This window comes from Afifella sp. YEN Y35 (assembly GCF_047553465.1).
Classification (GTDB): Bacteria; Pseudomonadota; Alphaproteobacteria; order Rhizobiales; family Afifellaceae; genus Afifella; species Afifella aestuarii.
Genome location: NZ_CP180203.1, coordinates 3,897,501 through 3,953,199, shown reverse-complemented (window position 1 = coordinate 3,953,199; position 55,699 = coordinate 3,897,501). Strand labels below are relative to the sequence as shown.

The following is a 55,699-nucleotide window of genomic DNA, read 5'->3' as shown; positions in this document are numbered from 1 at the left end:
CGGAATCCTTCAGGGCCGCCTCGACGGAGCGGACGATGTCGCCACGGCGAAAATGCATGGGCGAGACATTGACGGCGACACGGATCTCCTCCGGCCATTGCACGGCCTGGCGGCAGGCCTGCACCAGCGTCCAGTCCCCGATCTCCACGATCAGCCCCATCTCCTCGGCGAGCGGGATGAACTCGCCGGGCGACACGATCCCCCGCCCCGCCCGCGGCCAGCGCAGCAGCGCCTCGCAGGTGGAGATCGTCCGGCTGCGCACATTGAGGAGCGGCTGATAGTAGAGCTCCAGCTCTTCGTTGGCGAAGGCGCTGCGCAATTCCATCTCGAGCGAGCGGCGCTCCTGCGCGCGCACATCCATTTCCGGCTGGAAGACGCAGAACGTGCCGCGCCCGTTCGCCTTGGCCCGGTAGAGCGCCATGTCGGCGTTCTTGATGAGCGCATCGGCATTCGAACCGTCCTTGGGCGCAAAGGCCACCCCGACGCTCGCACCGGCAACGATGCTGTGGCCGTTGAGCGCATAAGGACGCGACAAGGCCGTAATGATCCGCGTCGCGAACTGCTCCGCCTGTTCGGCGTCGGTGACGCCTGAGGCGAGAAGCACGAATTCGTCGCCGCCGAACCGGGCGAGAAGATCGCTCTTGCGCGTCATGGAGGCGAGCCGCCGCGCCGTGGCGCGCAGCAGGCTGTCGCCGACCGGATGACCGAGCGTATCATTGACGCTCTTGAAGTGATCGAGATCGACGCAGAAAACCGCAAAGGACGAGTTTGCCTCGGCGCTCTTGCGCAGGAACTGCTCCAGCTCCTCTTTCAGGCGGACGCGATTGGGCAGGCCCGTGACGTCGTCGTGATGCGCCATATAGGAGATGCGCGCTTCGGTGCGTTTGCGCTCTGTCACGTCCTCCGCGACGATGACGAAGCCGCCGTCCTTCGCGGGCTCGCTGGTGAGAGAGATGGTGCGGCGATCGTTGGTAACGAGCTGCAAGGTCTGCCCGACCGTGAACTCCTCCTGCAGCCGTTTCAGCTCCGAGCGCGAGAAGACGCCCTCGCGCACGCAGGCTTGAACCAACTCGCCGATCGGCATGCCATGCCGGATGACTTCGGGGTGAAGGCCGAGGAGGCTGAGAGCGCGCTGATTGTAAACCCGCAGCTTCTGATCCGCATCGATCATCAGCACACCATGCGACATGCTCGAGAGCGCCGCTTCGAGCCGGCCTGCAAGCAGCGTCATCACCTTTTCGGCGCGCAGAGCCGCAAGCAGCGTCTCGCTGATGGAAATCGAAACGCCGCGCATGCTCCAGAAGAAGAAGGCGAGGAGCATGCCGAGCGCCAGATAAGGCGGCTCGCCCTGCACCACGAAACCGGTGACGAGCGGCAGACAGGCAAACAGGATTTGCAGAGAGACGAGCTGCGGACGGCCCGCATTGCGCCCGGCGATCCCGGCGGAATAGCCGATCGTCACCGACACGGCGACCAGCTGCGCGGTCACATCGTCATAGAACGCCAGACAGATGTAGCACCAGACGCCGAGGAGAAAGGAGAACGCGCACGCCCCGATGCCGTAGAGCACGTCCCACAAAACCGGCCGCTCCACCGGCAGCGTATCGCCGCCACGACGGCGGAAGGCATAGGCGACCGCCACGCGCACGAAACCGACAAAGGCAATGACTGCGGCGCACACATAGAGAGGCAACCCGCCGATCTGGATCGCCGTGACAAGGACGGCCGCCGTCCCCCCGATCGCCCCTGCGACGAGAGATCGCATCGAGCTGTAGAGGGAATTGACCAGCGAGACATAGATATCCGGCTCGGCGCGGCGGTCGATATATATGTGTGAACCGTGCTCCATCATCCTGGCTGTCGGACGCTCTCATGCTAACGATCGGACGGGAGGATGAAAAAACCGCTAAGCTCGCTCCATTTTGTCAGACCATATCCCGGTCGGCAACACTTCCAAGATTTTCCGCCATGCCGGCCGCCCGTGAGACAAGTGGGGCGACAGCGCCGACGCCTTCGGCCTATTCGACAGGCCAGAGACAACTCACCAAGAGCGACCCACGTTGAACGAACTTCTTATCATCTTCTTCTGTCTCGCTGCGGGCGGCACCATCAAAGGTGTTGCCGGCATGGGACTGCCGCTCGTGGCGATACCGGGCATCGCGGCTTTTCTCGACGTTCCTTACGCGATCGCCATCCTGACCATCCCGATCCTGACGGCTAACCTTTCGCAGGTCTGGAGGTTCCGCGCGCACAGCGCCGACCTGCCCTTTCTCCCGCGGCTTGTGGTGATGAGCCTGATCGGCATTGCCGCGGGCACGTTTCTCCTGACGAGCCTGCCTGCCCGCTTCCTCTCGCTCGGGCTCGCGCTCGTCATGCTCGCCTATATCGCGCTCCGCCTCCTGCACCCTCAGGTGAAGCTCGCAATGGCCCGCGCCACACAGGTCGCCCCGGCCATCGGCTTCCTCGCCGGAACCCTGCAAGGCGCGACCGGCATCTCCGCCCCGGTCAGCGTCACCTTCATGAACGCCCTGCGTCTGGAGCGTCCGAAATTCGTCTTCGCGGTCTCCGTTCTTTTCACGAGTTTTGCCGTCGCACAGCTGCCATCGCTCGCCCTCGCCGGCATCCTCACCTGGCAGCGTCTCCTGCTCAGCATCGCAGCCCTCGTGCCGGTGTTTCTCGGCATGCGCCTCGGCCAATGGCTCGGCCGCGACATGAAGCCCGGCAGCTTCGACCGCCTCATCCTGGCGATCCTCACCATCATCACCGTAAAACTCTTCGCCGACGCGCTGTTCTGAGATCGCCCGTCCGGGACGCCCTCTCAGACCATCAGCGCCATGCCGGCATCGAAGATGAGCTTGAGGGAGACCAGAAGCACGAGCGCATAACTCAGCGCATAGAAAAACTTCGGCGAAACCACCTTGACCAGCCAGACCCCGGTCAGGGTCGCGACCGGCACCAGCGGCATCAGAACAAGCGAGGTTTCGAGGTTCGCCGCCGACAACTGTCCGAGCATGAAATACGGCAACAGCTTGAGCGCGTTGACGACCGCAAAGAAGATCACCGACGTGCCCGCATAGATCGGCGGCGGCAGCCGGAGCGGCAGCATATACATCTGAAATGGCGGCCCGCCGGCATGCGCGACGAAGCTCGTGAACCCCGCCACAGAGCCCCAGATCATCCCCTTCGCGGGCTGATGCGGGCGCGGCGCCCGCTTCGCCTCGCCGCCGAAATAGTGCCCGAGATAATGATCGAGAGAGAAGACGAGCCCGATCCCGCCGACGATGAGGCGGATTTCCTCTTCGCCGATCGAGCCCGCGAGCACCCAGCCGATGCCGACACCAAGGGCGGCGCCCGGCAGCAGAATGGCGAGGCTCTTCGTCTGATAGACCCCGCGCCAAGCATAGAGGCTGACGAGATCCATGGCGACGAGGATCGGCAAGAGGATCGCCGCCGCGCGCACCGGATCGATGGCAAGCGTGACGAGCGGCACACCGAGCATCGCCCCGGCACCCCCGATCCCACCCTTGGAAAGCCCGATCATGATGACGGCCGGAACCGCCACCAGATAAAAGAACGGATCTTGGATCACGCCGGAACGCGCCGCGTCAGGCTCGCCTGCGCCACGTCACTCCTCTTCAGAGCCGGACGAGCCGTTGCTCGCAGAGCCGCCGCGCAGCGCCCGTGCGAGCCGCGCAATGCGCCGGCCGGCCCGCTCCATCGCGTCGCTTGCCTGGCTCTCCAGCGCCTCGAAGCGATCGAGGGCCTCGTTGCGGCTTTCGCGCAGCTCGGAGATTTCGCCTTCAAGCCCGGCGATGCGGCCTTCCGCCTCACTCAGACGGTCGGTCATCAGCATCGCCGCCATGACGGTCAGGCGCTGATCGCCGATCTCGCCGACATTGGCGCGCAACTCGGTGACGGTCTGATCCAACCGCTCGCCGAGCTCCATGACGTGCTCTTCCTCGCCGTCCTCGCATGCGAGCCGGAAACGCCGCCCGCCGATGCTGACCGTTACGGTCGCCATGATGTCAGAAATCCTCTCCGAGAGCCGATTTCAGCTGAGCGATGGCGCGGTCGAGACGCTGGCCCACGTCGTGATTGGCCCGTTCCAGCTTGGACGAGCGGTCTCCGGCCGCATCCAGGGCTTCGGCGAGCCGCGCCCTGTCCTGTTCGGAATCGTGAAGCTGCTGCACGAGCGTTTCGTGATGGCCGCCGCGCGATTCGCTGCGTTCCACCGCAAGCTCGAGCTCGCTCAGAGCTTTCTCGAGAAGCTCTGTCGCTTGCGCGAAACGGCTCGGCGCATGGCCGGGCGTCGAATTGGCTGGGGAAGCAGGATCCATGGCAGCACACTATGCACGTCTTTGAGCCAAAGGTTCACCCCCGAGCCGTCAAAAATCAACGGATTGGGGCGAAGAGGTTATGCAGCGCTTGAAAGAGCAGTCAACTGCCCAAGATGCTTGCTACGCAGCTGCTTCATGGCTGTGACGTTGACTCGCATTGAGAGCCGTGTATGTCTCGCGACGCCCGCCGGACGATAAGAAGCGCGGGTCAGCGCCTGAACGGCCTGATGTCCGGCACCATCTCGGAAGTTTTCCATGCCAGAGGCCGAAAAGCACGCATCCATGGCCAATGCGATCCGGGCGCTCGCCATGGACGCGGTGGAGGCTGCAAAATCGGGGCATCCCGGCCTGCCAATGGGTGCGGCCGACATTGCCACCGTCCTGTTTACCCGACATTTGAAGTTCGATCCCACCGATCCGAACTGGCCCGACCGCGACCGTTTCGTGTTGTCGGCCGGGCACGGATCGATGCTGCTTTATTCGCTCCTCTATCTTCTCGGCTACGACGAGATGACGATCGAGGAGCTGAAGAACTTCCGCCAGCTCGGCTCCAAGACGGCCGGGCATCCGGAAGTCGGCGAGGCGCCGGGCATCGAGACGACCACCGGCCCGCTCGGTCAGGGCATCGCCAATGCCGTCGGCATGGCCCTCGCCGAGCGCATGCTGAATGCCCGCTTCGGCGACGGCGTCGTCGATCATTACACCTACGTCCTGTGCTCCGATGGCGACCTCATGGAAGGCATCAGCCAGGAAGCCATCGCACTCGCCGGCCATCTGAAGCTCAGCCGCCTGATCGTCATCTTCGACGACAACCACATCACCATCGACGGCGATATCTCGCTGTCGGATTCCACCAATCAGGTGGCACGGGTGGAGGCTTCTGGCTGGAATGCGGTGCGCATCGACGGCCACGACCCCGAGCAGATCGACCGGGCGCTGACGGATGCGCGGCAATCGGATCGCCCGACCCTGATTGCGGCACGCACCACCATCGGCTTCGGCGCTCCCAACAAGGCCGGCAAATCGTCGGCCCATGGCAGCCCGCTCGGCGAGAAGGAAGTGCAGGAGGCGCGCGAGCGCCTCGACTGGCCCTATGAGCCCTTCCACATCCCCGCCGACATCCTCGATGCCTGGCGCATCGCCGGCCTCAGGGCGCGCCCGCGCCGCAAGGCCTGGCAGGAGCGCTTTGAAGGGCTCGACGCGGAATTGCGCGGCGAGTTCGCCCGCACCATGGCCGGCGACCTTCCGCCGCGCCTCGATCGTGCCATCGCCGAGCTGAAGCGGGAATATTCCGCCGAGCCGCCGACGCTCGCAAGCCGCAAGGCCTCGCAAGCCGTGCTGGAATGCATCGCCCCCGTCGTTCCCGAAATGATCGGCGGTTCGGGCGATCTGACCGGCTCCAACAACACCCGCACCAGCGAGATGAAGGCGGTGGCGCCCGGCGAGTACTCCGGCCGCTTCATTCATTGGGGTATCCGCGAGCACGGCATGGCCGCGGCCATGAACGGCATGGCGCTGCACAAGGGGCTGATCCCCTTCTCCGGGACCTTCCTGACCTTCTCCGATTACTGCCGGCCGGCCATCCGCCTCGCCGCCTTGATGCGTCAGCGCGTCATCTTCGTCATGACGCACGATTCCATCGGTCTCGGCGAAGATGGCCCCACCCATCAGCCGGTCGAACATCTGGCGGCGCTGCGGGCGATCCCGAACCTCACGGTTCTGCGCCCGGCCGATGCCGTGGAGACGGCCGAATGCTGGCAGCTTGCGCTCACCGCCTCGACCGGGCCGAGCGTCATCGTTTTGACGCGACAGGACCTTACGCCCTTGCGCGGTGAGTATGAGGAAGACAATCTCTGCCGCCGCGGCGCCTATGTCATCGCAGATTGCAGCGGTGACGCCGAGGTGAGCCTTTTCGCCACAGGTTCGGAAGTGGCGATCGCCGTCGCGGCCAAGGATCTGCTTGACGAGCGGGGCCATCCCGCCCGTGTCGTCTCGATCCCCTCCTTCGATCTCTTCGCGCAGCAAAGCGATGTCTATCGTCAGGAAATAATCGGGACCGCCCCCTTGCGCATCGGCGTCGAGGCCGCCATTCGCCAGGGATGGGACGCGATCATCGGGGAACACGGCCTTTTCGTCGGCATGACGGGCTTCGGCGCGAGCGGACCCTATCAGGAGCTATATCGGCATTTCGGGATTACGGCCGAGGCGATCTGCGAGAAGGCAATTGCCCGGCTTGAACCAAAAGAGACGGACTAGGAGACGCAAATGGTTAAGGTTGCCATCAACGGATTTGGCCGCATCGGGCGCAATGTTCTGCGCTCCATCATCGAATCTGGCCGCACCGACGTCGAGGTCGTGGCCATCAACGACCTTGGCCCGGTCGAAACCAACGCCCATCTGATGCGCTACGACAGCGTCCATGGCCGCTTCCCGGGCGAAGTAAAAGTCTCCGGCGACACGATCGACGTCGGCCGCGGCCCGATCAAAGTCACGGCCGAGCGCGATCCGACGAAGCTCCCGCATGGCGAGCTCGGCGTCGACATCGTCATGGAATGCACCGGCATCTTCACCGCCCGCGACAAGGCAGCCCTGCATCTTGAGGGCGGCGCCAAGCGTGTCCTCGTCTCCGCGCCCTCTTCCGGCGCCGATCTGACGGTCGTCTACGGCGTCAACGACGACAAGCTCACCTCCGACCACGTCGTCGTCTCCAACGCCTCGTGCACGACGAACTGCCTCGCCCCGGTCGCCTATGTGCTCAACAATGCCATCGGCATCGACAAGGGCTTCATGACGACGATCCACTCCTACACGGGTGATCAGCCGACGCTCGACACGCTGCACAAGGATCTCTACCGGGCCCGCGCCGCGGCGCTCTCGATGATCCCGACCTCGACGGGTGCGGCGAAGGCCGTCGGTCTCGTCCTGCCGGAGCTCAACGGCAAGCTCGACGGCGTCGCGATCCGCGTGCCGACCCCGAACGTCTCGGTCGTCGACTTCAAGTTCGTGCCGTCGCGCTCCACCTCGGTCGAAGAGATCCAGGAAGCGATCCGCACCGCCGCCGAAGGCGACCTCAAGGGCATCCTCGGCTACACGGACGAGAAGCTCGTCTCCTCCGACTTCAACCATGACAGCCATTCCTCCGTCTTCCACATGGATCAGACGAAGGTCATGGAAGGCTCGCTGTGCCGGGTCATGTCCTGGTACGACAACGAATGGGGCTTCTCCAACCGCATGAACGACACCGCGGTTGCCATGGCGAAGACCATCTGAGCCAAACTTTGCGATGGGCGGCTTCCGCTCTCTGCCGGCGCGCGCCGCGCGCTGGCGACCCGAACAAGGGATCGGCCTCGAGCATGTCAGCCTGGGGCCGGCCCCGACCGGATTTCTGATCCGCGGCACCATTATCGGCGAGCTCGGCGGAAGCCCCTACGGCGTCTTCTACCGCCTCAGCTGCGACGACGCCTGGCGCACGCGCTCCCTGATCCTTGCCGCAACCTCCGGCCGCAGCATCGACATCCGTTCCGATCGTCAGGGCCATTGGCACGAAGCCGGCGGACGTCCGCTCGACCATCTCGACGGTGCCATCGACGTCGATCTCGCCGGCTCCGCCTTCACCAACACCCTGCCGATCCGCCGTCTGAAGCTCGCCGAAGGTGCATGCTCCGGCGAGCTCACCATGGTCTACGTACCCTTCGACACGTTCAGGCCCGTCCCCGACCATCAGATCTACACCTGCCTTGAGCAGGGATCTCTCTATCGCTACGAAGCCGCAGATCGCTCCTTCACGGCCGAGCTTCCCGTCGATGAGGACGGTCTTGTGCGCGACTACCCGACCTTGTTCCGACGAATTCCTGTCGACATTTCGTAAAGAGTGAACACCACAAGGCCTTGCCTTTGCCACACCCTGCCGCAACAAGGGATGGGGTGCATCGGCCGTATCGGTTCACGGCGCGCAATGGCAGGGAGGGCAGCATCTACGAGCAGGGCATTTATCTCGTTGTTCTGATCGGCACGGCGCTCGTGCTGGTCGCGGCTTTTTCGAGCCTCATCGCTTTCCGCTTCGGCGCACCCCTCCTGCTCGTCTTTCTCCTGATCGGCCTCGCCGCCGGCACCGACGGGCTCGGCCTCGATTTCGACAATGCACCTGTCGCCTACTTCGTCGGGTCACTCGCGCTCGCCGTCGTCTTGTTCGATTCAGGTTTTCGAACGCCCCTTGCCGCCTTCAAGCAGGCAGCGCTGCCGGCCTTGTCGCTCGCCACTTTCGGCGTCGTTCTGACCGCAGGCCTCGTCGGGCTGTGCACGCATTACCTCACCGACTTTTCCTGGCTCGAATCCTTCCTTCTCGGCTCCATCGTCGCCTCCACCGATGCGGCGGCGGTCTTCTTTCTGCTGCGCGTCGGCAACATCTCGATCCGCGACCGCGTGCGCTCGACGCTCGAAGTCGAATCCGGCTCCAACGACCCGATCGCCATCTTCCTCACACTGACGCTCGTCTCGGTTCTCGCCACCGGCGAGGCGATCAAGCCGCAACAGCTCGCGGGCGACGTCCTCACCGGCTTTCTCGTGCAAATGGGGCTCGGCGTCGCCGGCGGCCTCGTCGGCGGGCGGCTCATCCTGTGGCTCGTCGAAAAGCTCGACCTCGACCGCGGCCTGATGCCGATCTTCGTTCTGGCGCTGTCGCTGATGGTCTTCGCGGCCGCCGGCGCGATCGGCGGCTCCGGCTTCCTCGCCGTCTATATCGCCGGGCTGATCGCCGGCAATGCACGGCTGCGCGCGGCCGCAAGCCTCCTGCGCTTTCAGGATGGCATGACCTGGCTTGCCCAGATCATCATGTTCCTGGTCCTCGGGCTTTTCGCCACGCCGTCGCAATTTCCGATCATCGTCGGCGACGCGATCGCCATCGGGCTCTTTCTGATCTTCATCGGCCGTCCCCTTGCCGTCGCACTGTGTCTCATCCCCTTTCGCTTTCCGCGTGCGGAGACGGCATTCGTCTCCTGGGTCGGCCTGCGCGGCGCCGTTTCCATTCTGCTCGCGATCACGCCCCTCATCTCGGAGATCCCGAACGGCCGCGCCCTCTTCAACTTCGCCTTCATCATCGTGCTCGTCTCGCTCATCGTGCAGGGCTGGACGGTCGGCACGGTCGCGCGCCGCCTCGGTCTCGTTCTGCCGCCGCGGCTCGGCCCGCTGGAGAAGGTCACGCTCGACCTTCCCGGCACACGCCATCACGAGCTCCTGACCTACCGCGTCATCGCCGACAGCCCGGTGGCGCGCGGCGAGCGCATTCCGCGCTGGGCTCGGCCCTCGCTCGTGCTGCGCAGCGGCCGCTCGCTCTCCTTCCAGGATGCAGGACGCCTCCAACCGGGCGATTACGTCTACATCGTCATTCCCGGCGCCTTTCCGCATCTTCTCGACCGGCTTTTCGCAAGCCGCGCCGAGCTCGACCCGCAGGACGTCGAATTCTTCGGGGATTTCACCGTCGATCCGCAGCGTCCGGCGCGCGAATTGGCCGAGGCCTATGAGCTGGAGCTTGCCGCCGAAGAGGCCGATTGGACGATCGCGGAACTCATCGCGGCGCGTGTCAGCGGCACCCCGGAATATGGCGACCGCGTCGTTCTCGGCGATATCGAACTCATCGTCCGCGACGCCGATCCGAAGGGCCGCATCACCTCTGTCGGCGTGTCCCTCGACCCGCCGAAACCCTCCGAAAGCATCGTGACCATATTGAGCGTGGGCGGCATCTGGCACTGGCTCACCACCCCCTTCCGCCGCGGCAAAGACGAAGAAAAGCCGCGCACAAAAGCCCATCTCGACAGCCTGCAGAAGGAGGCGCGTCCCACGCGCGCGGCCCCCGCCGAGGAAGCTTGAGCACCGCTTGCCTTCGCCCGTTCTGCCTGTATGTTCCCGGGCGAATATTCATGTGATGGGGGAGAATTCATGGCCAGTTTCCGCACACTTGACGATGCGGGTGACATCACCGGCAAGCGCGTTCTGCTGCGTGTCGATCTGAACGTGCCGGTGCACGACGGGCGCGTCACCGACCGCACCCGCATCGAGCGGGTGGCGGGCACCATTCGCGAGCTCTCCGACAAGGGCGCGCGCGTTGCCCTCCTCGCCCATTTCGGCCGCCCGAAAGGCAAGCCCGTGCCGGAGATGTCGCTCGGCCAGATCGCCGGCGATGTGGCCGAGGTGATCGGCAAGCCCGTGGAATTCTGCGAAGATTGCGTCGGCGACAAGGCGGCCCACGCCATCGACAGCCTCGGCAATGGCGGCATCGTGCTTCTGGAGAACACCCGCTTCTATGCGGGCGAGGAAAAGAACGACGCGGACTTCACCGCCGAGCTCGCCAAGAACGGCGACATCTACGTCAATGACGCCTTTTCGGCCGCGCACCGCGCCCACGCCTCCACCGAGGGCCTCGCCCACCACATGCCGGCCTATGCGGGCCGTGCCATGCAGGAGGAGCTGGAGGCTCTCGAGAAGGCGCTCGGCCGGCCGAAGCGTCCCGTCCTCGCCATCGTCGGCGGCGCCAAGGTGTCCACCAAGATCGACCTTCTCGCCAATCTCGTGAAGAAGGTGGACGCGCTCGTCATCGGCGGCGGCATGGCGAATACGTTTTTGCATGCCAAGGGCGTAGCCATCGGCAAGTCGCTGTGCGAGGCGGATCTCGCCGAAACTGCCCGCCGCATCATGACGGAGGCGGCCTCTTCGGCCTGCGCCATCGTGCTGCCGCAGGACGTCGTGGTCGCCAAGGAATTCAAGGAGAACGCGGCCTGCGAAACGCTTCCCCTCGACAAGGTGCCCGAGGACGGCATGATCCTCGACGTCGGCCCTGAGAGCATCGCCGCCGTCAACGAATGGATCGACAAGGCCGAAACCCTCGTCTGGAACGGCCCGCTCGGCGCTTTCGAGACGAAGCCGTTCGACAAGGCGACGGTCGCCTGCGCCCGCCATGCGGCGGAGGCCACCAAGGCCGGTTCGCTCATCTCGGTCGCCGGCGGCGGCGACACCGTCTCCGCCCTGCATCAGGCGGGTGTCGCGGACGATTTTTCCTACGTTTCGACCGCCGGCGGAGCCTTCCTGGAATGGATGGAAGGCAAGGAACTGCCGGGCGTCACGGCCTTGAAGAAGGCCTGATCGGCCCAACATTGGCCACACCGGCCTGCATCCTGCGGGCACTTGGAACGGAGGATTGAATGACGGAACGCCTCGAAGACATCGCCAACAAGATGGTGGCGGAAGGCAAGGGCATCCTTGCGGCCGACGAAAGCACCGGCACCATCAAGAAGCGCTTCGATACGATCAGCCTCACCTCGACGGAGGAATCGCGCCGCGACTACCGCGAAATGCTGTTCCGCGCCGACGCGATGAAGGACTACATTTCCGGCGTCATTCTCTTCGACGAAACTCTTCGCCAGGCGGCGCGCGACGGCACGCCGTTTTCCAAAATCATTCAGGATGCGGGCGCGGTGCCCGGCATCAAGGTCGATCAGGGCGCCAAGGACATGGCGCTCTCGCCGGGCGAGAAGGTCACGGAAGGCCTCACGGGTCTGCGCGGCCGCCTCAAGGAATATTACGAACTCGGCGCGCGTTTCGCCAAATGGCGCGCCGTCATCACCATCGACGGCCCGCTGCCGTCCTGGAACTGCGTCAAGGCGAACGCCCATGCGCTCGCCCGCTATGCGGCGCTCTGCCAGGAAAACGGCATCGTCCCGATCGTCGAGCCGGAGGTGCTGATGGATGGCGAGCGCGCCAAGCACGACATCGACCGCTGCTACGAGGTCACGGAGTGGACCTTGAAGACGGTCTTCACCGAGCTCTACGACGCCAATGTCATGCTGGAAGGCATGATCTTGAAGCCGAACATGATCGTCCCGGGCGACCATTCCGGCCAGAAGGCGAGCGTCGAAGAGGTCGCGGAGAAGACGCTGCGTTGCCTCAAATCCTGCGTGCCGCCGGCCGTTCCGGGCATCGCCTTCCTCTCCGGCGGTCAGTCGGACGAACAGGCGACGGCACATCTCTCCGCCATGAACGCCATGGGCCAGCTTCCCTGGAAGCTCACCTATTCCTATGGCCGCGCCCTGCAGACGGCAGCTCTCAACGCCTGGGGCGGCAAGATGGAGAACGAGGCCGCCGGTCAGCGCGCCTTCAACCACCGTGCGCGCATGAATTCGCTTGCGGCGACGGGCCGGTGGAGCGAAACGGAGGAGAAGAAGGCCGCCTGAGGCCTCTCTCAAACAATCGCCGAATTTGCGACGTTGAGGAGGCGGAGACGCCTCCTTTCGTTTATGTGCCAGGACGATGACCCAGAAAACCGATGCCGATCAGATGACGCCCCGGCCGGCGCAAGACGAAGCCCTCCCCCCGCAGATCTTTTTGATCGCGCCATCCTCCGGGGACGAGACGAAGGATGTCGAGGCGCTCGAAACCGCCCTTGCCGCCGCGCCCGTGGCGGCCGTCCTCATCACCGCCTCGCCGAGCGAGATCGAGACGGAGGCACGCGCCCGCCGCCTCGTCCCCGTGATCCAGGCAGCCGGCGCTGCAGCGCTCCTTGAGAATTTCACCCGTGCCGCGGGCCATGTCGGCGCCGACGGCGTGCATATCGCCAACGGTCACCAGAACCTCGTCATCGCCGCGGAGAGCTTTCGCCCGCAGCGCATCGTCGGCGCGGGCAAGCTTAAGACGCGCGACATCGCCATGCTCGCTGGCGAACTTGACATCGATTATCTCTTCTTCGGCGAACCCGACGGCGACAGCCACGACGCGCCGCATCCGAAGGCACTCGCTCTTGCCGAATGGTGGGCGAGCATGATGGAGGTTCCGGCCGTCATCATGGCCGGCGCGAGCCTTGAGACCCTGCCGGAGGCCGTGGCGACGGGGGCCGAATTCGTGGCCCTCCGCCGCGCCGTCTGGGAAGCGCCGGACGGCCCGGCGGAAGCCATGCGGCGCGTCTCCGAGATCATCCTGCAGCGGCCGGTGGCGGCATGAAGCCTCTCTCTGCCCCTGCCCTTGTCGTTGCCGCGACGCTCCTCTCGACGGGTTTTGCATCGTCTGCGTTCGCCCAAAGCGGCACGCCTCTGACACCGCCCGATGCGGCCGGCGGGCAGGCCCCTGGAAGCCCCAAAGCAACGCTGCCCTCGCCCATTCCCCCGAAAGCGCCCGGAACCCCGACGGTCGATGGCCTCGGCGCCTCGATTCCGTCGGAAGAGATCGACAGCCGGCAGCTCGAAAACCGCATCGACCAGTCTCTGAAGGATGCCGGCCTCGTCCCGGACAGCAACGTCGATCGTGCCTATGGCGCGTTCCAGCGCGGGCATTTTCTGACCGCCTTTGCGATCGCCCTGCAGCAGGCGGAAGCCGGCAGAACGGCGGCCCAGACCCTTCTCGGCGAACTCCTGTCCCGCGGTCTCGGCGTCAAGACGGACTACAAGGAAGCGGCAGGCTGGTACGAGCTCGCCGCCAAGGCCGGCGACCGCGAAGCGCTCTACGCGCTCGGCCGGCTTTATCTCGACGGCCGCGGTGTCGAGCAGGACGACGCCAAAGCGGCCACCTATTTTCAGCGCGCGGCCGATCTCGGGCAGCCGGTCGCCGAGCGCGAACTCGCCTATCTCCTCTTGCAGGGCAAGGGCGTCGAGAAGAACGCCATGCTCGCCGCTGCGCATTTGCGCAATGCCGCGCGCGCCGGCGACAGCGATGCGCAATACGCCTTGGCCGGCCTTTACCGCGAGGGCGTCGGCGTCGTTGCCAATCCCGCCGAAGCCGCCCGCTGGTATGCGACGGCGGCCCGCAACGGCCATATCGCCTCGCAGATCGAATACGCCATCATGCTGTTCAACGGCGAAGGTCTGAGAAAAGACGAAAAGACGGCCGCGCAATGGTTTCGCCAGGCCGCTCTTGCCGACAATCCGGTGGGCGAATTGCGCTACGCCAAGCTCCTGAAGGACGGGCTCGGCGTCGACAAGGACGAGGTCGAAGCCGCGCGCTGGTATCTCATCGCCCGCTCCCACGGCCTCAAGGAGCCGTTCATGGAAGGCTGGCTGATGGGTCTTCCCTCCGGTATCCGCAAGGAAGCCGACGCCAGGGTCGCCTCATGGCCGGGCGTGCCGACGCCGCAACCCGCCGCCGCCAGCTCAGGACCCGGCGCCACAGGCCGCCAGGGCGCCCAAGCCCCTCAAGACCCAGCCCCGCAAAGAAAAATGGAACCCGAGGCAGCCGCTGCCGGTTCTGCGAATGGGAGTGATGGGCCTCGGACCAAAGAGCCCGACCGGCTGCCGGCGGGGGCTTCGCCGAAAGTGACGCACTCTCCTGGGGAAACAGGAGCTGCTGTGGACAAGCCAGGCGAATAGGGCTATATCGCCTCCGCCCGGTCGTACGGCGGCAGCGGGCACTCCAACTGTTATTCTTTGGGCGTATGCGGCGGCGGACGCGGTCTGCCACCTGCCCGATACTTCCGCCGCGGGTTTCTGTGGCAAGTGAAAGAGACGAAAGGAACGGGATCAACGTGCAAGTCGTCGTCAGAGACAACAATGTCGATCAGGCGCTGAAAGCGCTGAAGAAGAAGATGCAGCGTGAAGGCATCTTCCGTGAAATGAAGCTGCGTAACTTCTACGAAAAGCCGTCTGAGAAGAAGGCGCGCGAGAAGGCCGAGGCGATCCGCCGGGCGCGCAAACTGGCCCGCAAGCGGGCGCAGCGCGAAGGCCTCATCCCTGGCAAGCGGCGCGGCCGGTAAGCTTCCCTCGACACATCCGCCCTTATTCGCATTGGGCTCGCGACTTGAGGAACACCGCTTCTATGGCGAAAGCATCCTCTTTGCGTTCTTGGCTGGCCGCCGGTGCTCTTGCACTGGCTGTGGCCGGCTGTCAGTCGCTCGGCAATAACGGGCTGTCGAACATCTCGGTCGATCCCGATACGGGGTCGGAAGCCAATATCGGATCGCTGACTTCGGTCATCGAGCGCAATCCGCGCGATCCGGCGGCTTACAATGTGCGCGGCGCAGCGTACGGCAAGGCGGGCGAATACAAGCGGGCGTTGGATGACTTCAACACCGCTTTGCAGCTCGACCCGAATTTTGCGCCGGCCTATGCCAATCGGGGCCTCATCCACCGCCTGCGCGGGGATACCCAGGAGGCGTTCAACGATTACAGCCGGGCGATCCAGGCCGACCCGAACTACGCCACGGCCTATGTCGGGCGCGGGACGATCTATCGCCAGCAGGGCCGCCTCAACGAAGCTCTGTCGGATTACAGCTCGGCCGTGCGCCTCGATCCCACGGATCCGCAGGCCTTCCACAATCAGGGCCTCGCCTACCAGGCGTCGGGCAACCATACGGCCGCGATCGAATCCTTCACCAAGGCGATCGGCCTCTCGCCGCTGGCCTCCGAGCCCTTCAATGGCCGCGGCCAGAGCTACATGGCCATCGGCGATTTCAAGACGGCACTCGACGATTTCGATGAAGCCGTGAAGCGCGATCGCAATTCCTACATCGCCTGGACGAATCAGGGTCTGGCTTTGGAAGCCCTCGGCGACCGCAAGAAGGCGTTCAACTCCTTCGCCCGCGCCTCGACCCTCAACCCGCGCTATCAGCCGGCCAAAGAAGGCATGCACCGCACCAGCTCCACCTGAGCCGCGGACCTTCCCTCGCCTGCGGCATCAGAGCTCAGGCGATTTCATCCACATCGGAATGATCGGCAGGCAGGTTTTCTCGGCCTGCATCGTCACCGTCTGGCGCGTCGTCGCATGCCCCAGCGGAGAGCCTCCGCGCCTTTCCGGCCGAGGCGGAGCGGCTGCCACTCTTCTCCGCAAGGCAGGAAAGGGCGATCTTCAGGAGGTTGGCGCAATGGCGGTGGCAGGCGGCCTCCGCGGCAATCGCATCGTGCCGGTCGATCGCGGACGCGATTTCCCGCATCCCCCTCAGACATTCTTCCATATAGCGTTCGCCGCCGACGCCGGCGGCGCGCAATTGCCGCTGCCGCAGATAGATTGAACTGAGCGCGCTGGCGGCGAGCCGATTGCCCGCCCCCTCCATGATGGTCGCACCGAAGCGGCCGGCGATTTCGAAGAAGCCGGGCCCGTCGAGCGGCGGCTCGATCTCGGCCAGCTCATCGGCGATGTGGCGGAGTTCGGCGCGGCTCTTTTTGCTCGCCTTGTCAGCGAATTGCGCGGCGACCAGCCCTTCGAGGACCGCCCGGGTGGCGTAGATGTCGTCAGCTTCTTTTTTGCCGCAGGGCGCCACGATCGCGCCCTTGTGCGGCACCGAGACGGCAAGCCCCTCGCTCTCGAGGGCGCGCAGCGCTTCGCGCAGCGACGTCCGGCTGATGCCGAGGGCCTGGCAGAGATGGCGCTCGCGCAAAGGCGTTCCCGGCGGGAGCTCGCCCGAGGCGATGGCCTCGCGCAACCGCTCCGTCAGCCGCGCGCGCAACGGGGTCGCAGACGCCACGTCGGAGACGATCTTCGTCAGCATGGCGCAGCCCCCGCGCCGCGACCGAGATGCCGCCACGGTCGTGCAACTGACTCGTTAGCTCGCCTTGAGACAATTCCGGCACGAAAAACTGTGCAGTATCCCAATATATGAAATGTCGCGGTGAAGCCGGCCCGCACCCGCCCTGCTCCATAGAATGCGGGAGCCGCTGACGCCTGCCGGCTCTTTGGAAGGAAGGTCATATCCCCCTGGAGCGTTTTGTATTTCTATGTCCCGCCGCAATAAGCCTTTTACTGCCGCTGAATGACTGGATCAATATTCCTGAGTGATTGCGGCCTGCGACCATTGGCGGATTGAATCTTAAGCTGACGAGCGAACGCAGAATAAATTGCCAAGGCCGTTCAGCTCGCCGCCCCTTTCGGCTAGACAGCGTCATCATAAAAGGAAACGCCTGAAAGGTTCTCTCATGCCCCCATCGACTGCAGCAGGATCGCTCGATCTTGAGCACCTTCGCGAATGGATCGGCCGCAGCGAGACGGTGCGCGACGTCGTCACACCGCATCTCGTCGCCGCCTTCCGCGCCACGATGGATGTGGAGCCCGGCACGCCGAAACCGGGCGAGGAGGCCCCCGCCGCAATTCACTGGTGCCTCGCGCCGGCCACCGTGCCGATGTCCGGACTTGGTCCGGACGGACATCCATGCCGCGGAGGCTTTCTGCCGCCCGTGCCGCTGCCGCGCCGCATGTGGGCCGGTGGTCGCCTCGAATTGGAAGGTCCGATCCTCGTCGGAGACGAGGTCGAGCGCCGCTCGCTGGTGCGCGACGTCGTGCGCAAGGAGGGCCGCACCGGCGAGCTCTGCTTCGTGACCGTCGACCACGAGATCTCCACGAGCCGCGGCCTTGCCATTCGCGAGCGCCAGGATCTCGTTTATCGCGAGGCCGCCCCGACAAGCCCGGCCGCGTCACCGCGCTCTCAGCAGGCCGCGGCAAAACCGTCGCCGGAGGCCCCGCAGGCGGAACAGCAAAGGCCGGTCACCGCCGATGCGGTGCGCCTCTTCCGCTATTCGGCGCTCACCTTCAACGGCCACCGCATCCATTACGATCGCCGCTATTGCATCGAAGAGGAAGGCTATCCGGGCCTCGTCGTGCACGGCCCCATGCAGGCGACCTGGCTTCTGCATTACGCCGCCGAGCTCAAAGGAAGGCTTCCGAAAACCTTCGATTTCCGCGGCGTCAAACCGTTCTTCGACGGCACCCCGGCCACGCTCAACGCCACGGAGAAGGACGACGGCCTTTCCCTCTGGGTCGCAGCCGACGGCGCCCCCACCATGCAGGCCACGGCCGCCTGGTAGGCAATATCGATTGCTGAACCGCGCCTCAGCACTTCGCTGAGGCGGAGGATCTGGGATTGGTGCGAAAGGGTCTTAGGCGACCTGGCGCTCGGCCTTTTTCACCATTTCCGCGCCGTAATCGCCGAAGAGGAAGCCGTTGGCGAATTCCGCTTCCGGCAACAGCGCGGCGAGCTTCGCCTGCGCCTCGTCTCCCGAAATCTTGCGGTCGAGGCGCTGGCGATAGAGCTCCGCCACCGCGACCATGTCGCAATCGTGCGGCGACAGGCGGAAGGAATTGACGCCGGCCTGCATCAGGATGTCGAGCTCGCCGAGGGCGCTGCCATAAGCGAACGACAGCGTCTGCACGCCGTTGATGGCGAGAAAATCCCCGCCGTCGAGCGTCTTCACCGGCAACCCGTCGGCATCGAGGCCACAGACGAACTGGCAGGAATCCTTCGACACTTTGTGGATGCGCGCGTGATAGCAGCGCCCGGAAATGGCGAGCGGCACGCGCCCGAAAGCCCACACTTCCGTGTCGAGATCGAGGGCAGAACCCGCCTTCGCCAGGCTCTCCACCGAGGCGATCGGCAGTTCCGGCGGCAGGCACACATGCTTGGCCCCGCGTCCGGCGAGCCAGGACAGCGTGCCCTCGTTGTAGACGTTCACGAGCGGCCCGACGGCAATCTTCCGCCCCGGCTCCAGATAGCGCAGCATGGTGAGGTCGTTGACCTCGATCACATGCTCCTCGTCCTTGGCGAGCCCGGCGCCCGCCTTGCGCTCGCGCGGCAGCGTGATGAGCGCCAGCGACGACACCACGACCTCCTTGCCGGCCGCCTCCAGCCGCTCGACGGCCTCGCTGATGACGTCGTTGTAGAACGGCAGCCGTTTGGAGCAGACGACCTCGCCGAGACAGACGCGATCGACCGGCGCTTCGTCGGCGATCCGGGCATAGAAGTCCGCCCATTTCTCCACCGGCCAGTTGAACAGGACGGGTCCGAGCGTGAGCAATGCTTGTCCGGCCACGGTTACACCTCTTATCGTTTTGTGAGACCGGCGCTCAGCGCCAGGTCTTGCTGTAAGCGCCGGAGGTCGTCGTCTGACCCTCCGTCAGCCGCTGGAGTTCGTTCGCCATGATCGGCAGGCCCTTCGCCTGCGCCTCCACCGCCTTGCGGAAGGTGTGCACCACGGTCTTCGTATAGGAGCGGCTGCGCTGCCGGCCCTCGATCTTGAGCGCCGTCACGCCGGCGGAGGCGAATTCGGTGATCAGCGTCGCCGCGTCGAGGCTTGCCGGATCCTCGAACACATGCCCCTGATAATCGCCGGCCTGGAAGCAGCCCTTGCACAGCGTCGGATAAGGCGCCGGCGCGTCCTTCTTCACCCGGTTGATGGTGAAATCGCCAAGCCCGCAGACGAGCTCGCTGCCCTCTTCCTTGTAATGCACGTGGCTTGCCGGCGAACAGGCGCCGTTCATGTTGGGCGAGCGCCCGGTCGCGTAAGCGGACAGCGCGCAGCGCCCCTCCGCCATCACGCACAGCCCGCCGAAGACGAACACCTCCGTCTCGCATTCGATCTCGCGGTTGATCGCGGCGATCTCCTGCACGGTCAAAACGCGCGGCAGCACCACGCGCCGCACGCCGAAAGTCTCGGCATAGAAATTGATCGCGTCGGGATTGGCGGCGGCCGCCTGCACCGAGAGATGCCGGCGCAGCCCCGGCTGATGGTTGGCCGCGTAATCGAGCAGCCCGACATCGGCAAGGATCACCGCGTCGGCGCCGAACCGGGCCGCATCGTCAACGGCCGCCCGCCAGAGTTCGGGCGCGCCGGCGCGGGGAAAGGTGTTGATGGCGACGAGAACCTTCGAGCCGCGCCGATGCGCGTAGTCGATCGATTCTTCCATCTCGGCCCGCGAGAAATTCAGGCCCGGGAAGTTGCGTGCATTGGTTTCGTCGCGGAAGCCGCAATAAACCGTGTCGGCGCCCGCCTCGACGGCGGCGCGAAGCGCGGCCGGAGTGCCGGCCGGGCAGACGAGCTCAAGGGGTTTCACGTAAAGGCCTCGTTCTCATCGCTGCGGGAAAGGGGAAGCCCGGTGATCCGGGCGGCAACGGGCGTCACGCCGCGCAGAAACGGCTCGATCGCCGGGCGGAACGGCCCGAAGGCGATCGCCGCCTCCTCCATCAGATCGATTTCGGCATCGTCGAGCGCATTGCGCAGCGCCAGCACCGCCTCCGTGTCGCCCTCGATGATGATATCGCGCGAGAAGAACAGCGCGTCGCCATCGAAGGTGCCGTGGATCATGCCCATCAGCGCGCCGAGCGGACCGGCGATGCGGCCGTCCCACGCGCCTGCCCGCTCACGCCGCAGCGGCTCCACGGTCGGATGCTCCGGATCGGGCTTCAGACGAAAGACGAAAGGCAGATCCGTCGGATCGATCAAAAACACCTTCTCGGCATGATGATCGAGCCGCAGAAACAGCCCCGGGCGACGGCGAATCAGCCCGGAAACCAGCCTCTCCAGCATGAGCCGCAACGGCAGAAGCGGCAAAGGACGCATGAGCAGGCGCACGGGCGCCGGCACTGCGACGATATTGGGGGAAGTTTGCATCACCGTCCAATCCAGCGACAAACAAACGGGAACGTCCTTGATCTAGCTCAAAGCAGCCGCCCTGCCCCTGCCGCATCGAGCCACAGAGGAGGCGCCGGTGACCTTTCGAGACCTGCCACATTTCCGCAATCTGCGTGACTTCCTGAGGCATCTCGAAGGTGCGGGGGACTTCCGGCACATTTCGGCGCCGGTTTCCATGGTGCACGAAGTCACGGAGATCCACCGCCGCGTCCTGCAGGCGGGCGGACCGGCGCTGCAGCTCGACAATGCGCGCGATGCGGCAGGCGAGCCGGCCTCGATGCCGGTCGTCGTCAATCTCTTCGGCACGGTCGAGCGCGTCGCCGCCGGCTTCGGCGTCAAGAAGGAGCGCCTCGGAGAGCTCGGCGAGATGATGGCCTCGCTGCGCGCGCCGCAGCCGCCGAGCGGCCTGCGCGATGCGATCGCGCATCTGCCCATGCTGAAGGCGGCGCTCAACACGCGCCCCGACAGCGTGCGCAACGCCCCCTGCCAGGCGGAGCTGCTGCGCGGGGCGGACGCAAAACTCTCCCGCCTGCCGATCCAGACCTGCTGGCCGGGCGAACCGGCGCCGCTCATTTCCTGGCCGCTCGTCATCACCCGTCCGCCCGACAACGGACCGCTCAATGTCGGCGTCTACCGGCTGCAGGTTCTCGACGACACGCATCTCATCACCCGCTGGCTCGCCCATCGCGGCGGCGCCGCCCATCACCGCGCCTGGGCGAAACAGGGCAAGGACATGCCGGTGGCGATCGTCATCGGCGCCGACCCTGCCACCCTCCTCTCGGCCGTGATGCCGATCCCCGAAACCCTGTCGGAGCTCGATTTCGCCGGTCTCATCCGAGGCGAACGACCGAAAGTGGTGCAGGGGCTGACCGTTCCCCTCCCCGTGCCGTCGGAAGCGGAGATCGTCATCGAAGGCTATGTCTCGGCGGAAGAGACGGCGCCCGAAGGGCCTTACGGCGACCACACCGGCTATTACAACGCCGTCGAGCCCTTCCCGGTGATGCGCGTGACGGCGATCACCCATCGCCGCGATCCCTTGTATCTTTCGACCTTCACCGGCCGTCCGCCGGACGAGCCCTCGGTCATGGGCGAGGCGCTCAACTATCTCGCCAAGCCGCTCATCATTCAGCAGATGCCGGAAATCTCCGACGTCTGGCTGCCGCCGGACGCCTGCTCCTACCGGCTCGCCATCGTCTCCATCAAGAAGCGCTATCCGGGTCAGGCGCGGCGCGTCATGATGGGCATGTGGGGGATGCTGCCGCAGTTCAGCTACACCAAGGGCATCGTCGTCGTCGACGACGACATCGACGTCCACAACGGCGCCGACGTCCTGTGGGCCCTGTCGACGCGCATGGACCCTTCGCGCGACCTCATGCAGCTGGAATCGACCCCCATCGACTATCTCGATTTCGCCTCGCCGGAATTCGGCCTCGGCGGCAAGCTCGGCATCGATGCGACCAACAAGATCGGGGCGGAGACGCACCGCGAATGGGGCACGGTCCTCGACATGTCGCCGGAGGTGAAGGCGCGCGTCGATCAGATGTGGCCGAAACTCGGCCTCTCCGGTCTCGATCAGATCCGCTCCCTGCGCAAGACCGGCTGAGGGCTTAACCCCTCTCTACTCCGGCAGCCGGAGCACGGCCTCGAACCCGTCTTCGCGCCCCGCGGCCGGCGAGGACAGCGTGAGCACAGCGCCGGAGCCCGCCGCAATCGCCTGCGCGATGGCGAGACCGAGCCCGGCGCCCTTGGCACGCGTCGCCCCGCGCTCGAAGCGCCCGCGAAGGCGTTTCAGCTCGTCGGAGCCGACGACGGCGCCACCATTGACGACCCGCACGACATTGTCGCTCGGCACCTCGATCTCGATCATCCCCTTCGGCTCGCCGTGCTTCAGCGCGTTCTCGATGAGATTGCGCACAAGGATCGCAAACGCGTCGGCATCCATATGCGAGACGAGGCGCCCGTTTGTGACAAGCCGCAGACGCGCGTTTTCCGGCTCGGCGCGGCGGAATTCTTCGACGAGATGTCCGAGAACCGTCGTCAGATCCTGCTCGGCCTCGGCGATCAGCCCGGCGCCTTCGGCGCGTGCGAGCTGCATCAGCTTTTCCGACAGGGACGACAGCCGCGTCAGCCCCGCCTCGATATGGCGCCCACGCTCGCGCACCGCCTCGTCCTTGCTGACGGCGATGAGCCGCTGCGTGTGGGCGAGAGCCGCGGCGATCGGGGTGCGCAGCTCATGGGCGCTGTTCGCCGTGAAACTTCGCTCCGCTTCGAGCGCCCGCCGCAGCCGCTCCATCAGCCGGTTGACGGCATCGGCGATCGGTTCGATCTCCGCCGGCAATCCACCGTCCGCGATCGGCGACAGATCGCCCTCGCCGCGCGCTTCGATGGCACCGCGGAAAGACCGGATCGGCCGAATGCTGACCCGCACGAACCACCACACGCCAAAAAGACTTGCCGGGATGAGCCCGAGGAGCGGCAGGAACAGCGTTCCCGCAGCCTCGAGCGCCGCCTCGCGGCGATGGGCGAGCGTTTCGGCGACCTCCATGATGATCGTGCCGCTCACCGCCTTCTCGCCATAGATGCGATGCGTCTTCGTCGTGCGGAAACCGTGCGCCGGCGTGTCGGGGAAATCCGCCGGGACGGCATCGTGCGATTGCATCAGGATACGGCCCTTCGAATCGCGCACGAGATAGGTCAGAAACTCCTTGTGCTCGCCGATCGGTGTGACCCGGCGCCCGCCTGCGCCCGCGCTCCTTTCCACGATATCGAGGACGGCGAGCGGCAACAGCCGTTGCGCGGTCTCCTGCAGCGCGCTGTCATAGGCCTCGTCCAGCTCTTCGCGGATCACGAGGCCGGCCGCGACCGCTGCCGCCAGCCACATCGCCGTGACCCCGATCGCCAGCCCGAGGCTCAGGCGGCGCTGCAGGCTCGGCGCACCCGTCCAGATCCGCCACCTCATCGTTTCAGCCGGTAGCCCATGCCGCGCACGGTCTCGATCCTGTCATGCCCGAGCTTCTTGCGCAGGCGGCTGATATGCACCTCGATCGTGTTGCTCTCCACCTCCGCGCCGAAGGGATAAAGCCGCTCTTCGAGCTGCGTCTTCGACAGAAGCGTCCCGGGATGCTGGAGAAGGCCTTCGAGCAGCGCCCATTCGCGCGCCGTCACCTCCACCGGACGCCCGCTGCGATAGACGGAGCGGCCGGCGAGATCGAATTCGATGTCGCCGAGCGTCACGAGCGGGTTGGGATTGCCGGCATAGCGTCGTGACACGGCGGCAAGCCGCGCCGACAGCTCCGACAGATTGAACGGTTTGACGAGATAATCGTCGGCGCCGGAATTGAGCCCGGCGATCCGGTCGGAGATCTGGTCGCGCGCCGTCAGGATGATGACGGGCGTCACGTCTCCGCCGCTGCGCAGCCGGCGCAGCAGGCCGAGCCCCGGCCCGTCCGGCAGCATCAAGTCGAGAAGCAGGAGATCGTAAGGCGTGGAATGGATCGCCGCTTCCGCATCGGCGATCGTCTCGACCCAGTCGATCGCATGTCCCTCATCGGCGATGTGTTCATGCACGGCGTCGCCGAGAAGCCGATCGTCTTCCACGAGCAGAACCCGCATCGTCGCCCCCGAACTTTATGCGCGAAACTTCCCCCGATACGGGGGGAACCTGAAGCCAGCCTGAAGCCGAGAAGATCGTGCTTCAGGCTGGCTTCAGGCACCACCCCCATCTTGCTCCCATGGCCGATGCGCAAAGGCCGATCCGACTGGAGAGCAAGATGAAGAAGCTTATCACCGCAACCGTTCTGACGCTCGGCGCAATGACCGCCGGCACCGCTTTCGCAAGCGACGACGCACGCTGCAACGCCCCGATGGCCGAATGGCAGCCGCGCGAAGCGCTGCAGCAGCAGCTTGAGAGCAAGGGCTGGGAAGTCCGCCAGATCAAGACCGAAGACGGCTGCTACGAAGCCTATGCGATCGACGATCAGGGCAAGCGTGTCGAAGCCTATTTCGACCCGAAGACCCTCGAGATGGTGCGCCAGGGCCGCGGGGACCGCGACTGAGATGGACGCACCGACGATCAAGGTCTGGGACCCCCTCGTCAGGCTCTTTCACTGGAGCCTGGTGGCGAGCTTCACCGTCGCCTGGCTCACCGGCGACGAAGTGATGTCGGTGCATGAATGGGCGGGATATGCGGCCGGCGCCCTCGTCGCCTTCCGCGTCCTTTGGGGTCTCGTCGGCCCCAGATATGCCCGCTTCGGCCAGTTCGTCCGCTCGCCCGGCAATGTCACTCGCTACCTCAAGGCGGCGGTGCGAGGCGATGAGCCCCGCTACATCGGCCACAACCCGCTCGGCGCCTTGATGGTCCTCGCTCTCATCCTCGCCATGGCCGCGACGGCCGTCACCGGCTGGATGATGACGCTCGATGCCTATTGGGGCGTGGACTGGGTGGAAGAGACCCATGAAGCCCTCGCCAACATCATGCTCGTCATGGTGCTCGCACATGTCGTCGGCGTGCTCTTCGAGAGCTACCGCCACAAGGAGAACCTCGTCAAAGCTATGATCGGCGGCAGCAAACGTGCCCCCCGCCCCGCCGACATCGCTTGACGAGCGTTGCGGCGCCCCGGCCTCGCCGGGGCGCCGTTTTCATGTCTCTCGCCGTGTTCAGGTTTCTCCAAGCCGCGCACAGGCAAGACAGAGCCGCGCCATCGGATCGGCCTTCAGACGGCCGAAGGCGATCGGCTCCTCGCAGCTCGCGCAATAGCCGTATTCCCCGTCAGACAGTCGTCTGAGCGCAGCCTTGAGCCCGTCGATGCGGGCCGTCCTGCGTTTCTGGGAGGCGAGCGCCATCGCCTGCACCTGCATCGCATCCATGCGCGAAATCCGCCCGACGCTCTGCTGGTCGAGTTCGACAGGCCGGCTTCCCTCCGACCCCGACTCCGACAGCGCCTCAAGCTCGGCGAGTTCGTCTTCGATGCGCTGACGCAATTCGGCGATCTGTGTGGGATCGAAATCGTCCATGTTTCCCCCCGAGGTTTTGGATCGACGTGCGTCGCGGTCACGCCTCAGACGATGTCCTCGGCCGGCAGCGCCACTTTCTGCGACACGCCGAAAGCCGCAAGGACGGCTGCGGCAAGACCGAGCGCGACGAAGCCCGTCGCGATGGTGCCGATCGACAGGCCGCTGTCGAGCGCAAGGCCGAGCACGGCTGGCCCCGCGGCCGTCCCCGCCACCATCAGCATCGCCGCAAAACTCCGCACCGTCCCGAGCCGGGCAACGCCGTAGACCTCCGCCCAGACCGAGCCGAAGGTCGTCTGCACCAAGCCTGACGACAAGCCGAGACAGATGAAGAAGGTGATGAGCGCAAAGACGCTCGACGACGATCCCATCACCGCGATCCCGACGAACAGCGGCAGATTCATCAGCGGCACCATGCGCCGCGCCGTCAGCCGGTCGACGATGAAACCGGAGACGATGAGCCCGCAGAGGTCGCCCACCGCCATCAGCGTGAAACCGGTCGCGATCAATCCGCCCGGCCATCCCTGCACCTCGCCGATCGGCACGATGTGGAAGGTGAGCGCCGTCGCCGTGAACGGCATGTAGACGAGGATCGGCAGCGCCAGCCAGAAATAGCGCGTCGTGGCGACGATCTTGAGCCCGTCGAGAACCCGCGGCGCCGGCGCACCCGCCGCACGCGCGAGCGGCGTCGTGAAGCGCGATTGCTGGCGCGTCAGCCACAAAAGCCATGGCAGGGCGACGGCGATCAGGAAGACGCCGACGCTCGCATAGGCGGCACGCCAGCCGATCTCGCCGATCAGGAAGGCGGCGAGATTGGGCGTGACGGCGATCGCGAGCGGCAGGCCCATCGCCGTGATCGACAGCGCCAATCCGCGGCGATTGACGAAATAGCGTGCCACCGAGGTCGCCTGGATATGCGTCATCAGCCCCTGCCCGCACATCCGCAAAAACAGGAACGAGACGAAGAGCATGAGGCCGTTTTCGACCATCGATGCGGACAGGCAGGCGGCGGCGAGACCGGCGAGCACGATCGTCACGTAAAGCCGGAGATCGACCCGGTCGATCCAATGCCCGACCGCCGGCAAAAGGCTCGCAGACGTCAGCGTCGCGGCGAGATAGATGCCGCCCATTTCGGCGCTCGAATAGCCGAGGCTCGCCGCGATCGGCGCCACGAAGAGCGCGATGAAGAAGGTCTGCCCAGGGCTCGACAGAAAGGCCGAGGAGGCCCCGAAAGCGAGAATGCGCGGCTCGGCGCGAAACAATTGCAGATGTCTGGAAAGCATGAGGTCCAAAAAGAGAGGGCGGCCCGGGGCACCGGGAAATACCAGGAGAAGGGTATGAGGCTAAGCGGGCGGCGACCGCTTCCGGCCACCGCCATTCAACGACCTAAACCAATTTCCGCCGCAGCCAACCCCCGGCGCCGCCTCGTCCTGCTCCCCTCAGCGCGCGCCGAGGCCGACCTTCTCGCTCCAGGCCGGAAAATCCGGCCGCCGCAGCACCGAGGTCACGATCGTGAGCCCGGCCCCGATCGCGCCCATCGTGAAGATGGCGCGCAAGGTGTATTCCACGGTGAAAAGCAGCGTCGCATGGGCGTCGACCGGCGCCTGCGCGGTCAATTCCATCAGCCCCATGATCCCCTGCGATGCGGCACTTCCCGGCACCATCGGGATGCAGCCGGCGACGGCGAGAACGTTTCCGGCGGGCCCGAAGCGATCCGGCAGAAGGTTGAGGAGGCGCACGGCGACACCGACGGCGGCCGCCGCCATGAACGACGCGGCGGCAAGGCTCCAGCCGAGTTCGAGGCCGACCGTGCGCACGCTGAGCGCCAGCCCGCCGGCCAGCGCCGCCCAGAACAGGGTGCGCCAACCGAAATTGAAGAGAATGCCGAAGCCGAAGGCGGCCGTCGCTCCGAAGAAGGCCTGATGCAGAACCCCGTGCACGACCGGCGCCGCCTTGGGTCCGCCAACGCCGAGCGCCATCTGCGCGGCCCACACACCGACGGTGATGAAGACGAGGATCATCAGAACTGTCATGGCGCGGGCACTGCCCATCGTCGGATAGCCCTCCATGATGTCCGTCTGCGCGTTGAGCACGGGCACACCCGGCACGAGGAGAAGCACCGAGGAAAACATCGCCGTCTGCAGCATCGGGCTTGCCAGGAGCTCAGAGCCGAAGCCGGCGGTGGTGGCCGCAACGCAGGCGACGATCGCCGCCACCACGAAGGGGTTGGTGTGCGCCTTGAGCAGGAAGTGCCGCACCGCCTGGCCCAGCGCGCCGCCGATGAGGACCGGCATGAAGGCCGTCCAGTCGATGCCGAGCAGCCGGCCGAAGGAGGCGCAGGCGAGCCCGACGGCGAGCGCCACCAGATACCAGGGATGGCGGGGCGTCTTGGTGATGAGATGCGTCAGCGCCTCGATGGTCGAGGCGACCGTCATGTCATGATGCTTCACCCGCGTGCACAACCGGCGCACGCCGTGGTTCAGGCGCAGATTGACGCCATGGGCCCCGACCGTGCGCATACGGGTGATGGTGTTGTCGCCGCTCGTCACCGTCAGCGACAGCGAGGCGAAGCCGATGCGGGCGTGGATCTGATCCGCGCCGAGCCCTTCGGCGACCATCGTCATGCCCTGGCGCACGACATCGGTCTTCGCCCCGGTTTCGACGAGCGTCCGCCCGACAGCCAACGCCGTCATGGCGATCTTTTCCAAATTTCTGTGGCGCATCACGACCGGATCGTTTCTGTCCGTCATTTCGTCTCCTGTGTCCGCCACGCGGCGGATTGATCCGAAGGCGCCCTCCCACGCCTGCCGCGTAGCACAAGATCGTGCGCGATTGAGATCGCGGATGACGAAGACGGAAAATTTTCTCAGAGAAATCGTCGCAAGCGAGGCTTGCCTGGACCGGAGATGCCCTCAGAGGAGGTGCATGTCGGCGTGGCTCCAGCCGGAGACGATCATGAAGACGCCGATCGCGGCCACCAGCATCGCCGAAAGGTAGGGCGCCTTCGCCATCACCGCGTCGAAGCGCGACGAGCGTGCGGAGATGAAGCCGATGCCGAGCGCGGCGACGGCCCCGACGGCGACGAGCATCAAGGCGAGACCGGTGCTGAAAGCGGCCACCAGCGTGATGCCGAGCCAGAATTTTCCGATCTGCAGGCAGAGAAGCAGCACGGTGATCGCCGCGGCGCAGGGAATGAGCCCGCCGGAAAGCCCGAACAGGATCGTCTGCCAGGTTGAGGTCTTGCCCGCCCCGATCCGCGTTTCGAGATCGCGCGCATGCGCGGCGGCATGCGCATCGAGCCCCGCATGATCATGCTCATGCGGGTGATCATGAGCGTGCGGGTGATCATGAGCGTGCGCGTGATCGTGCGGATGCGGGTGCTCGTGCCCATGTTCATGGTCATGTTCATGCCCGTGATCGTGCCCATGATCATGCGTCCCATGCGGATGTGTTCTGCCCGTCCTGGCCGATCGTTGCGTCTGCCATAACATCCACATTGCGATCGCCAGGATGATCGCGCCCGAAATCATCACGAAGAAGGGTTCTGTCTTCTCGCCGATCAACTCGGACCCGAAGCGCATGCCGAGGATCGCCAGAACCCAGACGATGAGCGAATGCGACAGCGCCGCCGCAACGCCGAGAAGGGCCGCCTGCCCCACCGTGCCGCGGATCGCGACGATATAAGCGGCGATCATCGTCTTCGAATGCCCGGGCTCCAACCCGTGCAGCGCGCCGAGAACGAGCGCCATGGCCGCAAGCAGGACCGGATTGCTGCCGCCCGCGGCGATCATCCCGCTCATATCCATGGCGATCCCCTCACAGGTACTTCGAGATTTCCTTGAACTCTTCGACCAGGCTCGCGCGGTCCGCCCCGTCTTCGATGCTGCCGTCGAGGCAGTGGTCGATGTGGTCGTGGATATAGAGGCGCTTCGCCTGCTCGATCGCCTTGGAGACGGCGTGGAGCTGCTGGGCGACGTCCGAGCAGGGACGGCCCTCCTCGATCATCTCGATCGTATGCCTGAGATGCCCCTCGGCCCGTTTCAGCCGCTTGACGACGTCGCCGTGTGAACCGTGCTTCATGCAAATCATCCTATCCCCCGGGAGGGGATACGACAATCGAAAATCTCACCGCCGTTCGCCGCGCTCATGAGCCGATAAATGGCCTGGAATTGCCGGCGAAAAGGCTGAAAGCGTGAGGAGTTTTGGACGCCGGCAACCGAACGGTCGAGCCATCCGGTCCTGAAGCCCTAGCCGGCCTCGTCCGTTGCCGTGCAATGCATGTCGCGCTCCACCAGCCGGCCATGCGACATGACGACGGTGCGGGTCGAGACATCGCCGCGGAAACGGTGGTCGTGGGAGACGAGGATCATCGCCTGCGGCAGCGACAGGAGAATCTCTTTCAGCCGCGCCTTGTTGTCGACGTCGAGCGCGTTGGTCGGCTCGTCGAGAAGCAGAACCTCCGGCTCCATCGCCAGAACGGCGGCGAGCGTGACGAGCCGCTTCTCGCCACCCGAGAGCTTGTGGGTGATGCGGTCGCGGAAACTGACGAGATCGAGCCGCTCCAGAACCTCATCGACGATCGCCATCGCCTCGTCGCGGCTCTTGCCGAGATTGAGCGGCCCGAAGGCGATGTCCTCCGCGACCGTCGGGCAGAAGAGCTGATCGTCGGGATCCTGGAAGACGAAGCCCGCGCGACAGCGCACCTCGTGGAAATCCTTCTCCTCGCGCCGCGGGGCTCCGAAGGCGGTGATGCGGCCGCGCGACGGCCGCAACAGCCCGACGATGATGTGCAGAAGCGTCGACTTGCCCGCACCGTTATGGCCGCCGATGCACAGCCTCTCGCCCGGCATCAGACACATATCGACGCCCTTGAGGACCGGCGGCCCCGAAGGATAGGCGAAATGGATATCTGAAAGGGCGATGAGTTCAGACATGCGTCATGGCCTCAGCGGATCGCCTGCGCGCCGATGAGACAGGCGAGGAAGATCGTCACGCCCGTCGCGAACACGGCATCGCGGTAGGTGAAGGCGAGCGTGTCGAACAGCGGCATCCGGCCCGTGAATCCCCGGCATTTCATGGCGCCGAGAATGCGCTCCGAGCGCTCGATCGCCCGCACCAGCATCATCCCGACGAGATAGCCGACGGAGCGATAGGTGTGCCGGTTGTTCGAGGGGCGAAATCCGCGTGCCTTCATCGCCATGCGCAGACGCTGATGTTCCTGCTGCAGCACGTCGACATAGCGCACGGTGAACATCAGCAGGTAGATGAGCTTTTCCGGCACCATCAAACGCCGCAGCGCATGGCCGAGCGTCACCGGCTCGGTGGAGCCGACGAGCGCCATCAAGGCGAGGATGACGGCATTCGCCGTCAGCGCGATCTCCGCCGCCTGCCGCAGCCCCTGCCAGCTCGCCGCAAAGCCGAAGACGGTGAACATCGCATCGCCCGGCACGGTGAAGGGCAGCATGGCGATCAGGAAGATGATGAAGCTGTCCATCATCGCCATGCGCTTGAGCGTCCGCGCGACCGGCAGCCGCGCCGACAGCATCAGGAAGAACGCCGCCAGAAGCCCGGTCGCCAAAACGGCGAGATCCTGCAGGCTCACCATCACGATGGCGAAGGCGACAGCAACGACGATGCGGGTGCGCACGTCGATGCCATCGATCAGCGTGCCCTTGGCTTCGCCCGTATCGGTGAGCGCGCGCCGTCCGGCTGAGAGAACGTGGCTCATCGTCAGGCCGCCGTCATCTTGCGCCGGGCCGCGATATAGAACGCGACGCCGAAGATGCCGAAGATATAGCCGATCCCACCGAGGATGCTCTGCATGTCGTGCTTCTCCTTATAGGCGTCGATATCGCGCCGGAGCGGGATCACCTGCTTCTGCACCGCCTCGGTGATCATCTCGTGCTGGGCTTCAAGAAGCGCGGCGAGGTCGACGCCGGAGCTCTGGGCGGTCGTCCCAACAGCGCCGTCGCCGGAAGACGCCGGCTCGGCGGCACCGGCCGCAGCTTCGGCAGCGACCAGCGCCGGCGATGAGGCCTCCGCACCGCCGATCTCCGGCAGCTCCTCGGCCGACATCCGCACCTGCGCCACATGGCCCGCGCCGAGATTGGCCTTGAAGACGAGCGGCACCGCCTTTTCGGGCTTGTAGGTGAAGGCTCCGGTCTCGTCGGTTACCGCCTCGCCGAGCTTGTTGCCGTTGTCGTCGAACACCTCGACCGTCGCATCGCTCGCCATGTCGCCATTGGAAAAGCCGACCTCGCCTTCCACGACATCGCCGGACGCATAGACCGACGCGATGACCTTGTGAGCGAGAGCCTGCGGTGCGGGCAGAAGAGTCAGAAAAACAAGGGCTGCGCAGAGCTTTCTCATAGCGCGACCTCCTCGGCAGCGGACCGATTGAAAGTGGCGAAAAGCTCCGGCTTGACGCGGCGGGCGAGAACCACGGCCGCCCCCGTCACCAGCGCTTCGATGATCATGATCGGGATATGGGCGAAGAAGACGAGCTTGGCGGCCGGGATGAATTCGTCGCCGGACAGCGCCAGAGCGATCGCGACGAAGGCCGTCGTCAGCGCGATCGCGAGCCCCCCGCCGATGGCGCCTGAAATCGCGGCGACCGTCAGCGAATTGGAGGCGATCCCCCGCCGGCACAGATAATAGACGATCACCGCCGGCAGCGCGATGTTGAGCGTATTCACCCCGAGCACGGTGAGCCCTCCGAAGCCGAAGAACACCGCTTGCAGAAGAAGCCCGACGAACAGCGCCGGGAAGGCGGCCCAGCCGAGCACCAGCCCGGCCAGACCGTTCATGATGAGATGGACGCTGGAGGGACCGATCGGAACATGGATGAGCGAGGCGACGAAGAACGTCGCGCTCAACACCCCGGCGGCCGGCATCTTTTCCGCCGTCAGCGATTTGAGGCCGAGCGCGATGCCCCCGGCCGCCAGCACCGCTCCCCCGATGACGACGTCATTGGCGAGAGCTCCGTCGACAATATGCATCGATCCCTCCTGCCGTCACTCGACGTCGTAGGCGCGCACCCAGATGACGGCGTCCTGCGAGAGCTCTTTGCCCTCGAACTCCGTCTTCGGACCCGTACCGAGCGCGGCAAAGCCCCAGAACCCGGCCTTCGGGACGCCGAAGGTGAAGTAGCCGTTCTCGTCGCTCATCGCGACGACGGCACCGCCCGGCATCGGCGAGGCTTTGGGTTCGGTGGGCTTGTTCTCGTCCATGGAGGGCTCGGCCGCCATGTATTCGACTTCGATCTCGGCGCCTGCGACCGGCTTGCCTTCCGACAGGACGCGCCCCGTGAAGGTGGAGCCGGCCAGAATGTTGGTCGGGCGATCGAGCGGCACGATTTCCGTCGCAAGCTCTTTGGGCTCGGCCCAGTCGGTCGGCAATTGCGCCCGGTTCAGATAGGCCTTGGCGATCTGCTGGATGTAGATGTCCTCGCTCTCCTCGTAATAGGGCTGAGGCACGACGACGAGCGTGTAATCGCCGGCGCGCTTGGCCGGCAGCGTGGCATCGAAGGCCTGCGCGCTGTTTTCGAGCCCCTCGAAGGAGATCGGCTTGAGGCTGTCCTTGAGATCGATCTTCTTGCCGCGGAAGACGGCGTAGAACTCTTCCGGCGCGCCCATATCCATGACATGGCCGTTCTCGAAGGGGTGCCAGAAGATCAGCTTCAGCGGCACGTCGCCCGGCTCGGCGAGGTTCACCTCGGGCGTATAGATCAGCTGAAAATGCGCTTCGGCTGCGGCGGGAAGAAGGAACGCCGCCGATGTGAGGGCGGCACAGGCAAACTTACGAAGTTTCATTCGTATCGTCTCTCCAATGACTGTGGCGGACGAACCGCGACAGCGATGCGGAAAGGACGATCGGGGTTTTGGCGTGGATTGGGCGCAAATGGGATTCCTGGCGCCGTTCCACCGCCAGACGCTCACCCCGGCGTCCGTTGCGGTGCGGCACCGGTGGCCCGGCGTCGCGCGTCAGCGGCAGGTCTCCTGGCTTGCGGGTCACAGCGTGGCTTCGTCTTCCCAGCGCATATGCGCCAGTGACATGTTGAAGCCCTGCTCGCCGCTCACAGTTGCGGGGGCAGCCACGGTTTCGGTCCCTGCTGGGTACGCCTCACCGTGTTCCCTTTTAATCCGGTCGCTTTGCGTCCGGAAACCGTTGACGCCCCATCTGCCGGCGAATGGCCATAATTGTCAATGCCGTGCACGTTGAGCAGCTATGCCCGGCACGACTTTCCTTTGCCGGCAACGCACGACGCCGAAGGGCGCCCGACGGCACAAAAAAGGCCGACCGCACATGGCGGCCGGCCCTCTCAAAATCAAACGTGTTCAGGCGTTCAGCGCGCGGCGACCTGCTTGTCGCCGGCCCCGGTTTTTGGCTTGCCGCTTTTGCGCAGCATCCGTTCCAGACCCGCCTGGGCGCCCTCGTTGCCGCGGCCGCCGTCGCGGCGGGCCCCGTCACGCCGGCCATCCGCGCCACTTTTGCGGCTCTTGGGCGCGCCGCCCTCCGCCCGCTTGGCCGAACGGCCTCCTTCGGCACCTTCCGGCCTGCGGTTGCGTCCGCCTTTCGGGGCATCGCCGTTGCGGCCTTCATTCCGCCCGTCGCTCCGCCCTTCGTTGCGCCCCTCGGAGCGAGCTTCGAAGGCCGCGGGTTTGTTGCCCGAGCGCCGGCGGTTGCGTGAGGGAGAAGTGCGCTTGCCGGGCTGGCGTGATCTTTCGTCGCGCCGCTCGCCCGCCTGCTGGCGCACGCCTGCAGACGGCGCCTCATCGGTTTCGCCGACCACCTCGGCTCCGGCCTGGGTCGCGACTGCCTCGCGCCGAGGGGCAGCGCCATGCGCATCGATCCTCTTGCCGATCAGCTTTTCGATGTCGCGCAGAAGACCCCGCTCGGAATGATCGCACAGCGAGATCGCGATGCCGCTCTTGCCGGCGCGCGCGGTCCGCCCGATGCGGTGCACATACGCCTCCGGCACGTTCGGCAGCTCGAAGTTGACGACATGCGAAACGTCGTCGATGTCGATGCCGCGCGCCGCGATATCGGTGGCGACCAGAACGGACACACGGCCGTTGCGGAAGGCACCGAGTGCCTTTTCGCGCTGATTCTGGCTCTTGTTGCCGTGGATCGCCGCCGAACGCAGCCCAGCCTTGTCGAGATGCTGGCTGACGCGGTCGGCCCCGCGCTTGGTGCGCGTGAAGACGATCGCCCGCTCCATATCGGCCGTGCCGAGAAGATCGACGAGCATGTCGCGCTTGCCGGCACTCGCCACGTTGATGACGCTTTGTGCGATCTGCTCGATCGGGCGCGACACCGGGGCGACGGAGATTTCCGCCGGCTGATGAAGAAAATCGCCTGCGAGCTTGCGGATCGCCGGCGGCATCGTCGCCGAGAGAAGAACCGTCTGACGCTCGCGCGGCATCTTCGCCAGGATCTTGCGGATCGCCGGCATGAAGCCGAGATCGAGCATCTGATCGGCCTCGTCGAGCACGACGATGTTCGTCTGGTCGAGGCGGACGGCGCCGGTCTGCATATGGTCGAGAAGACGGCCAGGCGTCGCGATGATGAAATCGACACCGCGCGACAGGGCCTTCACCTGCGGCCCGGGCCGGGCGCCGCCGATGACGACCGCCGACGACATGTTCACGAAGCGCCCATAATTGCGCACGCTGTCGGCGACCTGCTGGGCAAGCTCGCGCGTCGGCACGACGATGAGGGCATGGCATGTGCGCGGTGCGGCCGGCACCATGGTGCGGCTGAGCTTGTCGAGCAGCGGCAGCACGAAGGACGCCGTCTTGCCGGTTCCCGTCTGCGCCGTGCCGAGAAGATCGCGGCCGGCAAGCATGGTCGGGATGACCTGCGCCTGAATCGGAGTCGGATTGGTATAGCCTTCGGCGGCGACGGCACGAAGGATGGGCTCGGCGAGGCCGAGTTCATTGAAAAGTGTCAATATGAGCTTTCTCGTCGCGGCCAGCCTGAGACGGCCGGCGCGAGCTGTGTCACTTGGTTTTGGAAGCCTGCGTAGATCAGCTGCCGGGAGCTTACGCCTCAACGGGCGCCTTCGGGGCAACGATCGATACGGAAAGTTGCTTGTGACCACCGACGGCGACGAACGCCTCTACGCGCGGGGTCATCACGCCCCTTGAACCACGCCTTGCGGCAATTGGCAACCGCAATCGCGTTCCCTGCCGCCGAAGCTTGCATGAGCGAGGCATGTGGGGCGGCCGCTTCTCTTGCCGGCACCCGCCGGCGCGCGTATCTCCGGTCCGTTCGCGCGCCGGCCGGACAGAGCGCCCGTGCCCTCGGCATTTCGCAGCCTCCGCACCGGCTGCCCATCGGCTTCCGCCGGCCTTTCAGAGGATCTCGTCTCGTGACCCGCCTTATCGCTCCGACCCGACTTTGGAAGGATGGCCGCTTTGAGACCGGCCTTGCCGTGGAGATCGAGGCGGGCGCGATCGCCCGCATCCGGCCACTTGGCCCGCATGAGACGCCCGACCTCGCGCCCCATCTTCTCGTCCCCGCCCTCACCGACCTTCAGGTCAACGGCAGCGGTGGAATCATGCTCAATTCCGATGCAAGCCCCGCCGCGATCGAGACGATCATCGCGGCCCAGCGCCGCCTCGGCGTCGGCTTCCTGATGCCGACCCTCATCACCACCACGGCCGAACGCATGCGCGCGACCGCCGAAGCGGTAATCAAGGCCTGGGGCATGCCGGGTCTCCTCGGCCTGCATCTGGAAGGCCCGCACCTCAACCCGGAGCGCAAGGGCACCCACGACGCCACCCATATGCGGCCGATGGATCGCGCCACCCTGACAATCTTGGAACGTCTTCGCGCCGCGGATATCCCGGTCATGCTGACGCTCGCGCCGGAAGTCGTCCCCCCGGACCTCATCCGTGAAATCGCGGCGATGGGCGTCGTCGTTTCAGCCGGCCACAGCGCCGCCGATGCTGCGGAGACGGAGGCTGGCCTTGCCGCCGGCATTGCCTGCTTCACGCATCTCTACAACGCCATGCCGCCCATGACCTCGCGCGCACCCGGCCTCCTCGGCACGGCGCTCGCGAGCGACGCCTATGCCGGCATCATCGTCGACGGCCATCATGTCGCCTGGCCGATGGTCGCGATCGCCTGCCGCGCCCGCCCGGTCAGAAACCGCACCTTCCTCGTCTCCGACGCCATGGCAACGGTCGGGGGGCCCGACCATTTCGTCCTCTATGGAGAGGAAATCCGCGTCCGCGACGGGGCCCTCGTCAATGCGGCGGGCGCTCTTGCCGGCGCCCATGTCGACCTTCTCACCTGCCTCAGGAACGCCGTCTTCCATGTGGGCCTGTCGCTCGAAGAGGCCGTCGCCATGGCGACCGACATCCCGAACGCGGCGATGCGGCTCGTCCCTCCGGCCCTCGAGCCCGGCCGCCCCGTCGCCGAAATCCTTGCCCTCGATACGAACCTGACCCGGATCGACATCTGAGGTGCTGCCGCACCGCTGACATGATCGCGCGCCAAGCCTCGTCCCCATCGAGACATGAAGCAAACCGCGTAGAGAGGGACAAATGCAGCCTATCGAGACGGACCGGCTGATCCTCAGGCGTTTCGAGAAGCGCGACGCGCCCGGCCTCTTCGCCTATTTGCAGGAGCCGGCGGTCAGCTGCTTTTTCTCCATGCGGCTCGCCGATCTCGCCGCGGCGGAAGAAGAGGTGAAAAAGCGCGCCGAGAGCGACAGCGAGATCGCCGTCTGCCTGCGCGACACGGGTGAGCTCATCGGCGATCTCTTCGCCGTTTTGGAAGGCGACGACACCTATGCGCTTGGCTGGAACTTCAACAAGGTTTTCTCCGGCGCGGGGTATGCGACGGAGGCCGCCCGCGCCCTCTTCGCGCATCTCTTCACGACAAAAGGCGCGCGCCGTCTCTATGCCTATGTCGAGGACACGAATTATCCCTCGCAGCACCTCTGCGAACGGCTCGGCATGCGCAGGGAGGGCCTCTTCATCGAATACGTCTCGTTCATGAAGGACGAGGCCGGCAATCCGATCTTCGAAAACACCATGCAATACGCGATCCTGCGCAGGGAATGGGAGAGCAGGGCCGGGCTCTGACACGCCGCGGACAGTCCCGGGCCGCGCTCCGGCGCCATGCCGTCACGCCCCTCCGGACGCGAAAGACACCTCGTCGAGCCCGAGCCACGCCGCCATCTTTTCGAGTTCGCCGAAGAGCGCGTCGCGGCTTTCGTCCGGCGCATCCTCCTCGAAATGCACCGACTGCACGAGAAGCCGTGCGTTCGGTCGATCCGCCTTGAGATCGACGCGGGCCACCAGATTGTCGCCGAAGAGGAACGGCAGCACATAATAGCCGTACTGGCGCTTGTCCGCCGGGACATAGATCTCGATCCGGTAGCGGAAGCCGAAGAGCCGCTCGGCGCGGTCTCTTTCCCAGACGAGCGGATCGAACGGGGCAAGCAGTGCCGTCGCATTGATCCGGCGCGGACGGCGGGCCTCGCGATGGAGCCAGGCGTGCCGCCAGCCCGGCACGCTCACAGGCAACAGGACCCCCTCCTCGGCAAGCGACGATATCGCCTCTTGTGCCGGTCCCGGCGGTTGGCGGAAATAATCCCGCAATTCGCGATCCGTCGCGATGCCGTGCGCCCGTGCGGCACGCTCGATCAAGGCGCGATGCGCATCCGCCTCCGAAGGCGTCGGCTGATCGAGGACAGAGGCGGGCAGGACGCGCTCGGGAAGGTCGTAGACCCGCTGAAAATTTCCCCGCCGCGTCGCCGTCGTCAGGTGACCTGCCCAGAACAGCCATTCGAGCGCCCGCTTGGTGCCGCTCCATTCCCACCAGCCGGGACGCCCTTTGTGCGCCTCGAAATCGGAGACGGAAAGCGGCCCCTCCTCCCGGATTCGCTGAAGCACCGCCATCGCTTCCGCCCGATGCTCGGTCGCGAACTGGCGCATCCAGCTCCAAACCGCTTCGCCGCGATCGGCCTGCGCCATGCGCCAGCGCAGCAAAGGCTGCACCTCGAACGGCACGAGCGAGGCTTCGTGCGCCCAGTATTCGAACAATTTGCGCTGCCGCTTCGCTCCCCAGGCGAGCTTGTCCAGAAGCTCACGGTCGTAGGCGCCGAGCCGGGAAAAGGCCGGAAGGTAATGCGCCCGCGCCAGAACGTTGACGCTGTCGATCTGGTGAAGCTGAACCCGGTCGAGGACCCGGCGCAAACTGGCAGAGGTCGGATTGGCCGAACGGGCGGCACCAAAGCCCTGCGCCGCGAGCGCGATCCGGCGCGCTTCGGCCATGCTGATCCTGTCGAGATGATCCATTCCGGTCCTGCGGCGTCCTTCTCTTTCCTGACACCCTAGCAGACCGTCTCGCATACCCGGCACGGGCCGGAAACGTTCTTCGGACGGAAAAAGCCGTTGACTCTTATTCTTATTATATGAACAAACTGGCTGGCATATTTCGCATTGGAGAATTTCTTTGGATCTGGCATCGCTCGCCATCTTCCGCACCGTGGCCAGGGAAGGGAGCATCACCCGCACGGCTCATCTCCTCGGGCGGGTACCTTCGAACGTCACCACGCGCATTCAGCAACTCGAGGCCGAGATCGGCGTGCCGCTGTTTCAGCGCGACAGAAAGGCCATGACACTCACAGCCGAGGGCGTGGCGTATCTCGACTATGCCGAGCGCATCCTCAATCTCGCCGAGGAAGCCGAGCAGGTCGTCAATCCGAAAGAGCCCGTCGGCACTCTGCGCATCGGCTCGATGGAATCGACCGTCGCTGCCCGCCTGCCCCTGCCCTTGGCCGAGTTCAACGCGAACTGGCCGGAGGTGACGATCGAGCTCGTCACGGCGCCGACCCGCCAGCTCGTCGACGCCCTGCTCGCGCATCGGATCGACTGCGCCTTGATCGCCCTGCCGCCGGACGACACGGGGTTTGGGCCCGACGAGGTCGCGACGCCGCCGCTCTTTCGCGAAGAGCTCGTGCTCCTGCTGCCGCCCGGGCACCCGGAGATCGGACACGCCAAAGAGATCAAGCCCCGCGCGCTTGCCGCATTCGCGCCCGGCTGCACCTATCGCCGGCTCGCCGAGGAATGGGTGACGGATGGCGGCACCGCGCCCGCGCGGCTTCAGTTCCAGGAGGTCAGGTCCTATCACGCCATGGTCGCCCTCACCGCGGCAGGAACCTGCTTCTCGCTGCTGCCGCGCAGCGTTCTCGATCTCGTGCCGGACGCCGATCGATTCACGATCAAGCCGTTGATGACGGTCGACACCTGTCTCGCCGAAAGGCCGAGCTTTAAGACCCCGGCTGTCCTGCAACTCCGCGAGACGCTTCGTGCTTTCTCGGACATCGCCGAGAGCCCCGATGGCCCGCACTGAGATGCCGCGCAATGAACGGCTGGCGGGGATCGCGGCCGCCCTCATCCTCGTCATCGGCATGGGTTTCGGCCGCTTCGCCTTCACCGGCCTCTATCCGTTGATGGTCAAGAGCGGCCAGATCTCCGTCGAAGGCGGCTCCTACGCCGCATCCGCCAATTATGCGGGCTACCTCATCGGAGCGCTGCTCTTGGGCCTCGTCACGGGTTCAGCCGGCCGCAAGCTCTGCGCCTTTTCCGCCATCGCGACCGTCGCCTCGCTGGCCGCACTCGGCCTGCCGCAGCCGGAATGGCTCATCGTCGCCGTGCGCGGCTTCGCCGGCGTGGCCAGCGCCGTCGCCATGGTCGCGGCCTCCCATTGGCTGATCCATGAACGCGGGCATCACGACGGCGCCCCGGCCCTCTTCGCCGGTGTTGGCCTCGGCATCCTCGTCTCCGCCGAACTCGTCGCGGCGGGCGATGTCCTCGATCTGCAAAGCCCCGCGATCTGGCTCGTTCTCGCGGCCGCGGCACTGGCGCTCACGGTTCTCACGATCATCCTGCAGGCCCGCGTCGACGGCGCCCCGGCGCCGGCCTTGCCGCATGAAGCCGACGGCGAGGCCTCGGTCCCGTTCGGGGCAGGCCGCCTCGTCCTCGTCTACGGGCTCGCGGGCTTCGGCTACATCATCACCGCGACCTACCTGCCGCTCCTCGTGCGCACCTCGTTTGCGGATCTCAATCCGCTGCACATCTGGGCGGTGTTCGGGCTCGGCGCCGTGCCGTCCTGCTTTTTCTGGCACGCCCTTCACCGCCGGCTCGGAACCGCAAAGAGCCTCATCGCCAATCTGCTGGTCCAGGCCGTCGGCGTCGGCCTGCCGGTCATCCATATGCCGGCGGCCTCGCTCGCGAGCGCGCTTCTCGTCGGCGGCACTTTTATGGGGACGGTGACCATCGCCATGCCCGCCGCCCGCAAGATCGCAGCCAGAGCCCGCGTGAACATCCTGGCGGTGATGACGGCCTCCTACGGGGTCGGCCAGATCGTCGGGCCGCTCGTCACCAATGCGCTCTATCGGCAGAGCCAGTCCTTCGACGCGCCGCTCCTGATCGCAAGCGCCGCGCTCTTCATCGCCGCCCTGATCTGCATGAGACGAGCGACGCCCGGACCCGCCACGGTGTTCAAAGCAGATCGCGCCTGAACGAGGTCAGGCGAGCGAACGACCAGAGAGCGCATCCCTCTCCGATGCGGCTTGCGGCCGCCGGTCGATCCGCGCGCCCGTGGCTGCCACCGGCAGCCGGATTTCGACAGCAAGACCAGGTCCGTCGGACGGAAGGATCAAGGCGTCACCGCCATGCGCCTGCGCGATCGCCTTGACGATGGGCAGGCCCAGGCCAGAGCCGCCGCCGCTCCGCCCTCGCGACTCGTCGGCCCGCCAGAACCGCTCGAAAGCGCGCGGACGGGCCTCGTCGGAAAGGCCGGGCCCGGTGTCGCTGCAGCGGAAGAAGACATGCTGCCCCTCCGCGCCGGTCTCGACATGGACGGTGCTTTGCGGTGCATAGCGGCAGCAGTTTTCGAGAAGCGCCACGAAGGCCTGTCGCACGCGCGAGCGGTCGGCGCTCGTGACGGCGCTCCTCAACGCCAGGGTCGTGGCGATCCCGGCCTTGCCGAGCTGATCCTCGAGCGAGGTCAGCGCCGCCTCGGCCTCCACCGCCAGATCGAGACGCGAAGATTGCAGATCGAGCTGACCCGCATTGCTCAACGCCAGGGTCCGCAATTCCTCCACGATCGCCGACAGATCGTCCACATGCTCGATGAGCCTTTCGTAGAGCGCGGCGCTCGGGGCGAAGGCGCCGTCCAGCAGGCCCTGCAATCGCCCGCGCAGGATGGTCAAAGGCGTGCGCAGTTCATGCGCGATCGCGGAATTCGAATATTGCAGCTCCGCCTCGGCCCGCTGCAGCCGTTCTGCCATCTGGTTGAAGTCGTCGACCAGATCGCTCGCCTCGCCGAAATTGCCCCGACGCAGGGAGGCGCGTGCGGAGAAATCCCCCTCCGCGACCCGGCGCGCGGCCCCGGCCACCGATTTCAACGGTTCCACAATCCGCCGCGCAAGGATCCAGCCGAGCAACGAGGCCGTCGATATGCCGATCCCCAGAAGCAGCCCCAACGTGACGACGTCGCCGGTGCGCAGGAAATCGTCTTCGGTGAACTCCGGATAGAGCCATTCGTAGATGAAGAAGAAATAGGCAGTCAGCCCGAAATAGACGACGGCGAAGGCCAAGAGGGTCAACGCGATCATCGCGCGGACGATCAGGGAATTCAGGTTTCTAGACATGAGGGCTGTCCAGCCGGTAGCCGACGCCACGCACACCCGTAAGCAACCCGTCGGCCCCGACCGCCGCCAATTTGCGCCGCAGATTGCTGACATGGCTGTCCACCGTCCGGTCGAGCGCCTCGCCTTCCGGCAGGCAGGCATCGACGAGTTCGGAGCGCTCGAACACCTTGCCGAGGCTCGCGGCCATATGCGCGAGAATGCGAAATTCGGTGCGCGTCAGCTCGAGCGCCACGGGGCCCGTCGGACTTTCCACCGCGACGCGATAAGCCTGCGGGTCCACGCTCAGCGGGCCGACGCGCAGCACCTGCTCGCTGCCGCGCCCCATGGTTCGCCGCAGCACGGCCTTGGCGCGGGCCACCACCTCCAGCGGGTTGAACGGTTTGACGACATAATCGTCGGCACCGATGCGCAGAGCCTGAAGCTTGTCGAGATCCTCTGCCAGCGCCGTGACCATGATCACCGGCGTATCGCCACGCCGGCGGATCGCCGCCAGCACCTCATAACCGTCCTGTCCCGGCAGCTTGATGTCGAGGACCACGAGATCGGGCCGCAGGCGCAGATGATGCTCGAGCCCGACACGCCCATCGCCCGCGGTGATGGTCCGAAACCCCTCGCGCGACATGTAGGTCCCGATGATGTCGGCAATCTCGGGCTCGTCTTCGATGATCAAAATCAAAGCGTTGTTGATGGCCATTCTTCGATTCCTGACACCCGCACCTGCAGCTTCACTTGCCCGAGCCCCCCGGTTTCAGGTCTTTCGCCACGATTTCGGCATGCTCAGCTTGCTGACGGCAACGTAGAGCACGGGCACGAAGAACACCGCCAGCACCGTCGCGGAAAGCATGCCGCCGAACACGCCGGTCCCGATGGCATTCTGGATTTCGGACCCGGCACCCTGTGCGATCATCAACGGCACGACGCCCAGAATGAAGGCGAGCGAGGTCATCACGATCGGCCGAAGCCGCAACCGGGATGCCCGCAGCAGAGCCCGATAGAGGCTCATTCCGTCGTTCCTGAGGTGTCGGGCGTACTCGACGAGCAGAATGGCGTTCTTGGCGGACAGTCCGATGATGGTGATCAGCCCCACCTTGAAGAACACGTCGTTCTCCATCCCCCGCGCCAGCACGGCCATGACCGCGCCCAGGACGCCGAGGGGCACCACCAACATGACCGCGAGCGGGATCGACCAGCTTTCGTAGAGGGCCGCGAGCACCAGGAAGACCACCAGCATCGAGGCGCCCAGGAGCATGGGAGCCTGCGCCGCGGATTGCCTTTCCTGCAGCGATTGCCCGGTCCATTCGAGCGCGAAGCCTTTTGGAAGCTGTTGCGCCAGGCGCTCCATCTCGGCCATCGCCGCGCCGCTCGACACCCCCGGCGCGGCCGAACCTGAGATGCGCGCGGCCGGATAGCCGTTGTAACGCTCCAATTGCAGGGGTGATGTCTCCCATACGGGTTCGACGACTTCGGACAACGTCACCATGCCGCCTTCGATGTTGCGGACCTGAAGACGCAGGACATCCTCGACATGCATCCGGGCCGGCGCATCGGCCTGCACCACCACCTGCTGAAGCCGGCCTTGGTTCGGGAAATCGTTGACGTAGTTCGATCCGATCGCGGTCGAAATCATGTCGCTGATCGCCGAGAAGGAAACGCCGAGCGCCAGCGCCTTCTGACGATCGATCCTGAGCGCGATGCTTTGGCCGTCGGGCAGCCCCTCCGTCATCACGCCGGTCAAAAGCCTGCTCTCGGATGCGAGCCCGATCAGCTGGTTTTCAGCCGCCTTCAGCGCTGCCGGACCGGAATTGGCGCGATCCTCCAGCCGGAGAGCGAAGCCGGATGTGGTGCCGAGAGATTCGATCGCCGGCGGCTTCATGATCATCGCCGTGCCTTCGGGAATATCCGCCATCGCCGCCTCGGCCGCCGCGATCTCTTCGTTCACCGTGGTCTCGCGCTCGTTCCAATCCTTCAGGCTGGTGAAGGCTTGCGCCGCGTTGGGGCCGGAGCCGGAAAATCCGAAGCCCAGAATGACGATGCTCTCGACGATATCGGGACGGGACGCGGTGTGGGCCTCATATGTTGCGACGATCTCGCGCGTGCGCTCGGCGGTGGCACCGGCCGGCAGCTCGAACATCGCCATGAAGTTTCCCTGATCCTCTTCCGGCACGAACGACGTCGGCACCCGCGCATAGCCGATGCCGAGCGCCACCAATAGCACGGCATAGACGACCAGCATCCGCCCGCCCCGCCGCAGCATCCAGCCGACGACGCCGGTGTAGCCAGCGCTCAAGGCATCGAACTTTCTGTTGAACCAGCCAAAGAACCCGCTTGTGGCATGCGTGTTCGAAGGCCTCAGGATCGTCGCGCAGAGTGCGGGTGTCAGGGTCAGCGCGAGGAAGGCGGAGAACAGGATCGATACCGCCATCGACACGGTGAACTGGCGATAGATCGCACCGACGGAACCGCCGGCCATCCCCATCGGAATGAAGACGGCGGCCAGAACCAACGTGATCCCGACGATGGCCCCTGAAATCTCGCGCATCGCCTGACGGGTGGCATCCCTCGGCGAGAGGCCCTGGCGCGACATGATCCGCTCGACGTTTTCGACGACGACGATGGCATCGTCGACGATGATGCCGATGGCGAGCACCATGCCGAACATGGTCAGGACGTTGATCGAATAGCCCACGACCATCATCACCGCGAAGGTGCCCAGAAGCGCGATGGGCGCGACGATGGTCGGGATCAGCGTATAGCGGATCTTCTGCAGGAACAGCAGAATGACCAGGAAGACCAGCACCATCGCCTCGACCAGCGTCTGCACGACTTTGCTGATCGACACTTTCACGAATGGCGCGGTGTTGTAGGAGATCGTGACCGCCATATCCCTCGGCATCGCGAGCTGCAGCTCGGCCAGGCGCCTCTCGATCGCGGCGGCGGTGCTGACGGCATTGGCGCCGGGCGTCATCTGGATCGCGGCGGCGGCCGCGGGCTTGCCATTGCTGCTGACACTGAAGGCAAGGGTCTGAGCGCCGAGTTCCACCCGCGCGACATCCGACAGGAGAAGACGCGAGCCGTCGAGTTGCGCCCTGAGCGGGATCGCGGCGAACTCCTCCGGCGTGGTCAACTGGCCATGCACCGTCAGCGGCGTCGAGATCTTCGTCCCCGGAACTGTCGGCTCGTCTCCGACCCGTCCGGGCGAGACTTGCGCGTTTTCGCGCGTGATGGCCTCCGTGACGTCGGCCATGGTGAGGTCGTAGGCCGCCAGCTTCGCCGGATCGACCCAGACGCGCATGGCGCGTTCGGAGCCGAACTGCTGGACGCGGCCGACGCCCGGCACGCGCTTCAATTCTTCGCTGATGTTGCGGGTCAGATAGTCGCCGAGGGCCAGCTCTTCGGTTTCGCCACTGAGAGACTTCAGTGTGATGACCATGAGAAAGCCGGTTTCTGCCGCCTCGACACTGACGCCGGCGCGCCGGACGGCTTCCGGAAGGCGCGGTTCGGCGTCCTTCAGGCGGTTCTGAACGTCCACTTGTGCCAATTCCGGATTGGTTCCGGGTTTGAACGTCACCGTGATGTTGGCACCACCGGTCGAGTCGGCACTGGATTCGTAATAGAGCACGTTCTTGACGCTCGAGAGCTCCTTCTCGATGGGCGTCACCACGCTGTCATTGACGGTCTTCACCGTCGCGCCGGTATAGGTCGCGAAAATGCTGATGCTCGGCGGCGCGATGACGGGAAAGCGGGCCACCGGCAGCTGCGGAATGGCGACAAGTCCGGCGAGCGCGATGAAGATCGCAATCACCCAGGCAAAGACCGGGCGGTCGATGAAAAACTGCGGCATGGGATCTGATCTCTAGAGCTTGTCGGTGGCCGGTGAGGCAGCCTGCGTGGCGGCGACCCTTTTCACGCTCATCCCGTCCTGCACGCGGTCCTGTCCACGAACGACGATGGCTTCTCCGGCCGTCAGCCCGGAGGTGACGACAAGACGCCGTCCGATGGCGTCGCCGAGAACCACATCGCGCCGCGAGGCCCGCCCGTCGTCGGCCACGACCACGATCTGCGCCTCGCCGGCACCGTTGCGGACGACGGCATCTTCCGGCACCAGCAACGCATCGCGCAGGAGCCCGCGCGGCAGTCTTGCCCGAACGTACATTCCAGGCAGAAGCCGCAAGCCGGGGTTTTCCACCTCGACACGGACCGTCGTGTTGCCGGTCCCCGTATCCACAGTCACGTCCGACAAAACGAGCTTGCCCGGACGGGGATGCGGCCTGCCCTCCGCATCCAGGATCTCGACCGGCCCGAGCCCCTGCCTCGCGGCCCTTTGCAACCCTTCGAGCTTGGTTGTCGGTACGCGCAGATCGACATAGACGCGGTCCAGTTCCTGCACCACGGCGAGTTCCGTCTGACTGGACGTCGATGCGAGAGCCCCCTCGTCGGCGAGCGTGCGCCCGACATAGCCTTTGATCGGCGACCTGATGGTGGCAAAATCGAGGTCGAGCTGGCGCCGGTAAAAGACCGCACGCGCCTCGGCGAGATTGGCCTGCGCCATCGTCAGCTCGTTGAGAGCATCTTCGTAATCCTTGCGGCTCGTCGCTTTGCTCGCCACGAGCTTTTCGGCGCGTTTCAGGCCGCGTTGCGCATGCTCCAGCGCCCCTTCGGCACGCGTCACGCCGGCGCGCGCGGTTTCGCGATCGGGAAGAAGCAGGGCCGGATCGATTTCGAACAGGATGTCGCCTGCCTCGACCTGCGTCCCACCTTCCGCAAACCGCTTCTTGATGATCCCGCCGACCTGAGGCCGGATCTCGACCCTGCGATAGGCGGCCACGCGCCCGGGCAATTCGTCGATCAAGACGACGCGCTCCGGCGCAAGCGTCATGGTGGTGACCTGCGTCGGTCCCTGCGCCTCAGACGACGCGCTTTGGAGCTCTGATCCCGCCTCGCCTCGAAACATCAAGAACAACGACAGCCCGGCGGCGCAAAGGCCGAAGGCGATGATCGAAAGGCGGGGCGACATGCAACATATCCGTTTCGGGGTCCGGTCCCCTCACTGGCATGCGCCCTTCGACACCCGGTCGAGAAACGGTGGAGATTTCGTGGAGACGCCACCGGCCTCGCCGACCGGATGGTTTGGATCGAGACCGGTTCTGACCGGCAGAAAGCCCCGCATCTTGCGAGACTGCTGAGGATTGCCGGGCGACCGCACAGGCGCAATCCGCGCACATCGGGATTGACGGTGAGCCTGATAGCGCCCTACGCTTTTGAATAGCGAATACATTTAAACTTCCACTTCAGGAATCGAGAAGTGAATCCAGCCTTCGATATCGAGGCTTTGCGGGCCGTGGTGGCCGGCATCGAGTTGCGCAGTTTCGCGCGGGCGGCTGTCGAACTCGGACGGTCGCAATCGGCGATCAGCATGCAGCTCAAAAAGCTCGAGCAACAGGCGGGCACCCAGCTCTTCGTCCGCAAGGGCAGAGGCCTGATTCCGACCGAAGCCGGAGAGGCTCTGGCCGCCTACGCCCGCCAGATCGTCGCCCTCAACGACGAAGCCGCGCGCACATTGGGTGCGGCCGTCGCCTCGGAGACCGTGCGCCTGGGTCTCCCGCAGGATTTCTTCGACGATGTGATGCCGGCCACGCTCACCGCGTTCGCGGCGGACCATCCCGAGGCGCATGTGGAAGTCCGCGCCGGTCCAAACCACACCCTGAGTGATGAAATCCGGGCCGGGCGCCTCGATGGGGCGATCGTCTTTTACCCGGAAGGCGCCGGCGGCGACGGAGAGCCTCTCGGCCGTCTGCCGATGCGATGGCTCATGCACAAAGCCGTTGCCGGCCAGAGCATGCAGGACCGGGTTCCGCTGGTGATGTTCGATCACCCCTGTCTCTTCCGGCAGGCGACGCTTGCCGCGCTCGACCAGGCGGACAGGCGCTGGCGCGTGTCGGTGACGACACCGAGCCTGCCCGGGATCTGGGGCGCGCTGCGCTCAAAGCTCGGGATCGCCGTCAGAACCGGGCATGGTGTGCCCGACGACATCGTTTGCGCCGACGACGGTCTCGGATTGCCGCCCCTTCCTGCGATCGAGCTGAGGCTCCTCAGGTCGCAAAACGCGACGCCTGCCGCGCATGATCTGTGCGAGGCGCTGCGCCGGGAAACGATCGATCGCGTGGCGCCGCACTGAGACCCGCGATCCGATGCGTCTGCTGCCGCCTCATCGGATCGGAAGCATCGGCGTCTCGCACACCGGATCATGCCGGCGAAAGGACAGGTCTCACCGCCTCGCTGCCTTTGCCGCCCCCGATCGAGAGGCCTTATGCCCGCAACGACCCACCACAAATCCAGGTCTCTCCCCATCGCCGCCACGATCGCCGCCGTCTTCCATGAAGAACGGATTCTTCTGGTCCGTCGGGCCAATCCGCCGGATGCCGGACGTTGGGGCTTTCCGGGCGGCAAGATCGAAGCCGGCGAGCCGATCGAGGCAGCCGCGGTCCGCGAACTCTTCGAGGAAACCGGGATTTATGGGCAGGCGCGCCAGGTCTTCACCGCGGTCGATGCCTTCGACCACGACGACGACGGTCGGCTGCGCCGGCATTTCGTGCTGATCGCGGTCCTCTGCACCTACGTTGCCGGGGAACCCATCGCCGGCGATGACGCGCTTGAGGCGCGCTGGTTTCGCCTCGACGAACTGGACGGCGCCGGACTTGCCCTCAGTCTCGATGTCGCCAGGGTTGCCCGCCTTGCCGCCGACCTCACCCTGCAGCAGGCCCGGCCATGACCGGGAGCATCCGGCAGGCAAGGCGCACCGGCACGAGGCCGCAGACATACCCGTTTTTCTGAACTGACAATCCACAAACATTCGTTTTTCCGCGTGGCGGGCGGCGTGTAGATTTTCGTGAAGAGACAATCACGATGTCACGCGTCAGGGCGAGCCGAGCCTCTATGGGTCAGCACCGGAATTCCACCCCATGACGACGGATACGCTCTGGCAGCACCTGCCGAACCTCCTCGTCATCCTGTCGATCTTCACGGTGGGCGTCGCAAGTCCAGGTCCCGCGACGTTGATGATCATGGGAACGGCCATGGGGAGAGGCCGCGCCCCGGCCGTCGCACTGTCCTGCGGCGTGGTTCTCGGCTCCATGGTCTGGGCCTCGATCGCGGCACTGGGATTTGTCGCGGCGCTCAAGGCCTCCGCAACGCTCTTCCTGGCGCTGAAAATGGCCGGGGGCCTCTACCTGATCTTCCTCGCGGCGAGATCCGCGCGCTCGGCCTTCACGGCGGGGCCCGCAGCCACGCCCAAATCGGCCGGAACAGGCAGCCTCAAGCGCTGCTTCGCGCAGGGGCTCTTGCTTCACCTGACAAATCCCAAGGCGCCTCTGGTCTGGCTCGCGACCTTGTCCGTGGGTGTCGGCGAAACGGCGTCCGCCGCCTTCCTGATGACCGTCATCCTCGTTTGCGCGTTCGTCGCGATGACGGTCTTCGTCGGCTACGCCTATCTGTTCTCCACGCCGACCGCCTCGCGGTTCTACCTCTCGATCCGACGCCCGATCGATGCCTTGCTCGGCGTTCTGTTCGGCGCGGCCGCGGTCAAGATCCTCACCTACCGGCCGAGCTGGTAGGCGCCCGCCCGGCGCCATGCTCTGCCGCGTCGGTCATCGCCACAGCGTCCGGAGATGTCTCTCATCGCAGATCACCCCTGTGAACGATGTGGACTTTGTTGCCGTCCGGATCGCGGAGATAGGCGCCGTAATATCCATCACCATAATGCAGCCGCGGGCCGGGGCGCCCGGCATCCACTCCCCCCGAAGCCAGTCCCGCGTCATAGGCACTGTCGACCGCCGCGTGGGATGGCGCTTCAAAAGCCACCATCGTGCCATTGCCCGCGCTCGCCGGTGCGCCGTCGAACGGGGCATAGACATAAAAGCGCGGCAATTGCTGACCTTCGGCAATCCAGCAACGTGCCTCAGGCCCCCCATCGGGCTCGACAGCGCGCTGCCGCAGCCCGAGCGGCGCAAGCAAGGCGTCGTAAAAAGCTGCCGCCCGTTCCATGTCGTTCGTTCCGAGCGTCACGTGGCTGAACATGCACCAATCCTCACGGCTCCGGACGAGGCCGGGCGCTCACCCGGAGACGGCCTCGCTGAGCGGCAGCGTGTCGAACTGGGGGCGGGCCAGGTGACAGATCTCGTAGCGCGTCGCCTTCGGATCCGCACTCTCCCCCTCCGTGATCAAAACCCGCACGGTCCGCCACGAACGCGTGTCCACGCCCACCGTCGCCACCACGGTGCCGCTGGCCGAAGCGGCCTCGCGGCACCACGCCCCTTCGCCCGCCAGAGTCGCCGTCAAATCGGCATCGACCGGAATGTCGCTCTCGCTCATCGCAAGGAACTTCGCGGCCGCACCGGCGCCGCGCCGAGCCTCCAAGGCAACGTAGGCCGCTATGGACGGACGACCGAACGAACGGGTCACGACGTCAAACCCACCATCGCTCAGAAACGTCCGAAAGGCGTCCTCCTGGCGCCAGAGATAGAGGGAAGAATACTCGTTGGCGACGGCGCCGAGACGGCCGATCTCCCGCACGAGAAAAGCCTTGAAATACAAATCCGGCACCGCCGACCACTGGCCGCTGCGGTCATTCACCCGCGAGCGGATAAGGCCGATGTCGTAGTGGGCGGGCAAACGGTGGGCGTAATGGGCGATCATCATGACTGGGTCTTTCGTATCGGGTGAAGCCTCTGCCGCATCGCTTTCCGGTGAAGGCGCTCCCCCTCAAAACGTCGCCGTTCCCAACCGCCTGGCGCCGACCTGGAAGACCGAACACACTTCACGAAACCAAAATCCGCACTTCATCAATATTCGTTATTAAAAAGTCTAGGGCGCTGCTAGCTTTCCCGTCAATCCTGATATTGGGATCAATCTGCCCGCGCGCGGTTCAGACATCGGATGTGAGAAGGCGGACGCGAGATGACCGCGAACAGACCGATCACCGGAAATGACAATCGCGGCACCGACAATCGCGGGCTTGAGGATCACGGCAGCCTGATCATCGTGCTCGCCGGCAGCATCGTGCTCGCCTTGGCCTTCGGCGTAAGATCGGTCTTCGGCGGCATCATCGAGCCCCTGTCGCGCGACCTTTTTGGCGGCAGTATCGAAGTCTTCTCGCTGTCGATCGCAATCCAGAACCTCGTCTGGGGTCTGGCGCAGCCGGGCTTCGGGATCATCGCCGACAGGTTCGGGGACCGGCGCGCCCTGTGGCTCGGCTTTCTCTGCTATGTCGCCGGCATGCTGGTGACCGTCGTCGGCACCACGCCCCTGGCGCAGCATCTGGGCGCCGGCCTCCTCGTCGGTATGGGGATTTCCGGCACGGCGTTCGGGGTCGTCCTGGCGGTGGTCGGACGGGCAGCGCCGGTGGAGAAACGCGCTCGCTATCTCGGCATCACCTCCGCCATGGGGTCGACGGGACAGGTCGTCCTGCCGCTTCTCGTCTCCTGGCTGATCGAATGGCTCGACTGGCGGATGACACTGGTCGTCGTCACCTTCGCGCTCGCCCCCATGGCCCTGTGCATTCCGTTTCTGCGTGCACACGTCACCGACGGCAGCCCGAGGATCGGCGAGGCCGACAGCGCGTCGATCGCGCAAACCGTCCGAAAAGCCTTCGGACATTCGAGCTATACGTTGCTCAGTGCCGGGTTCTTCGTCTGCGGCTTCCATCTCGCCTTCATCACCGCGCACCTTCCGAACTACGTGCAGAATTTCTGCGTCTCGACGGCCTCTGCGGCGGAGCTGCGGGCGCTCGGCCTACAGGCGCTCGCCCTGGCCGGCTTCGCCAACATCTTCGGCACGCTCTTTGCCTCGCATCTCGGGACCAGATTTCCGAAGCCCTATGTGCTTGCCGCGATTTATGCGCTGCGGGCGCTTGCCATCCTCGTCTTCATCTCGCTGCCGGTGACGCCCGCTTCGGTCATGGTCTTCGCACTCGTCATGGGCGGCCTCTGGCTGTCGACCGTGCCGCTGACGAGCGCGCTGGTTTTGACGATGTTCGGCCCGCGCGCGATGGGAACCCTGTTCGGCTTCGTCTTCCTGAGCCACCAGCTCGGCGGCTTCGCCGGAGTCTGGCTCGGCGGCGTGTTCTTCGATCGCTACGGAAGTTACGATCAGATCTGGTATCTCGCGATCGGCCTTGGCATCCTCTCGGCCGTCGCGCATCTTCTCGTTCAGGAGCGCGCGGCTCCCCGCATGGGCCTCGCCTATGGCGAATGAAATTCTTCTGCTCTGGCTCGCGGCGCTTCCGCTCATGGGAAGTCCCGGCCCCGCCACGATGAGCCTTGCCGGTCTCGGCATGGCCTTCGGCTTTCGCTCCAGCCTCGGCTACCTCGTCGGCATCATCACGGGCACGACGGGCGTCCTCTTGATGATCGCAACCGGCGTGACCACGCTGATCCTGGCCCAGCCGGTCTTGCTCACGGCTCTGACGATCCTCGCCGGGATCTACATCCTCTATCTCGCCTGGAAAATCGCCACAGCCCCCGTCGGGCCCCTCGCGCCGCGCGCGGAAGAGGCGCCGGCCTTCGTGCCGGGCTTCAGTCTGGCGATTGCAAATCCGAAGGCCTTTGCCGCGATCGGGGCGGTCTATGCCGGCCACACCGTCGTCGCGGACGATCTCACGGCCGATGCCGTCTGCAAGCTGGCCGCACTCGCGCTCGTCATCGTCATCGTCAACACGGCCTGGCTCGCCTTTGGCGCGGTCTTTTCACGAATTCTGACGGACCCCGCGACCGGACGCGCCGTGAATGTCGTCTTTGCGGTCATGCTGGTGGCGTCCGTCGGTTTTGCCCTCCTTTCCGCGGAGGGATGATATCCGGCGCTGCGCCCGTCAACGTCGCGCCGTCGCGGGCGCGATGATCGACATGACACACCTCACGGCAGAAGAACCAGGCTGCCGGTCGTGTGCCCGGCCTCGAGCTCGGCCTGCGCTTTCGCCGCCTCGTTCAGTCGGTAACTCCCGCCGATCTCTGCGGTGATCCCGGACGCGAACGCAGCGATCACCGCATTCGCGGCTTCCGGATAGCGCGCCTGATCGGCCGCATAGGCCATGACGCTGGGTTTCGCCAATGTCGCCGTTCCCAGTTCATCGATCCCGATCGGCGGGACCGGGCCCGCGACCCAGCCGATGCTGGCGACGGCGCCAAAAGGGCGCACGCTCCGCAGCGATTGTCGCAGCATGTCCCCGCCGATGCCATCGATCGCAAAATCCGCACCCCGTCCGGCCGTCAGATCCAAAACCTCACGCACCACATCGGCGGTGCGCCCGACGATGACGTGATCGACGCCGTTGGCCGTGGCGAAAGTCGCCTTCTCCGGCGTGCTGACGGTTCCGATCACCACGGCCCCGAGCGTCTTGGCCCAGCGGGTCAGCATCACGCCGAGGCCACCGGCCGCGGCATGAACGAGCAGGACGGATCCGTCCCGCACCGGATGGCTGACCGTGAGCAACATATGCGCGGTCAGGCCCCGCAGCATCGACGCCGCGGCCATCTCGAAAGGGACCTCCGGCGGCAGCCGGACGGCTCGCCAGGCGGGCACGAGCCGCATTGAAGCATAGCCGCCGGGGGCGCCGGCATAGACGACACGATCCCCGACCCGAAGTCCCTCGACATCCGGCCCGATGGCCTCGACGATCCCGGCGCCCTCGACACCGGGAACCCCTGGAGCCGGCAACGGGTAAAGCCCCCTGCGGTGATAGATGTCGATGAAACTGACGCCAATCGCGTGCTGGCGCAGGCAAATCTCGCCGGGACCCGGCTCCCTGGGCTCCGCCTTCACGACCTCGAGCACCTCCGGCCCGCCGGGCGCTGCGATCCGAACCTCAAACTCCACCATCTGGGACTCCATCTGTTCGGCACGATGATGACGGCTCACAGGACGTGAGAAAATTCCCTTTTTCCGCACTCGCCTTGTGAATATATTGACATATGGATTGGGAGAACCTCCGCCATTTTTCGGTTTTTGCCACCCATGGCAGTCTCGCAGGCGCTGCGCGCATCCTCGGGGTGGAGCATGCAACGGTCGCCCGCCGGATCGCCGCACTCGAGGCGCATCTTCAGGTCAAGCTGGTCGACCGGCGCGGTCGGCGTCTGACGCTGACGCCGGACGGCGAGCGGATCGCGGCCCTCGCCCGGACCATGGAATCGGGCGCCGAAGCGGTCACACGCGCGGCGGCCGGAGCGCGCGCCGAATTGAGCGGAGACGTCGCCATCAGCGCACCGCCGGCTTACGCGGCCGCCCGGCTCGCCGCGCCGCTCACAGCTTTGCGAAAACGGCATCCCAGACTGGAAATCCGTCTCCTCGGCGAATTCCGCAGTTCCGCCCTGGAAAGACGCGAGGCCGATATCGCCGTCCGCCTGAGCCGCCCTGAGACGGGGGATTTTACGATCACGAAACTCGGCGTGATGGCGTTTCGTCTCTATGCGAGCCCGGCCTATCTGAAGGAGACGCCCGAGCCAGACTGGACGTTCATCGGCTATGACGGGTCCATGGCGACCGCGCCGCAAGAGGTGAGACTTCGCGAAATCGCCGCAGGCAGACCCATCGCCTTCACCGCCAGCACCGCGGAAATCCAGCTCGCCGCAGCAAAGGCGGGCGCCGGCATCGCGATCTTGCCGGATTTCATGGCCGAACAGGACGGGAGGCTTGTCGCCGTGAGCGGCGATGGACCCGTCTTCCGGCGCGACATCTGGCTGGTGGTTCACTCCGACATGAAGGCCGCGGAACGGATCCGCGTCACGATCGAGGCTTTAAAGGCCGCGCTTGCTCAAGAGCATGGAACCAGCTGAGGCCGCAGGTTCTCAGAATCGCCCCCGGGTTCTTCCCCCCGCTCCTCGGGCGTCTAGAAAGTCGTCAGATAGAGTTTCAGCTTCCCGTCTTCGGCCAGATCTTTCGGCGTGACGATCGCCTCCGCTTGGATACGTTCCCAGCACGCCTGCCGAGACATGCCTCCCGATTGGCACTCGGGGCGCGCACGCCAGTCGTTCAGGAGAAATCGGCGACCCGCCTCCGTGTCGAAGTTCAGATCCGCGATCTTGCGCATATGTCCGATCGGATGACCGATATCCCTGAAGATCTTGAAAATCAGCTCCGCGCTGTAAATCGCTTTCGAATCCGGCCGATAGAAACGATCGTAGGGGAAGTAGTAATAGTCATAGGCTGCGAGCGAGGCGGGACTGTTCAGCTGTCCCGCCGGACGATAATCCTTCTTCGTCACATAGATCGCGAATTTCTGATCGACTCCTGCCTCGATGAAGTCCTCCAGAGGCATTTCGTCG

General features: G+C 65.5%; 56 protein-coding genes and 1 riboswitch (2 of these 57 only partly in view). Of the genes, 25 read left to right on the top strand and 31 right to left on the bottom strand.

The window, feature by feature from the left end:
• Positions 1-1,852, bottom strand: the 5' portion of a protein-coding gene (locus tag ACK8CP_RS18775; RefSeq protein WP_234629072.1) for a putative bifunctional diguanylate cyclase/phosphodiesterase. Its footprint begins 437 nt before the window's first position; only the first 1,852 of its 2,289 coding nucleotides appear in the window; its start codon is at positions 1,850-1,852; the stop codon falls past the left edge of the window.
• Between the two features lie 208 nt (positions 1,853-2,060).
• On the opposite strand from ACK8CP_RS18775, the gene ACK8CP_RS18770 reads away from it, so the two are divergent.
• Positions 2,061-2,795 (top strand): sulfite exporter TauE/SafE family protein, encoded by a 735-nt coding sequence (locus tag ACK8CP_RS18770; protein ID WP_234629073.1) that lies wholly within the window; start codon positions 2,061-2,063, stop codon positions 2,793-2,795.
• Between the two features lie 23 nt (positions 2,796-2,818).
• Here the strand turns inward: ACK8CP_RS18770 and ACK8CP_RS18765 are convergent, their stop codons facing one another.
• The 3 genes from ACK8CP_RS18765 to ACK8CP_RS18755 are packed head-to-tail and all read right to left on the bottom strand — an operon-like array spanning position 2,819 to position 4,337.
• Positions 2,819-3,589 carry a sulfite exporter TauE/SafE family protein gene (locus ACK8CP_RS18765; RefSeq protein ID WP_414832820.1) on the bottom strand — a complete coding sequence of 257 codons (771 nt, stop codon included), beginning with the start codon at positions 3,587-3,589 and terminating at the stop codon, positions 2,819-2,821.
• Positions 3,590-3,625: 36 nt separating this feature from the next.
• Positions 3,626-4,021, bottom strand: a complete 396-nt coding sequence (locus tag ACK8CP_RS18760; RefSeq protein WP_261215077.1) for a cell division protein ZapA — start codon at positions 4,019-4,021, stop codon at positions 3,626-3,628.
• A gap of 4 nt (positions 4,022-4,025) precedes the next feature.
• Positions 4,026-4,337, bottom strand: a complete 312-nt coding sequence (locus ACK8CP_RS18755; RefSeq protein ID WP_128290965.1) for a DUF4164 family protein — start codon at positions 4,335-4,337, stop codon at positions 4,026-4,028.
• 255 nt (positions 4,338-4,592) lie between these two features.
• Between ACK8CP_RS18755 and tkt the strand changes: the two genes are divergently transcribed.
• From tkt to ACK8CP_RS18705, 10 genes are all read left to right on the top strand, one after another.
• Positions 4,593-6,593 (top strand): transketolase, encoded by a 2,001-nt coding sequence (gene tkt / locus ACK8CP_RS18750; RefSeq protein WP_414832819.1) that lies wholly within the window; start codon positions 4,593-4,595, stop codon positions 6,591-6,593.
• A 9-nt stretch (positions 6,594-6,602) separates the two neighbouring features.
• Positions 6,603-7,607, top strand: coding sequence for a type I glyceraldehyde-3-phosphate dehydrogenase (gene gap / locus ACK8CP_RS18745; protein ID WP_234629077.1), 1,005 nt, complete (start codon positions 6,603-6,605; stop codon positions 7,605-7,607).
• A gap of 13 nt (positions 7,608-7,620) precedes the next feature.
• Entirely contained in the window at positions 7,621-8,205 is a 585-nt protein-coding gene (locus tag ACK8CP_RS18740; RefSeq protein WP_414832818.1) for a putative glycolipid-binding domain-containing protein, read from the top strand.
• Between the two features lie 56 nt (positions 8,206-8,261).
• The gene (locus ACK8CP_RS18735; protein WP_414832817.1) at positions 8,262-10,202 is read left to right on the top strand and encodes a potassium/proton antiporter; all 1,941 of its coding nucleotides are present in this window, start codon (positions 8,262-8,264) and stop codon (positions 10,200-10,202) included.
• A gap of 69 nt (positions 10,203-10,271) precedes the next feature.
• Complete coding sequence (locus tag ACK8CP_RS18730; RefSeq protein ID WP_414832816.1) at positions 10,272-11,471, top strand: phosphoglycerate kinase; 1,200 nt, start codon at positions 10,272-10,274, stop codon at positions 11,469-11,471.
• A gap of 59 nt (positions 11,472-11,530) precedes the next feature.
• Positions 11,531-12,559 (top strand): class I fructose-bisphosphate aldolase, encoded by a 1,029-nt coding sequence (locus tag ACK8CP_RS18725; RefSeq protein ID WP_261215082.1) that lies wholly within the window; start codon positions 11,531-11,533, stop codon positions 12,557-12,559.
• A 76-nt stretch (positions 12,560-12,635) separates the two neighbouring features.
• Positions 12,636-13,322 (top strand): thiamine phosphate synthase, encoded by a 687-nt coding sequence (locus tag ACK8CP_RS18720; protein ID WP_414832815.1) that lies wholly within the window; start codon positions 12,636-12,638, stop codon positions 13,320-13,322.
• Entirely contained in the window at positions 13,319-14,680 is a 1,362-nt protein-coding gene (locus ACK8CP_RS18715; protein WP_414832814.1) for a tetratricopeptide repeat protein, read from the top strand. Before ACK8CP_RS18720 ends, ACK8CP_RS18715 begins: the two co-directional genes overlap by 4 nt.
• Before the next feature lie 98 nt (positions 14,681-14,778).
• Entirely contained in the window at positions 14,779-15,063 is a 285-nt protein-coding gene (gene rpsU, locus ACK8CP_RS18710; RefSeq protein ID WP_370642386.1) for a 30S ribosomal protein S21, read from the top strand.
• 62 nt (positions 15,064-15,125) lie between these two features.
• Positions 15,126-15,956: a tetratricopeptide repeat protein gene (locus tag ACK8CP_RS18705; RefSeq protein WP_128290957.1), complete on the top strand. Its 831-nt coding sequence runs from the start codon at positions 15,126-15,128 to the stop codon at positions 15,954-15,956.
• Positions 15,957-15,990: 34 nt separating this feature from the next.
• Here ACK8CP_RS18705 and ACK8CP_RS18700 read toward each other — a convergent pair whose 3' ends face one another.
• Positions 15,991-16,794, bottom strand: coding sequence for a GntR family transcriptional regulator (locus ACK8CP_RS18700; RefSeq protein ID WP_234629085.1), 804 nt, complete (start codon positions 16,792-16,794; stop codon positions 15,991-15,993).
• A gap of 424 nt (positions 16,795-17,218) precedes the next feature.
• On the opposite strand from ACK8CP_RS18700, the gene ACK8CP_RS18695 reads away from it, so the two are divergent.
• Positions 17,219-18,103: a MaoC family dehydratase N-terminal domain-containing protein gene (locus ACK8CP_RS18695; RefSeq protein WP_414832813.1), complete on the top strand. Its 885-nt coding sequence runs from the start codon at positions 17,219-17,221 to the stop codon at positions 18,101-18,103.
• 72 nt (positions 18,104-18,175) lie between these two features.
• Here the strand turns inward: ACK8CP_RS18695 and ubiV are convergent, their stop codons facing one another.
• From ubiV to ubiT, 3 genes are read right to left on the bottom strand one after another with little or no spacing between them, the layout of a single operon-like run.
• The gene (ubiV, locus tag ACK8CP_RS18690; RefSeq protein WP_414832812.1) at positions 18,176-19,105 is read right to left on the bottom strand and encodes a ubiquinone anaerobic biosynthesis protein UbiV; all 930 of its coding nucleotides are present in this window, start codon (positions 19,103-19,105) and stop codon (positions 18,176-18,178) included.
• A 34-nt stretch (positions 19,106-19,139) separates the two neighbouring features.
• On the bottom strand, positions 19,140-20,126 hold the full coding sequence (gene ubiU / locus ACK8CP_RS18685; RefSeq protein ID WP_092816403.1) for a ubiquinone anaerobic biosynthesis protein UbiU: 987 nt from the start codon (positions 20,124-20,126) through the stop codon (positions 19,140-19,142).
• Complete coding sequence (ubiT, locus tag ACK8CP_RS18680; RefSeq protein ID WP_234629402.1) at positions 20,123-20,683, bottom strand: ubiquinone anaerobic biosynthesis accessory factor UbiT; 561 nt, start codon at positions 20,681-20,683, stop codon at positions 20,123-20,125. The genes ubiU and ubiT overlap by 4 nt, the downstream gene beginning before the upstream one ends.
• 97 nt (positions 20,684-20,780) lie before the next feature.
• Here ubiT and ACK8CP_RS18675 point away from each other — a divergent pair, with 97 nt between their 5' ends.
• Positions 20,781-22,307, top strand: coding sequence for a UbiD family decarboxylase (locus ACK8CP_RS18675; RefSeq protein WP_414832811.1), 1,527 nt, complete (start codon positions 20,781-20,783; stop codon positions 22,305-22,307).
• Between the two features lie 15 nt (positions 22,308-22,322).
• Here the strand turns inward: ACK8CP_RS18675 and ACK8CP_RS18670 are convergent, their stop codons facing one another.
• Both ACK8CP_RS18670 and ACK8CP_RS18665 read right to left on the bottom strand, forming a co-directional pair.
• Positions 22,323-23,663 (bottom strand): ATP-binding protein, encoded by a 1,341-nt coding sequence (locus ACK8CP_RS18670; RefSeq protein ID WP_414832810.1) that lies wholly within the window; start codon positions 23,661-23,663, stop codon positions 22,323-22,325.
• Positions 23,660-24,316 (bottom strand): response regulator, encoded by a 657-nt coding sequence (locus tag ACK8CP_RS18665; RefSeq protein ID WP_414832809.1) that lies wholly within the window; start codon positions 24,314-24,316, stop codon positions 23,660-23,662. The genes ACK8CP_RS18670 and ACK8CP_RS18665 overlap by 4 nt, the downstream gene beginning before the upstream one ends.
• A gap of 158 nt (positions 24,317-24,474) precedes the next feature.
• Between ACK8CP_RS18665 and ACK8CP_RS18660 the strand changes: the two genes are divergently transcribed.
• Positions 24,475-24,759, top strand: a complete 285-nt coding sequence (locus tag ACK8CP_RS18660) for a PepSY domain-containing protein (RefSeq protein ID WP_128290951.1) — start codon at positions 24,475-24,477, stop codon at positions 24,757-24,759.
• Between the two features lies 1 nt (position 24,760).
• Positions 24,761-25,303: a cytochrome b/b6 domain-containing protein gene (locus ACK8CP_RS18655; protein WP_414832808.1), complete on the top strand. Its 543-nt coding sequence runs from the start codon at positions 24,761-24,763 to the stop codon at positions 25,301-25,303.
• A 57-nt stretch (positions 25,304-25,360) separates the two neighbouring features.
• Here ACK8CP_RS18655 and ACK8CP_RS18650 read toward each other — a convergent pair whose 3' ends face one another.
• The 11 genes from ACK8CP_RS18650 to ACK8CP_RS18600 form a co-directional block, all read right to left on the bottom strand.
• Positions 25,361-25,717, bottom strand: coding sequence for a TraR/DksA family transcriptional regulator (locus ACK8CP_RS18650; RefSeq protein WP_414832807.1), 357 nt, complete (start codon positions 25,715-25,717; stop codon positions 25,361-25,363).
• Between the two features lie 44 nt (positions 25,718-25,761).
• On the bottom strand, positions 25,762-26,997 hold the full coding sequence (locus ACK8CP_RS18645) for an MFS transporter (protein ID WP_414832806.1): 1,236 nt from the start codon (positions 26,995-26,997) through the stop codon (positions 25,762-25,764).
• A 156-nt stretch (positions 26,998-27,153) separates the two neighbouring features.
• Positions 27,154-28,464, bottom strand: a complete 1,311-nt coding sequence (locus tag ACK8CP_RS18640; protein ID WP_414832805.1) for a threonine/serine exporter family protein — start codon at positions 28,462-28,464, stop codon at positions 27,154-27,156.
• A gap of 162 nt (positions 28,465-28,626) precedes the next feature.
• Positions 28,627-29,520 carry a nickel/cobalt efflux transporter gene (locus ACK8CP_RS18635; RefSeq protein ID WP_414832804.1) on the bottom strand — a complete coding sequence of 298 codons (894 nt, stop codon included), beginning with the start codon at positions 29,518-29,520 and terminating at the stop codon, positions 28,627-28,629.
• Between the two features lie 10 nt (positions 29,521-29,530).
• Positions 29,531-29,794: a metal-sensing transcriptional repressor gene (locus tag ACK8CP_RS18630; protein ID WP_414832803.1), complete on the bottom strand. Its 264-nt coding sequence runs from the start codon at positions 29,792-29,794 to the stop codon at positions 29,531-29,533.
• A gap of 167 nt (positions 29,795-29,961) precedes the next feature.
• On the bottom strand, positions 29,962-30,648 hold the full coding sequence (locus ACK8CP_RS18625) for an energy-coupling factor ABC transporter ATP-binding protein (protein ID WP_128290946.1): 687 nt from the start codon (positions 30,646-30,648) through the stop codon (positions 29,962-29,964).
• A gap of 11 nt (positions 30,649-30,659) precedes the next feature.
• The gene (gene cbiQ / locus ACK8CP_RS18620; RefSeq protein ID WP_414832802.1) at positions 30,660-31,442 is read right to left on the bottom strand and encodes a cobalt ECF transporter T component CbiQ; all 783 of its coding nucleotides are present in this window, start codon (positions 31,440-31,442) and stop codon (positions 30,660-30,662) included.
• 2 nt (positions 31,443-31,444) lie between these two features.
• The gene (locus ACK8CP_RS18615; RefSeq protein WP_414832801.1) at positions 31,445-32,083 is read right to left on the bottom strand and encodes a cobalt ABC transporter permease; all 639 of its coding nucleotides are present in this window, start codon (positions 32,081-32,083) and stop codon (positions 31,445-31,447) included.
• A complete protein-coding gene (gene cbiM / locus ACK8CP_RS18610; protein WP_128290943.1) occupies positions 32,080-32,712 on the bottom strand; it encodes a cobalt transporter CbiM in 633 nt (210 codons plus the stop codon). The genes ACK8CP_RS18615 and cbiM overlap by 4 nt, the downstream gene beginning before the upstream one ends.
• Positions 32,713-32,727: 15 nt before the next feature.
• Positions 32,728-33,525: a DUF4198 domain-containing protein gene (locus ACK8CP_RS18605; RefSeq protein ID WP_234629099.1), complete on the bottom strand. Its 798-nt coding sequence runs from the start codon at positions 33,523-33,525 to the stop codon at positions 32,728-32,730.
• A 158-nt stretch (positions 33,526-33,683) separates the two neighbouring features.
• Positions 33,684-33,897: riboswitch (cobalamin riboswitch) on the bottom strand.
• Between the two features lie 161 nt (positions 33,898-34,058).
• On the bottom strand, positions 34,059-35,666 hold the full coding sequence (locus tag ACK8CP_RS18600) for a DEAD/DEAH box helicase (RefSeq protein ID WP_414832800.1): 1,608 nt from the start codon (positions 35,664-35,666) through the stop codon (positions 34,059-34,061).
• Between the two features lie 420 nt (positions 35,667-36,086).
• Between ACK8CP_RS18600 and ACK8CP_RS18595 the strand changes: the two genes are divergently transcribed.
• Both ACK8CP_RS18595 and ACK8CP_RS18590 read left to right on the top strand, forming a co-directional pair.
• On the top strand, positions 36,087-37,184 hold the full coding sequence (locus ACK8CP_RS18595) for an N-acetylglucosamine-6-phosphate deacetylase (protein WP_414832799.1): 1,098 nt from the start codon (positions 36,087-36,089) through the stop codon (positions 37,182-37,184).
• Positions 37,185-37,266: 82 nt separating this feature from the next.
• A complete protein-coding gene (locus ACK8CP_RS18590) occupies positions 37,267-37,809 on the top strand; it encodes a GNAT family N-acetyltransferase (RefSeq protein WP_414832798.1) in 543 nt (180 codons plus the stop codon).
• 42 nt (positions 37,810-37,851) lie between these two features.
• Here ACK8CP_RS18590 and ACK8CP_RS18585 read toward each other — a convergent pair whose 3' ends face one another.
• Positions 37,852-39,027 (bottom strand): winged helix-turn-helix domain-containing protein, encoded by a 1,176-nt coding sequence (locus tag ACK8CP_RS18585; RefSeq protein ID WP_414832797.1) that lies wholly within the window; start codon positions 39,025-39,027, stop codon positions 37,852-37,854.
• Positions 39,028-39,184: 157 nt separating this feature from the next.
• Here ACK8CP_RS18585 and ACK8CP_RS18580 point away from each other — a divergent pair, with 157 nt between their 5' ends.
• Both ACK8CP_RS18580 and ACK8CP_RS18575 read left to right on the top strand, forming a co-directional pair.
• Complete coding sequence (locus ACK8CP_RS18580) at positions 39,185-40,084, top strand: LysR family transcriptional regulator (protein ID WP_414832796.1); 900 nt, start codon at positions 39,185-39,187, stop codon at positions 40,082-40,084.
• Complete coding sequence (locus ACK8CP_RS18575) at positions 40,071-41,255, top strand: YbfB/YjiJ family MFS transporter (RefSeq protein WP_414832795.1); 1,185 nt, start codon at positions 40,071-40,073, stop codon at positions 41,253-41,255. The genes ACK8CP_RS18580 and ACK8CP_RS18575 overlap by 14 nt, the downstream gene beginning before the upstream one ends.
• A gap of 6 nt (positions 41,256-41,261) precedes the next feature.
• On the opposite strand, the gene ACK8CP_RS18570 is transcribed toward ACK8CP_RS18575, so the two are convergent.
• Genes ACK8CP_RS18570 through ACK8CP_RS18550 form a run of 5 tightly spaced genes read right to left on the bottom strand, consistent with a single transcriptional unit; the run spans position 41,262 to position 47,556 of the window.
• On the bottom strand, positions 41,262-42,482 hold the full coding sequence (locus tag ACK8CP_RS18570; RefSeq protein ID WP_414832794.1) for an ATP-binding protein: 1,221 nt from the start codon (positions 42,480-42,482) through the stop codon (positions 41,262-41,264).
• A complete protein-coding gene (locus tag ACK8CP_RS18565; RefSeq protein WP_414834300.1) occupies positions 42,382-43,077 on the bottom strand; it encodes a response regulator in 696 nt (231 codons plus the stop codon). The genes ACK8CP_RS18570 and ACK8CP_RS18565 overlap by 101 nt, the downstream gene beginning before the upstream one ends.
• A gap of 60 nt (positions 43,078-43,137) precedes the next feature.
• Positions 43,138-46,230 (bottom strand): multidrug efflux RND transporter permease subunit, encoded by a 3,093-nt coding sequence (locus tag ACK8CP_RS18560; protein ID WP_414832793.1) that lies wholly within the window; start codon positions 46,228-46,230, stop codon positions 43,138-43,140.
• A gap of 12 nt (positions 46,231-46,242) precedes the next feature.
• The gene (locus ACK8CP_RS18555) at positions 46,243-47,403 is read right to left on the bottom strand and encodes an efflux RND transporter periplasmic adaptor subunit (protein ID WP_414832792.1); all 1,161 of its coding nucleotides are present in this window, start codon (positions 47,401-47,403) and stop codon (positions 46,243-46,245) included.
• A gap of 30 nt (positions 47,404-47,433) precedes the next feature.
• Entirely contained in the window at positions 47,434-47,556 is a 123-nt protein-coding gene (locus ACK8CP_RS18550; RefSeq protein WP_414832791.1) for a hypothetical protein, read from the bottom strand.
• 135 nt (positions 47,557-47,691) lie between these two features.
• Between ACK8CP_RS18550 and ACK8CP_RS18545 the strand changes: the two genes are divergently transcribed.
• From ACK8CP_RS18545 to ACK8CP_RS18535, 3 genes are all read left to right on the top strand, one after another.
• Positions 47,692-48,564 (top strand): LysR family transcriptional regulator, encoded by an 873-nt coding sequence (locus ACK8CP_RS18545; protein ID WP_414832790.1) that lies wholly within the window; start codon positions 47,692-47,694, stop codon positions 48,562-48,564.
• 132 nt (positions 48,565-48,696) lie between these two features.
• Positions 48,697-49,158 (top strand): NUDIX hydrolase, encoded by a 462-nt coding sequence (locus tag ACK8CP_RS18540; protein ID WP_414832789.1) that lies wholly within the window; start codon positions 48,697-48,699, stop codon positions 49,156-49,158.
• Between the two features lie 190 nt (positions 49,159-49,348).
• On the top strand, positions 49,349-49,999 hold the full coding sequence (locus ACK8CP_RS18535; protein ID WP_414832788.1) for a LysE family translocator: 651 nt from the start codon (positions 49,349-49,351) through the stop codon (positions 49,997-49,999).
• A gap of 61 nt (positions 50,000-50,060) precedes the next feature.
• Here ACK8CP_RS18535 and ACK8CP_RS18530 read toward each other — a convergent pair whose 3' ends face one another.
• Both ACK8CP_RS18530 and ACK8CP_RS18525 read right to left on the bottom strand, forming a co-directional pair.
• A complete protein-coding gene (locus ACK8CP_RS18530) occupies positions 50,061-50,462 on the bottom strand; it encodes a VOC family protein (RefSeq protein WP_414832787.1) in 402 nt (133 codons plus the stop codon).
• 36 nt (positions 50,463-50,498) lie between these two features.
• A complete protein-coding gene (locus ACK8CP_RS18525; RefSeq protein WP_414832786.1) occupies positions 50,499-51,083 on the bottom strand; it encodes a DUF4865 family protein in 585 nt (194 codons plus the stop codon).
• A 258-nt stretch (positions 51,084-51,341) separates the two neighbouring features.
• Between ACK8CP_RS18525 and ACK8CP_RS18520 the strand changes: the two genes are divergently transcribed.
• Both ACK8CP_RS18520 and ACK8CP_RS18515 read left to right on the top strand, forming a co-directional pair.
• Positions 51,342-52,637: an MFS transporter gene (locus ACK8CP_RS18520; RefSeq protein ID WP_414832785.1), complete on the top strand. Its 1,296-nt coding sequence runs from the start codon at positions 51,342-51,344 to the stop codon at positions 52,635-52,637.
• On the top strand, positions 52,627-53,232 hold the full coding sequence (locus ACK8CP_RS18515; RefSeq protein WP_414832784.1) for a LysE family translocator: 606 nt from the start codon (positions 52,627-52,629) through the stop codon (positions 53,230-53,232). The genes ACK8CP_RS18520 and ACK8CP_RS18515 overlap by 11 nt, the downstream gene beginning before the upstream one ends.
• 62 nt (positions 53,233-53,294) lie before the next feature.
• Here ACK8CP_RS18515 and ACK8CP_RS18510 read toward each other — a convergent pair whose 3' ends face one another.
• The gene (locus tag ACK8CP_RS18510; protein ID WP_414834299.1) at positions 53,295-54,254 is read right to left on the bottom strand and encodes a quinone oxidoreductase family protein; all 960 of its coding nucleotides are present in this window, start codon (positions 54,252-54,254) and stop codon (positions 53,295-53,297) included.
• Positions 54,255-54,349: 95 nt separating this feature from the next.
• Between ACK8CP_RS18510 and ACK8CP_RS18505 the strand changes: the two genes are divergently transcribed.
• Positions 54,350-55,210, top strand: a complete 861-nt coding sequence (locus ACK8CP_RS18505) for a LysR family transcriptional regulator (protein WP_414832783.1) — start codon at positions 54,350-54,352, stop codon at positions 55,208-55,210.
• A gap of 53 nt (positions 55,211-55,263) precedes the next feature.
• Here ACK8CP_RS18505 and ACK8CP_RS18500 read toward each other — a convergent pair whose 3' ends face one another.
• Positions 55,264-55,699, bottom strand: partial view of a YiiX/YebB-like N1pC/P60 family cysteine hydrolase gene (locus ACK8CP_RS18500; protein ID WP_414832782.1) — the 3' portion only. Its footprint extends 296 nt past the window's final position; the window shows 436 of its 732 coding nt (coding positions 297-732); the start codon falls outside the window, past its right edge; its stop codon occupies positions 55,264-55,266.

Bases quoted from the DNA above. Each gene is read 5' to 3' on its own strand.
- ACK8CP_RS18760 (WP_261215077.1), bottom strand. From the start codon at position 4,021: ATGGCGACCGTAACGGTCAGCATCGGCGGGCGGCGTTTCCGGCTCGCA.
- ACK8CP_RS18755 (WP_128290965.1), bottom strand. From the start codon at position 4,337: ATGGATCCTGCTTCCCCAGCCAATTCGACGCCCGGCCATGCGCCGAGC.
- tkt (WP_414832819.1), top strand. From the start codon at position 4,593: ATGCCAGAGGCCGAAAAGCACGCATCCATGGCCAATGCGATCCGGGCG.
- gap (WP_234629077.1), top strand. From the start codon at position 6,603: ATGGTTAAGGTTGCCATCAACGGATTTGGCCGCATCGGGCGCAATGTT.
- ACK8CP_RS18740 (WP_414832818.1), top strand. From the start codon at position 7,621: ATGGGCGGCTTCCGCTCTCTGCCGGCGCGCGCCGCGCGCTGGCGACCC.
- ACK8CP_RS18730 (WP_414832816.1), top strand. From the start codon at position 10,272: ATGGCCAGTTTCCGCACACTTGACGATGCGGGTGACATCACCGGCAAG.
- ACK8CP_RS18725 (WP_261215082.1), top strand. From the start codon at position 11,531: ATGACGGAACGCCTCGAAGACATCGCCAACAAGATGGTGGCGGAAGGC.
- ACK8CP_RS18720 (WP_414832815.1), top strand. From the start codon at position 12,636: ATGACCCAGAAAACCGATGCCGATCAGATGACGCCCCGGCCGGCGCAA.
- ACK8CP_RS18715 (WP_414832814.1), top strand. From the start codon at position 13,319: ATGAAGCCTCTCTCTGCCCCTGCCCTTGTCGTTGCCGCGACGCTCCTC.
- ACK8CP_RS18705 (WP_128290957.1), top strand. From the start codon at position 15,126: ATGGCGAAAGCATCCTCTTTGCGTTCTTGGCTGGCCGCCGGTGCTCTT.
- ACK8CP_RS18700 (WP_234629085.1), bottom strand. From the start codon at position 16,794: ATGCTGACGAAGATCGTCTCCGACGTGGCGTCTGCGACCCCGTTGCGC.
- ACK8CP_RS18695 (WP_414832813.1), top strand. From the start codon at position 17,219: ATGCCCCCATCGACTGCAGCAGGATCGCTCGATCTTGAGCACCTTCGC.
- ubiT (WP_234629402.1), bottom strand. From the start codon at position 20,683: ATGCAAACTTCCCCCAATATCGTCGCAGTGCCGGCGCCCGTGCGCCTG.
- ACK8CP_RS18670 (WP_414832810.1), bottom strand. From the start codon at position 23,663: ATGAGGTGGCGGATCTGGACGGGTGCGCCGAGCCTGCAGCGCCGCCTG.
- ACK8CP_RS18665 (WP_414832809.1), bottom strand. From the start codon at position 24,316: ATGCGGGTTCTGCTCGTGGAAGACGATCGGCTTCTCGGCGACGCCGTG.
- ACK8CP_RS18660 (WP_128290951.1), top strand. From the start codon at position 24,475: ATGAAGAAGCTTATCACCGCAACCGTTCTGACGCTCGGCGCAATGACC.
- ACK8CP_RS18655 (WP_414832808.1), top strand. From the start codon at position 24,761: ATGGACGCACCGACGATCAAGGTCTGGGACCCCCTCGTCAGGCTCTTT.
- ACK8CP_RS18650 (WP_414832807.1), bottom strand. From the start codon at position 25,717: ATGGACGATTTCGATCCCACACAGATCGCCGAATTGCGTCAGCGCATC.
- ACK8CP_RS18645 (WP_414832806.1), bottom strand. From the start codon at position 26,997: ATGCTTTCCAGACATCTGCAATTGTTTCGCGCCGAGCCGCGCATTCTC.
- ACK8CP_RS18640 (WP_414832805.1), bottom strand. From the start codon at position 28,464: ATGACGGACAGAAACGATCCGGTCGTGATGCGCCACAGAAATTTGGAA.
- ACK8CP_RS18635 (WP_414832804.1), bottom strand. From the start codon at position 29,520: ATGGATATGAGCGGGATGATCGCCGCGGGCGGCAGCAATCCGGTCCTG.
- ACK8CP_RS18630 (WP_414832803.1), bottom strand. From the start codon at position 29,794: ATGAAGCACGGTTCACACGGCGACGTCGTCAAGCGGCTGAAACGGGCC.
- ACK8CP_RS18625 (WP_128290946.1), bottom strand. From the start codon at position 30,648: ATGTCTGAACTCATCGCCCTTTCAGATATCCATTTCGCCTATCCTTCG.
- cbiQ (WP_414832802.1), bottom strand. From the start codon at position 31,442: ATGAGCCACGTTCTCTCAGCCGGACGGCGCGCGCTCACCGATACGGGC.
- ACK8CP_RS18615 (WP_414832801.1), bottom strand. From the start codon at position 32,083: ATGAGAAAGCTCTGCGCAGCCCTTGTTTTTCTGACTCTTCTGCCCGCA.
- cbiM (WP_128290943.1), bottom strand. From the start codon at position 32,712: ATGCATATTGTCGACGGAGCTCTCGCCAATGACGTCGTCATCGGGGGA.
- ACK8CP_RS18605 (WP_234629099.1), bottom strand. From the start codon at position 33,525: ATGAAACTTCGTAAGTTTGCCTGTGCCGCCCTCACATCGGCGGCGTTC.
- ACK8CP_RS18590 (WP_414832798.1), top strand. From the start codon at position 37,267: ATGCAGCCTATCGAGACGGACCGGCTGATCCTCAGGCGTTTCGAGAAG.
- ACK8CP_RS18585 (WP_414832797.1), bottom strand. From the start codon at position 39,027: ATGGATCATCTCGACAGGATCAGCATGGCCGAAGCGCGCCGGATCGCG.
- ACK8CP_RS18575 (WP_414832795.1), top strand. From the start codon at position 40,071: ATGGCCCGCACTGAGATGCCGCGCAATGAACGGCTGGCGGGGATCGCG.
- ACK8CP_RS18570 (WP_414832794.1), bottom strand. From the start codon at position 42,482: ATGTCAGCAATCTGCGGCGCAAATTGGCGGCGGTCGGGGCCGACGGGT.
- ACK8CP_RS18560 (WP_414832793.1), bottom strand. From the start codon at position 46,230: ATGCCGCAGTTTTTCATCGACCGCCCGGTCTTTGCCTGGGTGATTGCG.
- ACK8CP_RS18555 (WP_414832792.1), bottom strand. From the start codon at position 47,403: ATGTCGCCCCGCCTTTCGATCATCGCCTTCGGCCTTTGCGCCGCCGGG.
- ACK8CP_RS18550 (WP_414832791.1), bottom strand. From the start codon at position 47,556: ATGCGGGGCTTTCTGCCGGTCAGAACCGGTCTCGATCCAAACCATCCG.
- ACK8CP_RS18540 (WP_414832789.1), top strand. From the start codon at position 48,697: ATGCCCGCAACGACCCACCACAAATCCAGGTCTCTCCCCATCGCCGCC.
- ACK8CP_RS18535 (WP_414832788.1), top strand. From the start codon at position 49,349: ATGACGACGGATACGCTCTGGCAGCACCTGCCGAACCTCCTCGTCATC.
- ACK8CP_RS18530 (WP_414832787.1), bottom strand. From the start codon at position 50,462: ATGTTCAGCCACGTGACGCTCGGAACGAACGACATGGAACGGGCGGCA.
- ACK8CP_RS18525 (WP_414832786.1), bottom strand. From the start codon at position 51,083: ATGATGATCGCCCATTACGCCCACCGTTTGCCCGCCCACTACGACATC.
- ACK8CP_RS18520 (WP_414832785.1), top strand. From the start codon at position 51,342: ATGACCGCGAACAGACCGATCACCGGAAATGACAATCGCGGCACCGAC.
- ACK8CP_RS18515 (WP_414832784.1), top strand. From the start codon at position 52,627: ATGGCGAATGAAATTCTTCTGCTCTGGCTCGCGGCGCTTCCGCTCATG.
- ACK8CP_RS18505 (WP_414832783.1), top strand. From the start codon at position 54,350: ATGGATTGGGAGAACCTCCGCCATTTTTCGGTTTTTGCCACCCATGGC.